Source organism: Flavobacterium hercynium (assembly GCF_002217285.1).
Taxonomy (GTDB): Bacteria; Bacteroidota; Bacteroidia; order Flavobacteriales; family Flavobacteriaceae; genus Flavobacterium; species Flavobacterium hercynium.
In genome coordinates this window covers 57,672-115,342 of the sequence record NZ_MUGW01000032.1, presented here as the reverse complement: position 1 = coordinate 115,342, position 57,671 = coordinate 57,672, and the positions used below count along the sequence as shown (strand labels likewise).

The 57,671-nt window shown below is 33.6% G+C and carries 52 protein-coding genes (2 of these 52 cut by a window edge); 16 read left to right on the top strand and 36 right to left on the bottom strand.

The annotated features are described in order from the left end of the window. Positions 1-49 carry the beginning of a sigma-54-dependent transcriptional regulator gene (locus B0A66_RS15720; protein WP_089050805.1) on the bottom strand. 1,301 nt of this gene lie to the left of the window's left edge, so 49 of the gene's 1,350 nt are visible here — the first part of the coding sequence; it begins with the start codon at positions 47-49; the stop codon falls past the left edge of the window. 323 nt (positions 50-372) lie between these two features. On the opposite strand from B0A66_RS15720, the gene B0A66_RS15715 reads away from it, so the two are divergent. Beyond that, on the top strand, positions 373-1,074 hold the full coding sequence (locus B0A66_RS15715; protein ID WP_089050804.1) for an ABC transporter ATP-binding protein: 702 nt from the start codon (positions 373-375) through the stop codon (positions 1,072-1,074). 63 nt (positions 1,075-1,137) lie between these two features. Then, on the top strand, positions 1,138-3,549 hold the full coding sequence (locus B0A66_RS15710; RefSeq protein WP_089050803.1) for an ABC transporter permease: 2,412 nt from the start codon (positions 1,138-1,140) through the stop codon (positions 3,547-3,549). Between the two features lie 106 nt (positions 3,550-3,655). On the opposite strand, the gene B0A66_RS15705 is transcribed toward B0A66_RS15710, so the two are convergent. The 8 genes from B0A66_RS15705 to B0A66_RS15670 form a co-directional block, all read right to left on the bottom strand. Next, positions 3,656-4,024 (bottom strand): hypothetical protein, encoded by a 369-nt coding sequence (locus B0A66_RS15705; RefSeq protein ID WP_089050802.1) that lies wholly within the window; start codon positions 4,022-4,024, stop codon positions 3,656-3,658. A gap of 171 nt (positions 4,025-4,195) precedes the next feature. After that, entirely contained in the window at positions 4,196-5,128 is a 933-nt protein-coding gene (locus B0A66_RS15700; RefSeq protein WP_089050801.1) for a transglutaminase, read from the bottom strand. Between the two features lie 19 nt (positions 5,129-5,147). Then, positions 5,148-5,999 (bottom strand): substrate-binding domain-containing protein, encoded by an 852-nt coding sequence (locus tag B0A66_RS15695; protein ID WP_089050800.1) that lies wholly within the window; start codon positions 5,997-5,999, stop codon positions 5,148-5,150. Positions 6,000-6,079: 80 nt separating this feature from the next. After that, positions 6,080-6,553, bottom strand: coding sequence for a DUF4265 domain-containing protein (locus tag B0A66_RS15690; protein ID WP_089050799.1), 474 nt, complete (start codon positions 6,551-6,553; stop codon positions 6,080-6,082). Positions 6,554-6,566: 13 nt separating this feature from the next. Beyond that, positions 6,567-6,959 carry a VOC family protein gene (locus B0A66_RS15685; protein WP_089050798.1) on the bottom strand — a complete coding sequence of 131 codons (393 nt, stop codon included), beginning with the start codon at positions 6,957-6,959 and terminating at the stop codon, positions 6,567-6,569. Between the two features lie 53 nt (positions 6,960-7,012). Beyond that, positions 7,013-7,882 (bottom strand): nucleoside phosphorylase, encoded by an 870-nt coding sequence (locus B0A66_RS15680; RefSeq protein ID WP_089050831.1) that lies wholly within the window; start codon positions 7,880-7,882, stop codon positions 7,013-7,015. A gap of 192 nt (positions 7,883-8,074) precedes the next feature. Continuing rightward, a complete protein-coding gene (locus tag B0A66_RS15675; RefSeq protein ID WP_089050797.1) occupies positions 8,075-8,407 on the bottom strand; it encodes a translation initiation factor in 333 nt (110 codons plus the stop codon). A 75-nt stretch (positions 8,408-8,482) separates the two neighbouring features. After that, complete coding sequence (locus B0A66_RS15670; RefSeq protein ID WP_089050796.1) at positions 8,483-9,433, bottom strand: isopenicillin N synthase family dioxygenase; 951 nt, start codon at positions 9,431-9,433, stop codon at positions 8,483-8,485. Between the two features lie 239 nt (positions 9,434-9,672). On the opposite strand from B0A66_RS15670, the gene B0A66_RS15665 reads away from it, so the two are divergent. The 3 genes from B0A66_RS15665 (at position 9,673) to B0A66_RS15655 (ending at position 13,468) form a co-directional block, all read left to right on the top strand. Further along, the gene (locus B0A66_RS15665; protein WP_089050830.1) at positions 9,673-10,422 is read left to right on the top strand and encodes a 4-hydroxy-tetrahydrodipicolinate reductase; all 750 of its coding nucleotides are present in this window, start codon (positions 9,673-9,675) and stop codon (positions 10,420-10,422) included. Positions 10,423-10,616: 194 nt separating this feature from the next. Further along, complete coding sequence (locus B0A66_RS15660) at positions 10,617-12,593, top strand: alpha-ketoacid dehydrogenase subunit alpha/beta (RefSeq protein ID WP_089050795.1); 1,977 nt, start codon at positions 10,617-10,619, stop codon at positions 12,591-12,593. Between the two features lie 593 nt (positions 12,594-13,186). Further along, complete coding sequence (locus tag B0A66_RS15655) at positions 13,187-13,468, top strand: hypothetical protein (RefSeq protein ID WP_089050794.1); 282 nt, start codon at positions 13,187-13,189, stop codon at positions 13,466-13,468. Positions 13,469-13,621: 153 nt separating this feature from the next. On the opposite strand, the gene B0A66_RS15650 is transcribed toward B0A66_RS15655, so the two are convergent. The 3 genes from B0A66_RS15650 to B0A66_RS15640 form a co-directional block, all read right to left on the bottom strand. Next, a complete protein-coding gene (locus tag B0A66_RS15650) occupies positions 13,622-14,593 on the bottom strand; it encodes a quinone oxidoreductase family protein (protein WP_089050793.1) in 972 nt (323 codons plus the stop codon). A 79-nt stretch (positions 14,594-14,672) separates the two neighbouring features. Next, a complete protein-coding gene (locus B0A66_RS15645) occupies positions 14,673-15,248 on the bottom strand; it encodes a Crp/Fnr family transcriptional regulator (RefSeq protein WP_089050792.1) in 576 nt (191 codons plus the stop codon). 16 nt (positions 15,249-15,264) lie between these two features. Continuing rightward, positions 15,265-15,666, bottom strand: a complete 402-nt coding sequence (locus tag B0A66_RS15640) for a glyoxalase (RefSeq protein ID WP_089050791.1) — start codon at positions 15,664-15,666, stop codon at positions 15,265-15,267. Positions 15,667-15,788: 122 nt separating this feature from the next. On the opposite strand from B0A66_RS15640, the gene B0A66_RS15635 reads away from it, so the two are divergent. Then, positions 15,789-16,217, top strand: coding sequence for a hypothetical protein (locus B0A66_RS15635; RefSeq protein WP_089050790.1), 429 nt, complete (start codon positions 15,789-15,791; stop codon positions 16,215-16,217). 124 nt (positions 16,218-16,341) lie between these two features. Here the strand turns inward: B0A66_RS15635 and B0A66_RS15630 are convergent, their stop codons facing one another. Both B0A66_RS15630 and B0A66_RS15625 read right to left on the bottom strand, forming a co-directional pair. Next, positions 16,342-17,598 (bottom strand): mechanosensitive ion channel family protein, encoded by a 1,257-nt coding sequence (locus tag B0A66_RS15630; RefSeq protein ID WP_089050789.1) that lies wholly within the window; start codon positions 17,596-17,598, stop codon positions 16,342-16,344. After that, positions 17,591-17,878, bottom strand: coding sequence for a DUF3817 domain-containing protein (locus B0A66_RS15625; RefSeq protein ID WP_089050788.1), 288 nt, complete (start codon positions 17,876-17,878; stop codon positions 17,591-17,593). Before B0A66_RS15625 ends, B0A66_RS15630 begins: the two co-directional genes overlap by 8 nt. A 103-nt stretch (positions 17,879-17,981) precedes the next feature. Between B0A66_RS15625 and B0A66_RS15620 the strand changes: the two genes are divergently transcribed. The 4 genes from B0A66_RS15620 (at position 17,982) to B0A66_RS15605 (ending at position 23,197) form a co-directional block, all read left to right on the top strand. Continuing rightward, positions 17,982-18,515 (top strand): DUF6155 family protein, encoded by a 534-nt coding sequence (locus tag B0A66_RS15620; RefSeq protein ID WP_089050787.1) that lies wholly within the window; start codon positions 17,982-17,984, stop codon positions 18,513-18,515. A 108-nt stretch (positions 18,516-18,623) separates the two neighbouring features. Continuing rightward, positions 18,624-20,162 carry a DEAD/DEAH box helicase gene (locus B0A66_RS15615; protein ID WP_089050786.1) on the top strand — a complete coding sequence of 513 codons (1,539 nt, stop codon included), beginning with the start codon at positions 18,624-18,626 and terminating at the stop codon, positions 20,160-20,162. 352 nt (positions 20,163-20,514) lie between these two features. Continuing rightward, positions 20,515-21,849 (top strand): DEAD/DEAH box helicase, encoded by a 1,335-nt coding sequence (locus tag B0A66_RS15610; RefSeq protein WP_089050785.1) that lies wholly within the window; start codon positions 20,515-20,517, stop codon positions 21,847-21,849. 88 nt (positions 21,850-21,937) lie between these two features. Beyond that, positions 21,938-23,197: an NAD(P)/FAD-dependent oxidoreductase gene (locus tag B0A66_RS15605; RefSeq protein WP_089050784.1), complete on the top strand. Its 1,260-nt coding sequence runs from the start codon at positions 21,938-21,940 to the stop codon at positions 23,195-23,197. Between the two features lie 68 nt (positions 23,198-23,265). Here B0A66_RS15605 and B0A66_RS15600 read toward each other — a convergent pair whose 3' ends face one another. After that, the gene (locus tag B0A66_RS15600) at positions 23,266-24,492 is read right to left on the bottom strand and encodes a multidrug effflux MFS transporter (protein ID WP_089050783.1); all 1,227 of its coding nucleotides are present in this window, start codon (positions 24,490-24,492) and stop codon (positions 23,266-23,268) included. Positions 24,493-24,641: 149 nt separating this feature from the next. Between B0A66_RS15600 and B0A66_RS15595 the strand changes: the two genes are divergently transcribed. From B0A66_RS15595 to B0A66_RS15580, 4 genes are all read left to right on the top strand, one after another. After that, positions 24,642-25,058 carry a hypothetical protein gene (locus B0A66_RS15595; RefSeq protein ID WP_089050782.1) on the top strand — a complete coding sequence of 139 codons (417 nt, stop codon included), beginning with the start codon at positions 24,642-24,644 and terminating at the stop codon, positions 25,056-25,058. Positions 25,059-25,164: 106 nt separating this feature from the next. Further along, entirely contained in the window at positions 25,165-25,548 is a 384-nt protein-coding gene (locus B0A66_RS15590) for a hypothetical protein (RefSeq protein ID WP_089050781.1), read from the top strand. A 317-nt stretch (positions 25,549-25,865) separates the two neighbouring features. Continuing rightward, positions 25,866-27,782 carry a DUF294 nucleotidyltransferase-like domain-containing protein gene (locus tag B0A66_RS15585; RefSeq protein ID WP_089050780.1) on the top strand — a complete coding sequence of 639 codons (1,917 nt, stop codon included), beginning with the start codon at positions 25,866-25,868 and terminating at the stop codon, positions 27,780-27,782. 2 nt (positions 27,783-27,784) lie between these two features. Further along, on the top strand, positions 27,785-28,381 hold the full coding sequence (locus tag B0A66_RS15580; protein WP_089050779.1) for a 3'-5' exonuclease: 597 nt from the start codon (positions 27,785-27,787) through the stop codon (positions 28,379-28,381). 220 nt (positions 28,382-28,601) lie between these two features. On the opposite strand, the gene acs is transcribed toward B0A66_RS15580, so the two are convergent. From acs to B0A66_RS15540, 7 genes are all read right to left on the bottom strand, one after another. Next, a complete protein-coding gene (gene acs, locus B0A66_RS15575) occupies positions 28,602-30,509 on the bottom strand; it encodes an acetate--CoA ligase (RefSeq protein ID WP_089050778.1) in 1,908 nt (635 codons plus the stop codon). A gap of 492 nt (positions 30,510-31,001) precedes the next feature. Further along, positions 31,002-32,471, bottom strand: a complete 1,470-nt coding sequence (gene ilvC / locus B0A66_RS15565; RefSeq protein ID WP_089050776.1) for a ketol-acid reductoisomerase — start codon at positions 32,469-32,471, stop codon at positions 31,002-31,004. Between the two features lie 64 nt (positions 32,472-32,535). Continuing rightward, entirely contained in the window at positions 32,536-33,057 is a 522-nt protein-coding gene (gene ilvN / locus B0A66_RS15560) for an acetolactate synthase small subunit (protein WP_089050775.1), read from the bottom strand. A 92-nt stretch (positions 33,058-33,149) separates the two neighbouring features. Continuing rightward, positions 33,150-34,847 (bottom strand): biosynthetic-type acetolactate synthase large subunit, encoded by a 1,698-nt coding sequence (gene ilvB, locus B0A66_RS15555; RefSeq protein WP_089050774.1) that lies wholly within the window; start codon positions 34,845-34,847, stop codon positions 33,150-33,152. A 124-nt stretch (positions 34,848-34,971) separates the two neighbouring features. Next, the gene (gene ilvD, locus B0A66_RS15550) at positions 34,972-36,645 is read right to left on the bottom strand and encodes a dihydroxy-acid dehydratase (protein ID WP_089050773.1); all 1,674 of its coding nucleotides are present in this window, start codon (positions 36,643-36,645) and stop codon (positions 34,972-34,974) included. A gap of 267 nt (positions 36,646-36,912) precedes the next feature. Then, positions 36,913-38,031 (bottom strand): 3-isopropylmalate dehydrogenase, encoded by a 1,119-nt coding sequence (gene leuB, locus B0A66_RS15545; RefSeq protein WP_089050772.1) that lies wholly within the window; start codon positions 38,029-38,031, stop codon positions 36,913-36,915. 45 nt (positions 38,032-38,076) lie between these two features. Continuing rightward, positions 38,077-39,252, bottom strand: a complete 1,176-nt coding sequence (locus tag B0A66_RS15540) for a 2-isopropylmalate synthase (protein ID WP_089050771.1) — start codon at positions 39,250-39,252, stop codon at positions 38,077-38,079. Positions 39,253-39,407: 155 nt separating this feature from the next. On the opposite strand from B0A66_RS15540, the gene B0A66_RS15535 reads away from it, so the two are divergent. Next, a complete protein-coding gene (locus B0A66_RS15535; protein ID WP_089050770.1) occupies positions 39,408-40,952 on the top strand; it encodes a hypothetical protein in 1,545 nt (514 codons plus the stop codon). 52 nt (positions 40,953-41,004) lie between these two features. On the opposite strand, the gene B0A66_RS15530 is transcribed toward B0A66_RS15535, so the two are convergent. From B0A66_RS15530 to B0A66_RS15475, 12 genes are all read right to left on the bottom strand, one after another. Then, positions 41,005-42,660: a M1 family metallopeptidase gene (locus tag B0A66_RS15530; RefSeq protein ID WP_089050769.1), complete on the bottom strand. Its 1,656-nt coding sequence runs from the start codon at positions 42,658-42,660 to the stop codon at positions 41,005-41,007. 173 nt (positions 42,661-42,833) lie between these two features. Further along, a complete protein-coding gene (locus tag B0A66_RS15525; RefSeq protein ID WP_089050768.1) occupies positions 42,834-44,486 on the bottom strand; it encodes a M1 family metallopeptidase in 1,653 nt (550 codons plus the stop codon). 89 nt (positions 44,487-44,575) lie between these two features. Continuing rightward, positions 44,576-45,175, bottom strand: coding sequence for a bifunctional phosphoribosyl-AMP cyclohydrolase/phosphoribosyl-ATP diphosphatase HisIE (gene hisIE / locus B0A66_RS15520; RefSeq protein ID WP_317044364.1), 600 nt, complete (start codon positions 45,173-45,175; stop codon positions 44,576-44,578). A 63-nt stretch (positions 45,176-45,238) separates the two neighbouring features. Further along, positions 45,239-45,994, bottom strand: coding sequence for an imidazole glycerol phosphate synthase subunit HisF (gene hisF / locus B0A66_RS15515; RefSeq protein ID WP_089050766.1), 756 nt, complete (start codon positions 45,992-45,994; stop codon positions 45,239-45,241). A 67-nt stretch (positions 45,995-46,061) separates the two neighbouring features. Further along, positions 46,062-46,787: a 1-(5-phosphoribosyl)-5-[(5-phosphoribosylamino)methylideneamino]imidazole-4-carboxamide isomerase gene (gene hisA, locus B0A66_RS15510; RefSeq protein ID WP_089050765.1), complete on the bottom strand. Its 726-nt coding sequence runs from the start codon at positions 46,785-46,787 to the stop codon at positions 46,062-46,064. A 74-nt stretch (positions 46,788-46,861) separates the two neighbouring features. Further along, positions 46,862-47,521 carry an imidazole glycerol phosphate synthase subunit HisH gene (gene hisH, locus B0A66_RS15505; RefSeq protein WP_089050764.1) on the bottom strand — a complete coding sequence of 220 codons (660 nt, stop codon included), beginning with the start codon at positions 47,519-47,521 and terminating at the stop codon, positions 46,862-46,864. A 47-nt stretch (positions 47,522-47,568) separates the two neighbouring features. Next, entirely contained in the window at positions 47,569-48,705 is a 1,137-nt protein-coding gene (gene hisB / locus B0A66_RS15500) for a bifunctional histidinol-phosphatase/imidazoleglycerol-phosphate dehydratase HisB (protein ID WP_089050763.1), read from the bottom strand. A gap of 170 nt (positions 48,706-48,875) precedes the next feature. After that, positions 48,876-49,481: a suppressor of fused domain protein gene (locus B0A66_RS15495; RefSeq protein WP_123868248.1), complete on the bottom strand. Its 606-nt coding sequence runs from the start codon at positions 49,479-49,481 to the stop codon at positions 48,876-48,878. A gap of 74 nt (positions 49,482-49,555) precedes the next feature. Next, positions 49,556-50,605, bottom strand: a complete 1,050-nt coding sequence (gene hisC / locus B0A66_RS15490; protein ID WP_089050762.1) for a histidinol-phosphate transaminase — start codon at positions 50,603-50,605, stop codon at positions 49,556-49,558. Between the two features lie 234 nt (positions 50,606-50,839). Then, positions 50,840-52,123 (bottom strand): histidinol dehydrogenase, encoded by a 1,284-nt coding sequence (gene hisD, locus B0A66_RS15485; protein ID WP_089050761.1) that lies wholly within the window; start codon positions 52,121-52,123, stop codon positions 50,840-50,842. 176 nt (positions 52,124-52,299) lie between these two features. Then, a complete protein-coding gene (gene hisG / locus B0A66_RS15480; protein WP_089050760.1) occupies positions 52,300-53,157 on the bottom strand; it encodes an ATP phosphoribosyltransferase in 858 nt (285 codons plus the stop codon). Positions 53,158-53,665: 508 nt separating this feature from the next. Then, complete coding sequence (locus B0A66_RS15475; RefSeq protein ID WP_089050759.1) at positions 53,666-54,664, bottom strand: zinc dependent phospholipase C family protein; 999 nt, start codon at positions 54,662-54,664, stop codon at positions 53,666-53,668. 174 nt (positions 54,665-54,838) lie between these two features. On the opposite strand from B0A66_RS15475, the gene B0A66_RS15470 reads away from it, so the two are divergent. Beyond that, positions 54,839-55,789: a glycoside hydrolase family 68 protein gene (locus tag B0A66_RS15470; protein ID WP_089050758.1), complete on the top strand. Its 951-nt coding sequence runs from the start codon at positions 54,839-54,841 to the stop codon at positions 55,787-55,789. Positions 55,790-55,808: 19 nt separating this feature from the next. On the opposite strand, the gene B0A66_RS15465 is transcribed toward B0A66_RS15470, so the two are convergent. Beyond that, the gene (locus B0A66_RS15465) at positions 55,809-56,774 is read right to left on the bottom strand and encodes a YeiH family protein (RefSeq protein ID WP_089050757.1); all 966 of its coding nucleotides are present in this window, start codon (positions 56,772-56,774) and stop codon (positions 55,809-55,811) included. A gap of 73 nt (positions 56,775-56,847) precedes the next feature. Continuing rightward, positions 56,848-57,671, bottom strand: partial view of a LysR family transcriptional regulator gene (locus tag B0A66_RS15460; RefSeq protein ID WP_089050756.1) — the 3' portion only. Its footprint extends 73 nt past the window's final position; the window shows 824 of its 897 coding nt (coding positions 74-897); the start codon falls outside the window, past its right edge — the gene reads right to left on this strand; it ends in the stop codon at positions 56,848-56,850.

The following is a 57,671-nucleotide window of genomic DNA, read 5'->3' as shown; positions in this document are numbered from 1 at the left end:
TGTCTTCCTGATCGTCGATAACTAAAATTGAAGTGTTCGTTTTTTTCATGGTTGTTCGGTTTCGGACAAAAAGTGTCCGATAATGGACATTCAAAAAATTACATTAAAAATAATATCTTAAAAATAAGGAAGTTGCAAATTTTAATTTATTGGCACGAAAATCCCCTTAAGTTCAACAAATTAGCAGCAATCAGCTTTATAATTAATAGTAAAAATAACAAAAATAAGTATCTATTATGCGTATTACCAATTATCTTAGTTTTAGTTTAAATCGGTTTCTATTTCAGGATTCGGAAAAGAATAAATTATGCTAAAACGAGATCCAAAATCTTTTCTAATCAATCTCAAATAACAACCTTTTAAAATTTAAATATGATTAAAGTTAAAAACCTGTCAAAAGTATTTAGGACAGAAGAAGTCGAAACCAAAGCCTTAAGCGATATTTCAATAACGATCAATGAAGGCGACTTTATAACCATTATGGGACCTTCGGGAAGCGGAAAATCTACTTTACTCAATATCGTAGGCTTACTTGATAGTGCTTCAGCGGGAAGCTATCAACTGCTTGGTCAGGAAATGGTAGGATTAAAAGAAACGCAGAAATCGAAAGCCCGAAAAGAAAATATCGGTTTCATTTTTCAGAATTTCAATCTAATTGACGAATTATCTGTTTATGATAATATCGAATTACCCTTGATCTACAATAATGTAGCAGCTGCAGAACGAAGTAATAAAGTTAACAATATAGCTAACATATTAGGAATTTCACATCGTTTAAAACATTTTCCGCAACAACTTTCAGGAGGACAACAACAACGTGTAGCCGTTGCACGAGCATTGATCAACGATCCTAAAATTATTCTTGCCGATGAGCCAACTGGAAATCTGGACAGTAAAAATGGAAATGAAGTTATGGAACTCTTAACGGATCTGCACGCTGGTGGTGCTACCATTCTTATGGTTACGCATTCTGATTATGACGCTTCTTTTTCGCAGAAGACAATTTTTATGAAAGATGGCGTTGTTTTTTCTGAAAAAATAAACCAAAGAAATGTAGACGTTTTTAAAGTATAAAAACCGTACGGAAGTTTCAATCATCATCATGCTAACAAGCAAATCAATCAAAATCAAAATCTTATGATACTCAACTGGATCAAAATATTCATTTACCATTTAAAGCAAAACAAGCTCTTTTCTCTTCTTAATACGTTGGGATTAAGTATTGGAATTGCAGGAATTATTTTTTCTATTCTCTATTGGAATGACGAGCATTCTTATGACAAATGGAATCCTGAAAAGGATAAAATATACTCTGTTCTAAATGATCTTGGCGGGGGAAACGTCTGGACCGTAAACTCCGCTGCAACAGCACCTTATTTGAAAGCAACATCTTCACAACTTGATGAATATTGCTACATGAGAGATAACTATATGAAAAGTACCGTCATTTACAATGGTAAAATTTTCGTAATAGAGAAATTCTTTTCTGCACAAAGTAATTACTTTTCTTTCTTTCCTTATGAATTTATTAAGGGTGACAGAAAAACGGCACTTCACGACCGCAATAGCATTGTATTCTCAGAGGAAACTGCTTCCAGAATATTTAAGAATGAAGATCCAATGGGAAAAACGGTAAAATATGAAAACAAAATGTTTGTTGTAAGAGGTATTTACCGCCTTAATGAAAAATCTTCCTCCATGCCGGAAGCGATAACCACAGTAATCGAAGAAGATTTAAAAAACGACAAAGAAAATTGGGGTTTCAATTACGGTTTAATGCTAAAACTAAAAAACAGACGTGATACGACTATTGTTAAACTACAATTGAACAATATTTATGTTGAATATAATTATAAAAAGCAGGCGCAAAATGAAGGAATGACGTACGAAGCTTTTGTAAAAGCATACGGTAATCCAACAACAACAAAATTGCTGTCACTTCCGGATGCACGACTTTACAGAGGAAATTACTCTTTTGCTGAGGGAAACGGAAATCTTCAGCTTTTACAGATTTTAATGGGATTATCAATTCTTATTCTACTATTATCAATTGTCAATTATATTAATTTAGCTACTGCTAATGCTATAAAACGCGCCAAAGAAGTAGGAGTAAGGAAGGTGGTTGGTGCCAGTAAATTGCAGATTGTTTATCAATTTATATTTGAAACTGTACTGACAACGCTTTTTTCAATTTTGCTGGCTCTTGTTATTGTCGAACTTTCATTACCCTTTTATAACTCGTTCTTAAGCAAAGATTTAGTTATTATTGGATCACAGTTTTTCGTTCAGTTGATCTTTATTTTCATTATCGTTGTTTTTGTTTCCGGTGTTCTGCCAGCGGTTTACATTTCTAATTTTGAAACTCTTAAAGTTTTAAAAGGGAACTTTTCAAGAAGTAAAAGCGGTGTCTGGCTACGAAACGGAATGCTGGTTTTGCAATTTGCAATTGCTACCTTTTTTATCATTGGTTCTTTTATAGTGTATCAACAGGTTCGTTTTATGTCTGAGAAAGATTTAGGCTTTAAAGGAGCTCAGGTTATGGACATTGTTTTTAAGCCACAAAAAGGAAAAAGACAATTTGACCGATATAAAACTATTAAGCAACACCTTCAAAAAATAAAAGGAGTCGAAAGTGTTTCTGCGGGTTTATTTTCTATTGGAAGTATGGAGAATTCCTGGTCTGGTCTGGTATACAAAGATCACAAAGAAGTCATTACCCAACAAATGGGAATCGATTTTGGAATGTTAGAAAACTTAGGAATCAAATTGGTATCAGGAAGATATCTGACTGATAAACTGGCTTCGGACACCATTTCTAATGTTTTGCTAAACGAAGCTTCTGCTAAAACATTACTGGAGAAAGATCCTTTAAACAAGGAAATTTACTGGCAAAGTAAAAAATTTAAAGTCGTAGGTATTGTAAAAGACTTTAATTATTTTAATGTCAAATACAACGTCAATCCTATGATTTTTCTTCATATTTCGTCTATAGATTATATGAAAGATAATATGCATTATATCTCGGTTAAAGTGACACCGGAGAATATGACAGAAACTATTGCGAATCTTGAAAAATACTGGAAAACCAATGTTGATGCCGAATATCCTTTTGAATATAATTTTGTCGATAAAAACTTTGCAAGAACCTTTAAAGATTATGAAGATCAAAAAAATCTGTTTTCATTGCTAAATATTATCGTGATCTTAATTGCTGTCTTCGGATTATTTGCTTTGGCATCATATTCAATGGACAGAAGACTACGTGAAATAGCGATTAGAAAAACGCTTGGTGCACCAACAAATATTTTACTGAAAGAGTTATCCAAACAATACATAATATACTGTATAATAGGATTTTTAATAGGTGTATTTCCAGCATATCTTTTACTCAAAAAATGGCTAGAAGATTTCGCATATCGTATTGAAATTCCATTGTTGCCCTTTATAATTGCATTCGTTTCCTTATTAACGCTAACCCTTATAATTGTTCTGGGCAAAGCCTATCAGGTAACCAAAATCGATGTTTTAAAATATTTAAAATACGAATAGTAATAAATCAAATATACTAAAAGTGTAAAATAAAAGAAGCTCCTTAACAAAACCGTTAAGGAGCTTTTAGACTTTCGTTCAAAGTACTCTATTTATGCTAATGCTTTTATATTTTTTTAAATGTCATTTTGATTTCTTTATTGTCTAATATTAATTCATCCCCGGTAATTGTGCTTTCAAAAGGATAAGGAGTACCAGTTTCATCTTTAATTACAAGATTCTTTCCACCATTAGACAAAGCAAAAGTTCCATCAGTTATTTCAAACTGTAAAATACCTGATACGTGTCCGTCTTTAGTAAATGTAAGCTTCGATTGCGACAGCATTGCATTTTTTATAGAATCAGACAAAGAGCCTTTCGATTCTACAGCAGCAATTTTCCAGGAGTTGACTAATTTCCCTCTTCCTTTAGTGCAGGAAGTCAATACTACGGCGAACAACGCAATTCCTAAGAGTAATAATTTAGATTTTTTCATGGTTATAGATTAAAGGTTAAACATGAAACAAGTTACAAAAAATATATTTTCAATAACTCTAAAAATCAACGAATTACAAAATAAGAAAACGTTTTCGTGAAAGTCTGTATTTTCAGTACTTTCCGACAGTTTGAGACACGGATTTACTGTTTTATTATACCTTAAAAATGATTATCTCAACGTCAAAGCTCCCAAAATTTCTTCGTACATAAAAGGTCCTCCGGGATATTTTGCTGTATAATCTAAATTTAACCAAACCTGACCACGTTCATCTATGTGATAGTGAAGTGTCTTTTTTCTGCTTTCATTTACAAACAAAACATTTTTAACCAAATAATTGACCTTTTCTAAATCGATTAAAGAACCAATTAAGATTTCAGGGTAAATATGTCCTTTGGTATGAATAAGCCGCGGAGTTCCGCCTATAGAACGAATAGCAGCGGCCATTAAAATGGAATGATCGTCGCAATCTCCCGAAAAGTATTCTAGTGATTCACTTGCTGTTGCAATATAATCGCCTTCTTTAGGATCGTTTACATAATTCCAGCGGTTATTGATCTCCTTAAAGACAGCAAAACACTGAATAATAGTTCTGTAGTCAGAATAGCCTTTTATGCCTTTAAAATGCTTTGTGGTTGACATGATCGCAAAATTTCGAACCTTTGGATTCTGATATTCAATGGCGCTTAAAATCTTTGATTTGTTAGGAAACGGAAGCAATTTAGCTACAATAATATCCTGTGGATAAGGATTATCAGACATCGTATAAATCATCGAATTATAATCTTCTGAAATCTCTGTGAAACCATAATTACCAATTACTGATCCGTAAATCAAAAACAATAAATAAGCTACAATACAAACAATAATAATCGTTCGCAAGTACATTAAAAGAAAAAATATCCCCAGTAAAACAAAGATAAAAATGAAAATACGGTCAAGATTAAAAGGCCATTCTAAATCTATTAGATTTTGATGCAGAATGATAAAAACAGGAATCGTTATCAAAAGACTCAACAGCATTATAATAATCCTATCCCAGGGTGATTTCACCTGTAATTTGGATTTTAATTGCGGAAAGTCAATTTTAGGAAAATTTATCATAAGAATCAAAAAGCAGAATTTACAGCGCTTTTACCGTTTCTACAAATGTACTTTTTTTATCAATAATTCCCAGATCAAATAATTGATTTTGAATTTTATCGAATGCTTTTTCAGTTAAGTGTTTTTGCGACCATTGTGTAAGTTTCAACCATTGCTGAATATCTTCGAGCTGTTGGTTAAAAAGTTCTGCTAATGTTTTATCAATATTAGGAATCTGTGCAAAGTCACGCGTTGTTTTATTGATTACTTCCAAAATTTTATCTATTATTTTTGGATTCTTTTTCAAAAATTCATCACGTACCGCAATCACAAATGATGGCCATGGAGTAGGGCAGTCGCCAACACGTCTAAAAATACCCTGATCAACCAAAGGTTTTGTCATAAAATGTTCCCACATAAAATAATCTGCTGTACCATTGGTCAAGGCTTCAACAGCGCCGTCAATTGTATTTACAATTTCAAATTCTATATCATCCGTTTTCCATCCCTGATCGTTAGCATTTACGTACGCCATCAATTGCGATCCTGAACCTAATCTGGAAATGGCGACTTTCTTATCCTGAAGGTCTTTTATCGTTTCATAATTTGATTTTGCGCCTACATGAATACCCCAGATTAAGGGCGATTGCACATAAATCTGAACAATTTTACTCGGATTTCCAGCAATAATATCCTTAACAATCCCTTCCGTCAAAATAACCGCGATATCTGTTTCGCCATCACGCAGCATCTGACACATTTTTCCAGTGCCCTCTGGAATATTATTCCATTGCAAATCAATATTTTCCGCTTCAAAATCACCATTTTCGATACTTATACGCCATGGCAAATTGAAGTGTTCCGGGACACCTACAATTTTTACAGTTTTCATTCTAGTTTAAGTTTAAGTTTGGTTGGTATGCGTATTCTTAAGTTTGTTTGCTTTTATTCTTTTATGCTTTTGTTTTTGAACTAGTTTTGTCTTAAATCACTTCTGTGTTTATCAGAAAGACAAGGTTCGGCAAATTCTATAATAGCGTTTAATTCATATTCATTCAAAAGTTTTTTGACAATGCTGTAATCTACTTCTTTTGTAACTTCTACAGCCAAAAAAGTATCATTTAAACCTTCTGATAAACAATTTATCTGTTTCAGCTGTTCTCTGATTACTTCTTTATCAAATCCTTTTTCTAAAATTAAAATCTGAACAATAGAATTTCCGGAATGCTCAATAGTTTCTTTATGCATGATTAACTTTTCATTCTCGTCATACTCTGCACGAAAAATATCATCTGTTGCGATCAAAGGTCCAAAAAACGGAATATTATCTAATTTATAATGGCCTTTTTCTTCGTCAATAATCTCAGACCACATTGTTTCTGAGACAACTTCTTCTAAATAAGTGCTGTAATATTTAAATAGTATTTTTTTATGTGTTTCTGCCATTTTATTTTAATATTTATTCTATTTCGCTTATTACTGCTTTCAAAGGTGATATAACAATTCGGTAACCATCAGGATCCTGAATCATCTTTCCATTTTCGTTCCAAAACGGATTTACAGCTTCTATTACTGCAATATCCTTTCGTAAAAGTCTGTTTATTAATTCATCATAATCCGAAATGGTCTTAGGATAAAGAACAATTACATCATCTTCATCAAATATATGATTGGCTTTTACTTCTGATTGCGTAAATTCAAAATGCCAGTCTAAACCGGATTTACCAATAAAAACGCCATCATAATTATTATGTTTTTGAAAACCACCTAAGCGTTCAAATCCTAATAGATCAACATAGAAAGCTTCAATTTCTTCTAAATTATTAGTATGTCGTGCCACTCGTAAAAACATAACCTACATTTTTATATTCGATTTATACAATTTTCGAAACGTACTTGTTTTGATTAATTTCCTGCAAGCTTGTTTAATGTGTATGTGATCAACTCATCAACAGCTTTATAAGGATCTTCACTAAAAGTTCCTGAAGCACGATTGGCAATAATAGCATTAAGTGACAAAGCATTGTGTCCTAAAAGTGCCGAAAGGCCATAAATAGCAGCCGTTTCCATTTCAAGATTCGTGATTCTTTCACCATTAAAATTGAAATTATCCATTTTGCTGTTTAAATCCTGATCCTGAATATCCAAACGTAAAACACGTCCTTGTGGACCGTAAAATCCTCCTGCTGTAGCTGTAATTCCCTTAAAGATTTTATCTGATTCAATTATTTTTTCTAATTTTTCAGAACAGGCAATAGCATAAGGCTTTCCTTTTCTGATATCCCAATTCGTATGCGCACTAAAAGCTTCTTCAAGAGCAAAATGCGTTACTTTATCAATCAGGTAGGAGCGAAGCATATTATCTAAGCCTAATCCAAATTTAGACATTACAAAACTATCTACCGGAATATCAGCCTGCAAAGAGCCCGAAGTACCAATTCTGATAATATTTAGCGACGTTAAGTTTTCTTTTGGCTGACGTGTTTTCAAATCAATATTAACCAACGCATCTAATTCATTTATAACAATATCTATGTTGTCAGGACCAATTCCGGTTGACATTACAGTAATTCTTTTTCCTTTGTAAATTCCCGTTTGGGTTTTAAATTCTCTTTTTTGTGTTGAGAATTCAATCGAGTCAAAAAATTGCGTTATTTTTTCAACCCTGTTTTGGTCTCCAACAAAAATTATATCGTTTGCTATATGTTCCGGAAGCAAATTCAAGTGGTAAACACTCCCGTCCGGATTAAGTATTAATTCTGAGTTTTGTATCATTTTTTTTCTTTTTTTTTTTAAAGGTACTGAGGTTCTAAGGTGCAAAGGGACAAAGGTTTTTTCCTTAGACGCGTATTGTAGAGGCGCACAGCAGTGCGTCTTCTCAATTTATGTTTTTAAAATTTTTCAATCTTTCAATCATTTAATTTTTCAATCAAAAATCTAAATTCTAAAATCATAAATCTAAAATTCCTAACCGCCTACACGTTTTGTTTTAAATCCTTTATCTTTTAGAATTGCCATAATTTTATCGCGGTAATCGCCCTGAATGATGATTGAAGCATCTTTGAATGTTCCGCCAACGCTTAGTTTTGTTTTAATTTCTTTAGCCAGGATTTTAAAATCTTCATCAGATCCTTCGTAGCCTTCAATTATGGTAGTGGCTTTTCCTTTTCGCTTTTCGAATTTACAAATCATAGGCTCTTTTTGAATAAAAAGAACATGTTCCTGCTCCTGAACTTCTTCAGGTTCATTCGATTCGATATGATCGGGAAATAAATTTTTTAATTGATCTTGTAAGTCCATTGTTATATCTTAAAAATTAAAAAGACATTAAGTGTAAACTCAATGCCTTTTTATTACTTCTCGTAAATTTAAAAATTATTTTTTAATTAAACCTAAATCTACTAAACGTTCGTATAAATAATCACCAGCTGTTATATCTTCAAATTTCTTTGGGTTTTCAGCATCAATACAATTTTCTAAACAATCCAGACGCATATCGCTTACCGGGTGCATAAAAAACGGAACCGAAAATCTTGACGTTCCCCATAATTCTCTAGGAGGATTAACAACCTGATGAATAGTCGATTTTAATTTGTTATTTGTATGTCTTGACAACATATCTCCAACATTTATAACCAATTCGTCGTCTGCTGCAATAGCATCAATCCATTCTCCGTCATGATTTTGAACTTGTAATCCTTTACCTTGCGCACCCATTAAAAGTGTAATCAAGTTAATATCACCGTGAGCCGCTGCACGAATCGCGTTTTCTGGCTCAGTAGTAATAGGAGGATAATGAATAGGTCTTAAAATAGAGTTTCCGTCTTTGGCATAATTGTCAAAATAAAACTCATCTAAACCTAAGTGCAATGCCAACGCTCTTAAAACGTAAACACCCGTTTTTTCAAGCATTTGGTATGCTTCTTTACCAACAGCATTAAATTGCGGTAATTCTTTTACTTCAACGTTTTCAGGGTATTCTGAAGCGTATTTCGAATCGCTGTCAACATACTGTCCAAAATGCCAAAATTCTTTTAAATCTCCCTCTTTACGACCTTTAGCATGTTCTTTTCCAAAAGAAACATAGCCTCTTTGTCCGCCAATTCCAGGGATTTCATAATTATGCTTAGTCTCAATTGGCAAGGCGAAAAATTTTCTAATTTCGCCATAAAGCTCGTCTACTAATTTGTCATCTAAAAAATGACCTTTTAGGGCTACGAAGCCAATGTTTTCAAATGCACTGCCGATTTCATTTACAAATTTTTGTTTACGTTCCGGGTTGTCCGAAAGGAAATCACGTAAGTCTACACTAGGAATGTTTTGCATACTTTACATTTTTATTTAAGAAAAAAAGGGACATAAACCCTTTCACAAACAAAGGTATATAATATTTTAGATTACAATTTTAAAATTTTTATAAAATTCATTTGTTTTAAAGATCTTTATAAGGATTTATTTTTGACTATAATGCAATTATAAGACATTTCATCAGAGGAAAGATGTTAATAACAACGATAAAACGCGATTTTTTAATAAAAAGTTCTATTTTTATAAAAAACAATGATATGAAAATAGGACTAATTGGATTCGGGAAAACCGGAAAAGCAGTAGCTTCAGTAATATTACAACACAAAAATTTTTCCCTCGAATGGGTCATGAAAAAAAGCAGTACGCTCGACAATCGCAATACAGCAGAGTACTTAGGAATTGATTCTGAAGAACAAGGCAAAATCTATTCAAGCGGTACAATGGCTATCGAAAAATTGCTTGATGAACAACCTGTAGACATTATAATAGACTTCTCGTCGAATAACGGTATTTACGGGTACGGAGAAGCAGCAAGCGAGCGAAAAATAAAGATCATCTCCGCCATATCACATTATACAAAAAAAGAAAAAGAGTTCATGAAATCACTTTCCAGTCTAACAACTGTATTCTGGAGCCCCAACATTACATTAGGTGTAAACTATCTTTTATTTGCGTCTAAATTTCTAAAGAAAATTGCTCCTTGGGTTGATATCGAAATAATTGAAGAACATTTTAAAGGAAAAGACGGTGTTTCCGGAACAGCACTAAAAATTGCAGAAGCACTGGATTTAGAAAAAGACGATATCAATTCGGTACGTGCGGGTGGAATTGTAGGCAAACACGAAGTTGTTTTTGGATTCCCTTTTCAAACTGTGCGCCTTATACACGAAAGTATTTCACGGGAAGCCTTTGGTAGTGGCGTTATCTTTGTTGCCGAAAATTTGGCCGACAAAAAAGAAGGCTTGTTTAATTTTGAAGATATCCTAACACCTTATTTTTCAGTCTAAAAACTTACATTTTAAAACAAATTAATATAGAAATGAATAGAATTTTACTTTTTTAAATTGAATTGGGTAAATCGTATAGAAATTTTTCTATTTTTATTTCAGCTAACAAACAATTTTTAAATTTAAAATATTTAACAAATATCAACAGAATTGTTATATTTTTATATATTTGAGACCTACTAAAAACAAATTAAATGATCTTTTACAGACAAAACCTAACCGACTCCCAATTATTAGACTTATACAAAAAAATACTAAAACCACGTTTGATAGAAGAGAAAATGCTTATTCTAATCAGACAAGGAAAAGTATCTAAATGGTTTTCAGGAATAGGGCAAGAAGCTATTGCTGTTGGAGTTACTGCAGCTTTAGACGAATCAGAGTACATTTTGCCAATGCATCGAAATCTTGGTGTTTTTACAACAAGAAATATTCCGTTGCGTCGTCTTTTTTCGCAATGGCAAGGTAAGGCAAGTGGTTTTACAAAAGGTAGAGATCGTAGTTTTCATTTTGGAACTCAGGAATACAATATTATTGGTATGATTTCGCATTTAGGTCCGCAATTAGGAATTGCAGACGGAATTGCATTAGCTGATAAATTACAGAATAATAAAAAAGTTACAGCCGTTTTTACAGGAGAAGGCGCTACAAGTGAAGGCGATTTTCACGAAGCGCTGAATATTGCAGCAGTTTGGAAACTTCCTGTCATGTTTATTATAGAAAATAACGGTTACGGACTTTCGACACCTACAAATGAGCAATATTCTTGTGAAAACCTTGCAGATAAAGGTATTGGTTACGGAATTGAAAGTTATATCATTGATGGAAACAATATTGTAGAAATCTTCAATAAAATAACAAAATTAAAAGAAGAGATGCAGGAAGATCCGCATCCGGTTTTATTAGAATTTAAAACTTTTAGAATGCGTGGGCACGAAGAAGCCAGCGGTACGAAATATGTTCCGGAAGAACTAATGGACGAATGGGCTACCAAAGATCCTGTTGGAAATTACCGCAACTATTTAACTGAACTTGGAATTCTAACTGCCGAAATTGACGAAAAATTACATGAAGAAATTAAACATGAAATTGATATAAATCTGTCTATTGCGAATGCCGAAATGGATATCGTTCCTACTTTGAGCGGAGAATTAGACGATGTATATAAACCATATAATTTTGAAGAAGTTAACCCAACGTTGCCAAGCGAAAATATTCGTTTTATTGATGCCATTAGCAGCGGTTTAAAACAATCAATGTTACGCCACGAAAACCTGGTGATCATGGGGCAGGATATTGCCGAGTACGGAGGCGCTTTTAAAATCACAGATGGCTTTACCAATTTGTTTGGAAAGGAACGAGTTCGTAATACACCAATTTGCGAAAGTGCAGTTGTTTCAACCGGAATGGGCTTATCTATTAACGGTTACAAAGCAATTGTCGAAATGCAATTTGCTGATTTTGTTTCTACCGGATTTAATCCAATTGTAAACTTATTAGCAAAATCACATTACCGCTGGGGCGAAAAAGCCGATGTTGTCGTTAGAATGCCTTGCGGAGGCGGAACTCAGGCAGGACCTTTTCATTCTCAGACGAATGAAGCTTGGTTTACCAAAACACCGGGATTAAAAGTTGTATATCCAGCTTTTCCGTATGACGCAAAAGGATTACTAAATACTTCTATAAACGATCCAAATCCAGTATTGTTTTTTGAACACAAACAATTGTACCGCAGTATTTACCAAGAAGTTCCAGCAGACTATTATACAATTCCGTTAGGAAAAGCAGCTTTATTAAAAGAGGGTAGTGCGGTGACCATCATTACATTTGGTGCTCCGGTACACTGGGCTTTAGAAACTTTAGCAAATAATCCTGAAATCGAAGCTGATTTAATCGACTTAAGAACTTTACAACCTTTAGATACAGAAGCTATTTTCAACTCTGTTAAAAAGACAGGAAAAGCAATCATCTACCAAGAAGACACTTTATTTGGTGGAATTGCCAGTGATATTTCAGCCTTAATTATGGAAGAATGTTTCGAGTATTTAGACGCTCCCGTAAAAAGAGTTGCCAGCTTAGATTCTCCAATTCCGTTTACCAAAGCTTTAGAAGATCAATTTTTACCTAAAAATCGTTTTGAACAGGTTTTAAAGGAATTATTGGAATATTAAGTTTTCTATTAAAAATAATAATACCTAACAGGTTTCCAAAACCTGTTAGGTATTACAATAAAATTATTCGCTTTATTAAAAAGTAAAAACAATACTTACAAAAAACTAAATACGTTTTTCTTATGTGATCCTTTTTATTTACATTTACGTCGTAAAAATATTCGTGCTTAATTACATTATTGCTAAATCCGAATTACCACTCTGAGGCTCAATGGCTTCTCGATTTAACAAGCAAATAATGTATATGAGGTGCGCCGTTATGGCGTGGCTTGTATCATTGCTTGTTTAAGGGTGTGGTAATCCTGGATTTAGTGTGGTGCAATGTCCACGCCTATTTTTTTACATAAACATTATAAATCCAAATTACCACATTATGAAAAAGTATTGCAAAAATTTTAAGCATTGTATTGTTCCAGATTCCTCATTTTTATTTGTTAAAAAGATTTTTAGTAAAGAAAAAAAATCTATCAGTTAAGAGCTATTCCAAGAAATTCTTAAAGAGATCAAATTGACCTTTCAAAATTTATGCTGTTATTATCAAAGTTGATTGTAAAGTTTACAATTAATGGAAGGTCTTAACTAAAAATTAAAACATGAAAGTGAGTGATAATGAAGGACTAGAGATCGTTACTAAAATTATTAATGAAAGCATAAGTACAAAAAAAATACATTGTTTTTTAGAGAAAAAGGAAATCAAGAGTTATAAAAACCTATCTAAAAATGGCGTGGAATTATATAAAGAACACACTCATTTCCATATTCTTGTGTTAACAGACAAATATACATTAGACGGTGCTTTTACACTAAGTTCGATCATAAAAGTAAAAACAAAAGGAAGATATTCAGCAACTATTTTATTGTATCCTGTCGGGTAAAATAGATATTTAATTGAACTTATAAAGCACATCTTCCCAAAAATAATACCTAACAGGTTTTGGAAACCTGTTAGGATAATAAATAGATAAATATGGTGTCTCCTAACAGGTTTCCAAAACCTGTTAGGTATTACAATAAAATCGTTCAGTTTATTAAATAATAACTACTAATCGTTTCCCATCTGAAACTTCCAAATCCCAGGCTTTTTCAATATCTGCCAGTACAACTTCTTCTACATTAACTTGAAGTTTATTTTGTGCGGCAAGAGCGAATATTTCGGGTAGAATTTCTAAAAATAACAATTTCACTTCTTCTTTCGTCCAGCTTCCTAAACCAGAGCCTAATAATTGAAGATTGGTACTTCTTAAAGTCCCCGAAGACAATTCGATACTTTCACCCGCCATTGCGCCAATCGTAACAAAACGAACTTTATGCGTAAAGGATCCGTTTCCTTGCAAAGCTTTTAAAATTAAAGAGGCAGGATTTCCCCATAAATAATCCAGAATAATATCAATTGGGGTATGATCTTGAATTTCTTTGATTCGAGCAATAAAGCTTTCAGAATCTTGATTAAGCGAAACAATTTCATCTGCTCCTAATTTCAAAAGCCCTTGGAGTGTTTGTTCATTTCTTCCGGTAACAATTACTTTTTTCGCACCATAATATTTTGCAAGCTGTATTGCAATTTGCCCTGTAAAACCTGTCGCACCATTTATTAAAACTGTCTCACCAGCTTTAATTCCGGCTCTAAATTTCAATGCCATCGCTGAACCTGCAACTGCATTGGGAAGTGCTGCCGCTGTTGCATCGCTAATTCCGTCTGGTAAAAGAACCATTCTGTTTTTTTCTACAATCGCTTTTTCTGCAATCGTACCGCTTATACCACGAGCATAAACACGTGTACCATCTTCTAATAAGCCTACGGCATCACTGCCCACTACAAATCCGTTTTGAGAATCATTTTCAGATGAATAATGTTTTCCGCTAGCTTTTCCTTTGTCAAGATTGGTAATAGCTACTGCTTTTACGCAAAGTAAAACTTCATTCTCACTTTGAACAATTGGTTCCGGAAATTCTGAATATTGTGGCATTGCGCCTTTTTTGTAAACTACTGCTGCTTTCATAATTATTAAATTTTATGAAGCAAAATTAGATCGCCAATTTCGGGCAGACGATAACATTTGTTATCAAATAAAAATTAGTTCATTTTTGTTGAACAAACTTACTTTTTATACGACTCAAGTGCACGGTACTTATTCCAAGATAAGAAGCAATGTAATGTTGCGGAACACGTACAACAACTTGAGGTCTTTCTTTAATTAAAGCAAGATAACGTTGAGTAGGGGAGTCTTTTATAAATGAAACAAAGTACTTCATGTAATCAAATGTTCGCTCAAAAAGCATATCAAACAATCGATCTCTCAAATCAGGAATTTCTTTGATTTCCTTAAGAATTATATCTAGATTGTTTTTAGAAATCCACCATAAAACAGCAGGTTCAATTGTTTCAATTACAACTGAACTTGGAAATTTCTTCATAAAACTTTCAATAGAAGCTACACTTTGATTTTCGAAAAAGAACTGTGTCGTAAGATCTTTTCCGTTATTATTAAACCAAACGCGAATACAGCCTTTTTCAATTATAAAAAGCTTCTTCGAAACTTCTCCTTCTTCTAAAAGAACAGTTTTAGCAGGAACTTCAATACGCTCAAAATAACTGGTGTATTGCTTCCATTTTTCATCACTTATTGAAAATTTATTTCGGAATTGATCAAACATTAATTTTAAATGTGTCTTATTTAGTTTCTAATTCAAACAACTGAACCTGACTTTTCAAACGTTCAATCAGCAAATTCATCATTCTTTTGTTTAAGCTGGACGAATTCTGAATATACGTTTCATATTCTTCAATAGTAAAAAGCGCCATTATAATTCCTTTTAAAGAATTTCTGAACTTTATATCTTTCTGAATAGAGTTTTCGATGGTTTGCAGTTTCTTTTCGACAGTATAAGAATAGAAATTGGGTTTGTTTTTATTAACATAATTGCTAAAAACAGCTAAAAACAAATCGTTCTGAAGTTTTAAAATAGGTCTAAGTGTCTGATTTTGAAAAAGCTCCTCCGAAGAAGATTGAGCGCTTACGGTGCCTAAAGTTTCACCTCTGAATTCTTTCAAAAAAGTCTCTCTCTCTTCCATGTTTTTTATTTAAATTTAGAAAAAATTCCAATACAAAATCAATTTAACGTGATAAGTAATTAATAAGTTTATGCTTTTAACTTAAAAGAACTTCTAATGCTTATTCTCTATACACTTTATAAATGAATATAAAATCCCTGTTCTTTCTAATTGTAATTATAACTGTAATCGTTTCCTGTAATTCTAAGGAAGAAAAGAACGATTTTAAGGTTGTTATTTACCATGCTGTACATGAAAAAGACACCGCAATTTTAACCATCAATATCAACGACAAACGTTTCTTCGGACGCTATGAAATATTGTATAATAAGATCGGTAAAGATTCAGGAAATGTCAGAGGCGACATAAAAGGCGATACCTTACGAGGCGATTTTCATTATATCTCTAACGGAGGAAGCTGGAAAAGAATACCGCTGGCATTACTTAAAAAAGAAAACAAACTACACTTAGGTACCGGAGTAATTGCAACCTATTTAAATCTTCCGTGTTTCATGCCCGGAATTCCAATCGAATACAATGATGCTAAATTTGTTTTTGAAGAGGTAAAGTAAAAACAATTTGTTTCAAGTTTTTTTGTTTCAAGTTTCAGGTTTCAAGTTATGTAGCGGCTTAAATGCAAAGTAAAGCAAACCTGAAACATGAAACATGAAACTTGAAACAAAAAAAACTAAAAAACTAGCTTAAAGGTCCTATCGTCGAAGGCAATTCGAATATTTCAAGATCGAAATAAATTACTGAGGCCATAACATGGTCAAAAATATCTGCCATAATGTATTCGTAATTCGCCCATCGTTTATCGCTCGAGAATACATAAATCTCTAACGGAACACCATGCGCTGTAGATTGCAATTGTCTGCACATAATATGCATGTCCTTGTTTAGTCCCGGATGCGATAGTAAATATTGCATGATATATTTTCTAAACAACCCAAGATTCGTCATATTACGTCCGTTAAGCGCTAATGATTTATCAATTCCATGAAGATTGTTATACCTTTCAATTTCAGCATGTCTGGTTTCAATATACGAAGTAATAAGCTGAACACCTTTCATGTGATTTAGATCATCATCATTTAGAAATCTAATACTGCTGCTTTTTATTAGGATATGTCTTTTAATACGTCTTCCGTCAGATTCCTGCATCCCGCGCCAGTTCTGAAAAGAATCGGAACTCAAAGCATACGTTGGAATTGTCGTGATTGTTTTATCAAAATTCCGAACCTTCACCGTCGTTAAGTTAATTTCGATAACATCACCATCAGCACCAAATTTTTCCATCGTAATCCAGTCGCCAATTCGTACCATATCATTTATGGCAACTTGAACACTCGAAACAAAACCTAAAATAGTATCTCTGAAAATCAAGATAATAATAGCCGAAAGTGTTCCTAAAATCGTTAGCAATTCTCCTTTTTTGATTCCGAACAAAGTCGAAATAATAAGAGCCACACCAAAAATCCACAACACAATCATGATAACCTGAACAAAACTATCAATAGGTTTGTCACTATACTCCGGTTTTTGCTTTAAATAATCACGTAGTGCATTAAAAATAGTTCTGGTAATCCATAAACTAATAAAAACGATATAAACACTTACGATTTTACCAAATAAAGATTCCCAGTACTCGTATTTGTCTAATATAATAGGAACCGCTTTGTAAATAAAGAAAAACGGAATTAAATAGGCTGTATACTTTGTCGTTTTATTATGAATTAAATAATCGTCAAATTTTGTTTTGGTACGCTGGGCAAAAATTGCTGTAACCGTTACCAAAACAAACTTTGCAATATAATAAATTGCCAAAGCCAAAGCAATCATTAAAGTAACATTCAGGACCAGACTAATGTAGGACGCAAAGTTGCGGTTCATTCCCCAGTCTCTGAACAACGGGTATAAAAAATTAAATATTTTCTCCAAAAGCTTATGCATTATGTGCTAAATATTTCTTCTCGATATAAAAAGTTCCAAAAGGAATCAGAGAAGCAATAAGAATAATTCCAAACGTTTTTAAATCCCAATTCTGAGGTTTTTTCAATATAATAGCCAACAAAATATAAGCAATAAACAAAACACCGTGCGCCATTCCAAGCGGGCGTAGTAGTGTATGATACAATTCAGGATTGTTAGTTTTAATAATAAGCATGTTGGCAAATAAAACTAAATAAGAGATTCCCTCTAATATGGCAGTAACTTTAAAAATTTTAAGCATGTAGATGTATTTTTTTAGATAAAAAACAAAATTAAGTATTATCGTTGATTATTAGAGTATGAATCATAAAAGTAATTTACTTTTGTATCCTTAAACTTTGATAATGAGTAAGCGCGATTTAAAAAAATATTTAGGAGAATTAAGCAAAGAACAACTCGAGGAACAAATCATAGAGCTGTACGAGAAATTCAGTCCCGTAAAAGTGTACTACGATTTTGCTTTTAATCCTAAAGAAGATAAACTTTTACAAGAATCTAAAGTAAAAATTTCGCACGAATATTTTCCTGTAAAAAAACCAGGAGCAAAATGGCGTCCAAAAGCAAAAATGCGACGTTCCGTAGCGCAAAAAATCATAAAACATTACATTTCTTTAGGCGTTGATCCCTTTGTTACTGCAGATGTGATGCTTTACAATATCGAAATCGCACAAACTTTCTCATCACAAGGTCTTATAAAGCAAGAATTATTTTACAAAAGCATGCTTAATTCGTTTGAGCAAGCCGTAAATTTTGTTATTTCAAACGGAATTTTAAATGAATTTAAATCAAGAATTTTAGCAATTCATCAAGAAACTTTGCAACAAAAGTGGAAAAATAAATATGATTTTGAAGCAATTATCGATAAAATCGACTATTAAAAGCACTTCCCATAAAAAATCTTATTAAAAAAAATATTTATTTTACCTTAAAATACCACGAATAAACTGTTTTTTAGACGTAGTTTTGCAAAAACCCAAAATTTTAAAATGTCTCAAAATACTTTAGAAATAGAAAGAGAAGAGAAAAAAGAACTTTATGCATACCAAAAGGGCGATATTGATGCCATTTTTGAACGTTTAGATAATGCTCCTTCGAAACATCATTTATTATATCAATTGCCTACCGGTGGTGGAAAAACAGTTATTTTTTCTGAAATCGTTCGTCGTTATTTAGCCAATAATGATAAAAAGGTGGTGGTTTTAACGCATCGAATCGAACTTTGTAAACAAACTTCAAAAATGTTGAAAGGGTTTGGTGTATCTAATAAAATCATCAACAGTAAAGTAAAAGAATTACCGGATCAAAACGATTTTTCATGTTTCGTGGCGATGGTAGAAACGCTAAAGAATCGTATCAACGACGAAAAACTACATCTTGATAACATTGGTTTAGTTATTATTGATGAGGCACACTACAATTCATTCAGAAAATTATTAAACTCATTCAAAAATGCTTTTATTCTTGGAGTAACAGCAACACCGTTGAGTTCAAACATAAAATTACCAATGCACCAGAGTTACAATGAACTTATCGTGGGTGACACCATCAGTTCATTGATTGACAAAGGATTCCTTGCACGTGCAACTACATATAGCTATGACGTTGGTTTAACATCATTAAAAGTAGGTATCAACGGAGATTATACCGTAAAATCATCAGATGATTTGTATACCAATACATTGATGCAGGAAAAACTGTTGCATGCTTACACAGAGCGTTCTTTAGGTAAAAAAACATTAATCTTCAATAACGGTATCCATACATCATTATATGTATACGAAACCTTTAGAGAAGCAGGTTACGATATCAGACACCTTGATAACACCAGCAGTTCAGAAGAGCGTAAAGATATCTTGGCATGGTTCAAGAAAACTCCAGATGCAATCTTAACATCTGTAGGTATCTTAACAACCGGTTTTGATGAGCCAACTGTTGAAACCATTATCTTAAACAGAGCAACAAAATCGTTAACGCTATATTATCAGATGATTGGTCGTGGATCACGTAAATTACCTGGTAAAGATGAGTTTACAGTAATTGATTTAGGAAACAATGCAGCACGTTTTGGTTTATGGAGCGAGCCGGTAAACTGGCAACACATCTTTAAATCACCGGAATTTTATCTTGAAAACCTGCGTGATGATACCGAAATCGAAATGTATTTCAAATACAGTATGCCGCCGGAATTGCGTGCAAAATTCAGTAAAACAGCCGATGTTACTTTTGATGTTGATGAAGAGCATAAACTAATCATCAAACAAAATTTACGTTCTAAAGTTGTATTAGACAAATCATTAGAGCAACACGCCGCAATGTGTGTAGACAATACCGAAACACTGCAAGAAGCAAAATCATTAGGAAAAGAACTTGATGATGATATCGATTGCCGTATCAAACGTTATGCAAAATGTTTAAGCCAATGCAGTAAAAACTATCGCGAATGGCTTGTTGACGATTACAAATTAAAAATGGTTTTATTAATCGGTAAAAAATACCGTGAAAAAATCATGAACGAACCAGATTGAGAATAAGCATTAAAAAGTTCCAGGTTTCAAGTTATTACAACTTTAAAAATATAGCATCTTTGTCAGAGTTTTAAACTTTGGCAAAGATCTTTTTGATTAAAGAATACGTTTAATTAAGTAGTATTTTAAGGAGCTAATCCTGCTGTCCGCTATATCTTTTCCTTGCTAAAGAAGCAAGAAAAAGGATGTCGCTTCCATCAGGGCTAGAGATATGAAATAAAACATTAGATTAAATCTAAAATAAAGAGATTTCAAAAAATAATTAGTGAATTCGTGGCAAAAAACACCACTTTCAAATAAAAAACTTAGAGTCGATCTAAAATCAAAACTCTAAAATCTAAAATAAAAAAACATGTCTAAACAATTCTCAGCATTAGGAATTTCAGCACCAATTGTAAAAGCGCTAAGCGAACTCAATATTGTTGAACCAACAGAAATTCAACAAAAAACAATTCCGTTGCTTTTATCTGAAACTCATGATGTAGTAGGTTTAGCAAAAACCGGAACCGGTAAAACAGCTGCTTTCGGATTACCGTTATTGCAATTAATCAATACCGAATCTCCAATTGTACAGGCAATAATCTTAGTACCAACAAGAGAACTTGGACAACAAATCTTTAGAAATCTGGAAGATTTTGGAAAACACATTCCAAATATCTCTATCGCTTCAACTTGTGGTGGAATCCCAATCAAACCGCAAATAGAACGACTTACAGCGCCAACACATATCGTTGTAGCAACACCGGGACGTTTAATCGATTTGATTCAGCGAAAAGCAGTTGACCTTACACAAGCACAATACTTAGTTTTAGACGAAGCCGACGAAATGGTTTCCATACTAAAAGAAAGTTTAGACGAAATTGTTGCCGAACTTCCTAAAAAGCACCGTACTTTATTATTTTCAGCGACCTTACCCGGAACCATCAAACAATTGATTCAAAACTACTTAAATAAAAATGTAGTTCAGATTAGTGCCAACATGGAAACCTCAGGTAATCAAGAAATTGATCACGAATATATCGTAGTTGACCCAATCGAGAAATTAGATGTTTTAATGCACTTCTTAAACTCAAGAGATGGTGAACGCGGCATCATTTTTTGTAAAACCAAAGCAGCAGTAAATAAATTAGCCAAAAATCTGGCAATCAATCGTTTTTCATCTGGTGCATTACACGGTAGTTTATCACAGGGAATCCGTGACAGAATAATGGAACAATTCCGTGAAGGTCACATTAACATCTTAGTAGCAACCGATCTAGCAGCAAGAGGAATCGATGTAAAAGAAATTGCTTATGTAGTCAATTATCATTTGCCTGATACTTACGAAAACTACGTACACCGTAGCGGAAGAACTGCCAGAGCAGGAGCAAAGGGACTTTCATTAACCGTATTGCAGCAAGAAGAAGTTGTTGAAATTCCGGAATTCGAAAAAGAATTAGGAATTAAATTTACACAGTTCAAAAAACCATCAGCTGTAAGTTTAGAAGAAAACAACACGCTTTTGTGGGCGAAGCAAATTTTTAAAACCAAGCCAAATCACGATATTTCAGCAGAATTAAAAACAAAAGTAAAAACCGTTTTTCATCATCTTACCAAAGACGAATTAATCGAAAAACTGATGGCAAACTACGTCTTACAAAACAAAGTTGAAGTAACTGAAAAACCTGTTAAAAAATTCAAAAAGTAACAATTGTTACTTTTGACTTTGAATTTTAATGTTGTACTTTTATAAGGTATTCTTATTCAACAGAACCTAATTAATACCACAACATTATATGAAAATAGTAATCATAGGAGGCGGTTTTGCAGGTATAAATCTAGCCAAAGAGCTTGTAAATCAGCCTCAAATACAAGTAACACTTGTAGACAAAAACAATTATAACTTTTTTCCACCCCTCATATATCAGGTTGCCACCGCATTTTTAGAACCTTCAAGCATCAGTTATCCATTCAGAAAATTTTTTGCAGGTAAGAAGAATCTTGAATTTCGCTTAGGCGAATTACAATCTGTCGTTCCCACAGAAAACAAAATAATTCTGAACAACGGCGAATTAACATACGATTACCTTGTTTTTGCTACAGGAGCAGAAACGAGTTATTTTGGTATGGAAAACGTAATGAAAAACGCTATCCCGATGAAAACCTTAAATGATGCCATCGAAATGCGAAATACATTGCTTAAAAACCTTGAAAAAGCTGCCATCACAAAAGACATCCGTAAACGCCGTAAACTTCTCACTATTGTAGTTGCCGGAGGAGGCCCAACCGGAGTAGAAGTTTCAGGAATGTTTGCAGAAATGCGAAAAAACATTCTTTTAAAAGAATATCCAGAACTCGAAACATCAGCAAGTAATGTGTATTTAGTCGATGGGGGAGACGCTTTACTGGCACCAATGAGCGAAGCTTCTCAAAAAGATACTTATGACGCACTAACCAAATTAGGCGTTGTCATAAAACTCCAAAGCCGCGTAACCGACTATATTGATGACACCGTACATTTTGCAAACGGAGAAACTATTAAAACGAAAAATTTAATCTGGGCAGCAGGAGTTTCTGCTAAAGTTTTCGAAGGAATTCCACAAGAAAGTTACGGTCGTGGTCGTCGTATGGCAACAGATCAATATAATAAAGTAAACGGACTGGAAAACATTTACGCTATTGGAGATACTTCAATTTTATCCGGAGATAAAAATTTCCCAGAGGGACATCCGCAAGTAGCGCAAGTCGCCATTCAGCAAGGATTAAATTTAGCCAAAAATTTTAAAGCTCTTATCACAAATAAACCTTTAAAACCTTTTACCTACAACGACAAAGGTTCTATGGCCATCATTGGAAAAAACAAAGCCGTAGTCGATTTACCAAGTCCAAAATGGCATTTCAAAGGCTTTTTTGCCTGGGTTATCTGGTTGTTTATTCACCTGATTTCATTGATCACATACCGTAACAGAATCAATACTTTTTACAATTGGATGGTAGCCTATTTCGCAAGAGATCAATCTCTTAGAATGATTATCAGACCCGATAAAAGACAATAGAAAATCATAAAAAATGCCCTTAAGAAGTTAAAACTTTTTAAGGGCATTTTTTTTATTAAAATTTCCGTTTAGTGTGCCATCATAGCATCGTCGCCAGAAGCTTCAACTTTTTGTTTTATAAAACGTTTTCCAATATTTAAAACAATAAAAGCAACAATGGTCGTACAAGTCATAATTCCAACCATTGGAGCAACAGAGTCTTTTACAAAAATTCCAACAGCAAACGAAGCCAAAGCACCTAATCCAAGTTGAATGGCTCCCATTAAAGCAGAAGCACTTCCGGTATTCTTAGCGAATGGCGCTAAAGTAAGACCAGCCGTATTAGGATTTGAAATTCCTAAGCAACCTAAAAACAAGAATAACATTCCGATTGTTTCATACAATCCTAAAAGATTGTATACCGATAAAATCTGAAATGCAATTGTAATAACGGATTGCGTAATCAAAGCGCCAAAAATCATTTGTTCGCTTGAAAATCGCTTTAACAATACCGAATTTAACTGACTTGAACCAATAAAACTAACTGACATAAAAGCAAAGATCCAACCGTAAGTCTTAGCATCTACATGGTAAATATCCATAAAAACTATAGGTGAGGCCGCTACATACGTAAATAGACCTGAAAAAGAAATCGCTCCGGTAAAAGCGTAAGTAAAAAATTGAGGTTCTTTTAATACACTTATAAAATTAGCAATAATAGGTTTTGGCTTCAATGAAATTGAAGTATCCGGTTTATAAGTATTTGGTAAACCGATTTGAGAAGCAATTAAAATTGCAATTCCCATAAACATTAATATCAAAAAGACCATGTGCCAGCCAAAATCTTCCGTAACATAACCACCAATTGTTGGCGCTAACATTGGAGAAAGTCCCAAAACCAACATCAATAATGAAAATACTTTCGGAGTATCTTTTACAGGAAACAAATCACGAACCATTGCTACAGAAGCCACCGTTGCAGCACAACTACCAACAGCCTGAATAAAACGTAATGCTATAAACGAATCAATGTCAGCAACATAAACACATCCTAATGAAGCCAGAATATAAACCAGTAAACCAATAAACAATGGTTTTTTACGTCCAAAACGATCTAATAAAGGCCCATACAGCAATTGTCCCGCGGATATACCAATAAAATAACTGGACAAACTCATCGAAACTTTTGCCACAGTTGTGTTTAAATCTTTTGCAATACCCGAAAAACCAGGTAAATACATATCAATAGAAAAAGGCCCAAGAGCCGTTAGAGAACCTAAAATAAGGATAAGTTGGATATATTTTTTTTTTGTCATGTTTCTTAAAAGATTGCTTTTAATTTTTTGCAAAGGTAAATATTTCTTACCTTGTTATAGAAATAAACTCTTTTTATCTCAAAAAGATCGTTTATCAAGGCGTTTAAATTAAAAATGTTTTAAAAAATTCTAACTAAAATTACAAGATTATGAAAAAGTACACTTTACTCTTAGCGCTTATTTTTACAACAATGTCATTTGCACAAACTATTACATCTAAACAAGAAGAAGTAAGTATTGCGCAATACGAATTATTACAAAAAGTAAATAAAGCTTATCCGGACATTACATTAAGCAAAACAATTACTAATTTTTATGCAGACGGAAAAATCATCGATTCGCAGCAACAATTCGATCTAAAAGCTACAAAATTCACAAGTTACAAATTAGGAATCGAGCCAGATAACAAAAAAGTTTTATTTGAATATGATTCTCCTGAAACCGGAAAAGTATATGGTGATGTTTCTCTTTTTAAAGGAAATGTTTTAAAAACTACATTTTCTGAGCAAACTGGATTAATAGACGTTTCCTTAAACGGAAAATCTGTTTATCAAAGCAAAAAATAGAAATTAAAATTTAGAACTTTTGCACAAAGTTAATTCTTTAAAGCATCACGCAAGTGATGCTTTTTTAATTTATATTTGAACCAAATCTTAAAAAATTTTCATTATAATGAAAAAATATATTTTATTTCTATTTCTGATCTCTATATCAGCATATTCACAAGGCAATAAATTTACCGGAACCTGGAGCAGTGAAAATTGCAAAGATTGCAGCAAAAAATATATTTTGACAATGAATATAGCACAATCTAATAGCAAAATTTTTGGTACTGCAGAAATTGTTAGTGAAGACAAAGAATTAAGCAGCGGCGTTATGGAAGTTTCGGGATACGTTCATGGCATGGGTGAAAAAGCAGAAATTAAACTTAAAACAAAAAATGGTCTATCTACAAACGCAGTCCTGATAACCAATGAAGATTCTATACAATTTAATAAAAGAATGGGCGCTGATTTAGTACCAAGCGAAGTAATCCTTACAAAGTTGTATGATTAGGAATCCTTATCAAAATAATGAAAAAGCTTTAAAAATCAGCAATCCAGCTATTTTAAAGCATATATTATTTGAACTATAATTTATATTATGTAAAATAGACTTTTATAACAATCCTTCAATCCTTCAATCCTTCAATCCTTCAATCCTTCAATCCTTCAATCCTAAAAAAATAAATTCCAACAATCTAAAAATCTAAAAAAGACAACCATAAACATAACATTTCCTTAAAATAAATATATTCTCATACAGATGCTTTCATTGTGCGACATTAATTTATTATTTTTACATTCGATATTTAAAGAGATTATCAAAAACCTATGAATACAATTACCGAGCAAATTGCTGATTTTTTGAAAGAATACCCGCCGTTTAATAATTTGACATTTCAGGAATTGTCTGATATTTCAAATAATATTCGCGTACTAAATTTAGAAAAACATGCTGTGCTTTTTCAAAATAACGATCCACTTCATGATAGTTTCTATGTAGTCGCTTCTGGTGTAATAAATCTTACGAAGATTGCTGATGCAGAAGAAACTATTATAAACAAATGTCACGAAGGCGATATTTTTGGATTACGTCCGTTTTTTGCGAAGAATAACTACATGATGACCGCTAAGGCTCGTGAAGAAAGCATCATATATGCTATTCCAATCGCTGTTTTTAGACCATTTGTGGCTAATAATTCAGACGTTTTAAACTTTCTGTTAGAGAATTTCGCTGTAAATTCAAGACATACGAAGGATAATGTTAGTACCGGAAGTAAATCAACATCTGACAATGATTTTTATATAGATCAGCAATCAGACATGCAATATTTGCAATCTCTCACTTACAATAATTCACCGTTAAAAACAGAAGCACATCATATTATTAGAGATGTTGCCATTTTAATGACTGATTCTATGGTCGATAATATTGTGATTTGCGAGAACGATCAGCCGATTGGTATTGTTACCAATTCTGATTTATCTTCAAAAATTGCAACAGGACGTTACCCTATTACAGCAACTATTGACAAAATCATGTCATCGCCTGTAGTTACAGTAATTGAAAATGTTTCTCTTGCAGAAGCACAACTTTTGATGCTGAAAAATAATGTTACTCACTTGTGCGTAACAAAAGACGGTACTGCAAAATCAGCCATAAAAGGAATTATTTCGGAGCACGATCTTATTGTAGCTCAAGCAAGTAACCCTGGCGTTTTAATTAAAGAAATTAAACGCTCGCAGCTGCCAAAAGATTTAAAACAAATACGTGATCGTTTGTCTGATTTGATTCAAAACTCAATTCAGAAAAACATTCCTATTTCTCATATTAGCAATATTGCCAGCGAAATCAATTTAGCTATCATTAAGCGTGCTGTTGAATTGTCTATTTTAGATTTAGGCTCACCTCCTGCTCGTTTTGCATGGTTAAGTATTGGTAGTCAAGGTCGTAAAGAACAACTTTTACTAACCGATCAGGATAGTATTTTAATTTTTGAAGATGTTACTCCTGAAAAATACAGAGATGTAAAAGATTATTTCCTAAGATTGGCAAAAAGAACAACAGCTGTACTGGAAAAAGTAGGTTACGAACTTTGTCCAAATGGACACATGGCAAGTAATATGTTGTGGTGTAAATCATTGACAGACTGGACGAAACAATACAATAGCTGGATGAATACTCCAGGTGAAAACAGCAATGATTTGAGCAGTATTTTCTTTGATTATGAAATTGTTTTTGGAGAGCCAAAAATCGAAGAAGCCATTGAAAATGTAATTTTCAAAAATGCTACAAACAATACATTATTCTTTGATTTCTTAGGAAACGATGCGCTGAGAAAAAATGCACCTTTAAGTTTTTTCAAAAAATTCATTTTAGAAGAAGAAGGCCCGCATAAAACTAAATTTGATATTAAAACCCGTGCTTTAATGCCGCTAATCGATGCTGCAAGATTACTTATTTTAAATTCAAATATTAAGGGAATTCAAAACACCTATTTAAGATTCAAGCAATTAGCTATTGCAGATTCTAAAAATGCCGAAATATATTTGAGTTGTGCTGAAGCATTTTTAACGTTGTCAAAATTCAGAACCATTGAAGGGTTAAAAAACGATGATTCAGGTCAATACATTAATATAAAAGACATGTCTAAAACTGATAAAGAAAAATTAAAAAATGCTTTATTACCGATGAAAGACCTTGAAGAATTAATTAAGAGTAAATTTCAACTGACGCAATTCTCATAAATATGCTAGATTGGATTAAAAATATCAGTAAAGAGCATCCTGAATTTTGGAAGGATTATTTAAGTAAATTCGAGAATAAGCCGGATAAGTTCATTGTTTTGTCAACAGAAACTTCCGGACTTAATCCGGATAAAGATGTGATCTTATCTTTAGGTGCTTTTGCCGTAATTGATGATGGTATCGAAATCAAAGACAATTTCGAATCTCTTTTATTACAATATAAATTTTTAAAGGACAACGGACTTTCCAATGAATTTATAATTGAAAGCAAAATGGCAAAAATGGAAGAACATGATGCTATTGAAGCTTTTATAAAATATATTGGAAATGCAGTTTTAGTTGGTCACCATATCAATTTTGATATTGAGATGCTTAATAGCGCATTAGAACGTTTAGATTGCGGAAGATTAAAAAACGAAGCACTGGATGTCGACATGATGTATAGAAAATTGACAGACATCAACGACAAGCAATTTTCGCTAGACGAATTATGCGATATTTACAAAATTCCAAAAAGCGATCACAACTCTTCCTCTGAGGAAGCTTATAAAATTGCCCTTTTGTTTTTAAAACTAAAATCAAGACTAGGAATCAAGTAATTTTGTTGTGTAACCGTTGAATTGTTTAATCGTTTATTTGCTAGATCGTTTATTTGTTGAATTATTAAATCGTGGATTCGTTTAATTTGTTGAATCGCTTATTTATTAAGTTGTTTAACCGCAATAATTCACAATTCACAATTCACAATTCATAATTCACAATTCATAATTAAACAAAAAAAATGCCTCTTCATAAAAAGAGGCATTTTTTTTGTTTTAACTAAACTCTGTCTTTCATAATTTCTTCGACAATTTCCGGATTTAATAATGTAGAAGTATCTCCAAAATTAGAAAAATCTCCTTCAGCAATTTTACGCAAAATTCTACGCATAATTTTTCCTGAACGTGTTTTCGGTAAACCGGACACAAATTGAATTTTATCCAATTTTGCAATTGGTCCAATGTGATCTGAAATATATTGATTGATTTCTTTATTTAAATTTGCTCTGTCTCTATATTCTCCTGTTTCTTTTAGAATTACAAAACCATATAGAGCATTTCCTTTAATATCATGTGGGAATCCAACAATTGCAGATTCCGCTACTGCAGGATGTTCGTTGATCGCATCTTCAATTGGAGCAGTTCCAAGATTATGACCCGAAACAATTACAACATCATCAACTCTACCCGTAATTCTGTAATATCCAACTTCGTCTCTTAATGCTCCGTCTCCTGTAAAATATTTTCCAGGGAAAGCAGAGAAATAAGTGTCTTTATAACGTTGGTGATCTCCCCAGATAGTTCTGGCGATTCCTGGCCACGGAAATTTAATACATAAACTTCCAACAACTTGGTTTCCTTCAATTTCATTGCGTTTTTCATCCATTAAAACAGGTTGAATACCCGGTAACGGCAAAGTCGCATACGTTGGTTTTGTTGGCGTTACAAATGCAATAGGAGAAATCATAATTCCACCTGTTTCCGTTTGCCACCATGTATCCACAACTGGACATCTTTTATCTCCAACGTGGTCGTTGAACCAGTGCCAAGCTTCTTCGTTAATTGGTTCTCCAACAGATCCAATTACTTTAAGTGATTTTAGAGGATATTTTTGAATATAATCTAAACTTTCTTTTGCTAACGAACGAATAGCTGTTGGCGCAGTATAGAATTGTGTGATTTTATGTTTTTCGATAATATCCCAAAAACGGCTAAAATCAGGATAAGAAGGAACGCCTTCAAAAATCACAGTTGTACCTCCGTTTAATAAAGGTCCGTATAAAATATAAGAATGTCCGGTAATCCAGCCAATATCCGCTGTACACCAGAAAATATCATTTTCTTCGTGGCTAAAAACGTTCTTGAATGTGTACGCTGTGTAAACCATATATCCGGCAGTAGTGTGTACCATTCCTTTTGGTTTTCCTGTAGAACCAGATGTATACAGAATAAACAAAGGATCTTCGGCATCCATAATTTCAGCAACACTATTATCTATAGCTGCATCTAACAAAGGCTGCAACCAAACGTCACGACCTTCATTCATTTTGATTTCAGTATTTGTTCTTTTAACAACCAAAACTGTTGAAACTGTTGGACAAGTCTCTAAAGCCTCATCTACAATTCCTTTTAAATCAATTGTTTTGTTTCCTCTGTAACCACCGTCAGCGGTAATTACCATTTTACATTCGCAATCATTTACTCTCGCAGAAACTGCAGAAGCTGAGAATCCTGCAAAAATAACAGAGTGAATTGCACCAATTCTGGCACAAGCTAAAACAGCTACAGCCAATTCAGGAATCATTGGAAGATAAATACAAACTCTGTCTCCTTTGCGAACACCCTGATCACGCAAAACATTTGCCATTCTTGATACTCTATCGTATAATTCATTATACGTTATATGTAAGGCACTTTCAGAAGGATCATTCGGTTCAAAAATGATAGCCGTTTTTTCTCCTCTTTTACTTAAGTGTCTGTCAATGCAATTTTTTGTAATGTTGACTTTAGCTTCTGTAAACCATTTTACTTCAGCATCTGCCATATTGAAATCTACAACCTTATCCCATTGTTGGTACCAAGTAAAATTTTCTTCAGCTATTTTTCCCCAAAATTTCCTCGGCTCTCTTATTGACTTATTGTAATGTTTAAAATATTGTTCTAAATTTTCAATTTTATAATAACTCATAGGTAATGGAATTTTTTTATAAATGTATTAAATCTACACGTATTCTTAAAACTATTTAATTCATAAATTTTATAAAAAAAATACACATAACAAATTAAAATTTGTTTTTTTATGTATTTAATATATTTTTTAGCTTTTTTCGCTAAATATGCAATCACAAAAAAGGCATAATAATAAATTATCATGCCTTTAAATTTAACAATTTCGATAACAATTAATCTGTAATTCCTGATTACATACCGATGTGCTATTTTTGAAAGCAGCAGCATCTTACTTAATTAATATAGAAACTTCTACAAGTATATTTATAACTAAACATACCCCATTATTCGGGATTACCTTCACTTAACTCATTTAACTTAAACAAGTTAAGCGAATGCAACATGCAACTATATCCATATTTTTTTAATAAGTGCTTACTAATTCAAAATATTACGTTAGAGATACAGTGCAAATCCCATCACAGTCGAATGTGTGGTAATTCCCAATTTATTATCCTATCTTTTTCATTGCTGTCATTGATTCTCTCAACCACGCTCCTACTTCTTCAATAGGATGTTGACGAATTTCTTTGTTAACGGCAATCAGTACTGCATTATCAACACCGTTTGAAGTTGAGAATGGTTTTCCGATGATATTAGTTTCTACCTTTTTCATGAATTCTGTTAACAATGGCTTACAAGCATGATCGAATAAGTAGCAACCATATTCAGCTGTATCAGAAATAACACGGTTCATTTCAAATAATTTTTTTCTTGCAATTGTATTAGCAATCAATGGTAATTCGTGTAATGACTCATAATAAGCAGATTCTTCAATAATTCCTGCTTCTGTCATAGTTTCAAAAGCTAGCTCAACACCTGCTTTTACCATTGCAATCATTAAAACTCCGTTATCAAAATACTCTTGCTCAGAAATTGGAGCTTCTTGTGGTGCTGTTTTTTCGAAATTTGTTTCTCCTGTTGCAGCTCTCCATTTCAATAAATTAACATCATCATTAGCCCAGTCAATCATCATTGTTCTTGAGAATTCTCCAGAAATGATATCGTCTTGGTGCTTTTGAAACAACGGACGCATAATATCTTTTAGTTCGTCTGCTAATTCATAAGCTTCAATTTTTGCAGGATTCGATAAACGATCCATCATATTGGTGATTCCACCATGTTTTAAAGCTTCAGTAATAGTTTCCCAACCATATTGAATTAATTTTGAAGCATAAGCAGCATCAATTCCTTTTTCTACCATTTTGTCGAAACATAAGATAGATCCTGTTTGCAATAATCCACAAAGAATAGTTTGCTCACCCATTAAATCTGATTTTACTTCAGCAACAAATGATGATTTCAAAACTCCTGCTTTATGTCCTCCTGTAGCCACAGCATACGCTTTTGCCTGATCTAAACCTAAATTGTTTGGATCATTTTCCGGGTGAACCGCGATAAGTGTTGGTACTCCAAATCCTCTTTTGTATTCTTCACGAACCTCAGAACCAGGACATTTAGGAGCACACATAATTACTGTAATATCTTTACGAATCTGCATTCCTTCTTCTACAATATTAAATCCGTGAGAATAAGCTAAAGTAGATCCGTTTTTCATTAATGGCATAATGGCAGTAACTACAGCAGTATGTTGTTTGTCTGGTGTTAAGTTACAAACTAAATCAGCAGTTGGAATCAACTCTTCGTATGTACCTACAGTGAAACCGTTTTCAGAAGCATTTTTAAATGAAGCTCTTTTTTCAGCAATCGCATCTGCACGCAATGCGTATGAAATATCTAAACCAGAATCTCTCATATTTAAACCCTGATTCAAACCTTGTGCACCACAACCTACAATGACAACTTTTTTTCCGGCTAATGCAGCAATTCCATCTGCAAATTCTGATTGCTCCATAAATTCGCAAACGCCTAATTGTTCTAATTGTAATCTAAGTGGTAATGTGTTGAAATAATTTGCCATTTTTTTTTAATATATTTAATGAATATGTAACTTAATAATTGATTGTTAGGTAATTAAAATGATATTATTGATATGATTCTAATAAAGCTGAAATCTCCATCTTTTCCTTAGAAACTGATATCCTTCCCGAACGTACAAATTGCATGATACCGTACGGTTTGAATTTATTGTATAAATCTTCTATTTCAGAACGTCTTCCCGATTTTGAAATCACGAAGAAATCGCGTGAAACGGTTACAATAGTTGACTGACTATCTTTTATGATGTTTTGAATTTGTTTTTCATCAAACAGTAAACTTGAAGCAATTTTAAACAACGCATTTTCTAAATAAATTGTCTCTTCATCTGTATGATAAAATGCCTTTATCACTTCGATTTGTTTTTCTATCTGACCTACAATATTCTTAACCCATTTTTCAGATGTATTGGCAACAATGATAAACCTAGATACATTCTCTATTTCTGATTCTGAAACGTTTAAACTTAATATATTAATGTGACGCTTTAAGAATATTCCTGATATTCTATTTAGCAATCCAACATTATTTTCTGAATATACCGATATGGTAAATGTTTTATCTTCCATTTTTTTTATAGTTTTATTTGTTTCAGGTTTCAGGTTTCAGGTTTCAGGTTTGAAAACTTGAAACATAAAAAACATGAAACTTGAAACTTTTTCTAGCTTAATCTAATTTCAGAAACACATGCTCCTGTTGGAATCATCGGAAAGACATTGTTTTCCTTTTCTACCATAATTTCCAGGAAGTACGAATCTTTTGAAGCCAGCATTTCAGCAACAGCATCGTCAAGATCTTCTCGCTTCACTACTTTTTTAGATTTGATGTAATATCCTTCTGCAATAGCAACAAAATTTGGATTAATCATATTGGTAGAAGCATATCTATTGTCAAAAAATAACTCTTGCCATTGACGTACCATTCCTAAAAACTCATTGTTCAGCACTACAATTTTCACAGGAACTTTCGTTTGGAAAATAGTACCCAATTCCTGAATGGTCATCTGAAATCCACCATCACCAATAATAGCAACAACTTCGCGATCCGGTCTTCCCATTTTAGCTCCAATTGCAGCCGGTAAAGCAAATCCCATTGTTCCTAAACCACCGGAAGTAATATTACTTTTGGTTGAATTAAATTTAGCATAACGACACGCAAACATTTGGTGTTGTCCAACATCTGAAACAATGATAGCATCACCTTTAGAATGTTTGTTGATCATTTCCATAGCCTCACCCATAGAAATCCCTTTGTTATTCGTTGGGTTTAACTCTTCGTTTATAACAGTTTCAACCTCTATTTTAAGTAATTCCTTAAATTCATTATACCAAGACTCATGTGATTTTTGATCAATCAGAGGCAATATTGCATTCAAAGCTTCTTTTACATCTCCTAAAATAGCAACTTCTGTTTTTACATTTTTATCAACTTCAGCAGGATCAATTTCAAAATGAATCACTTTTGCTTTTTTAGCATAAGTCTTTAAGTTTCCGGTAACGCGATCATCAAAACGCATTCCTAATGCGATAAGAACATCACATTCATTTGTTAGCATGTTTGGACCGTAATTTCCATGCATCCCTAACATACCAACATTCAAAGGATGATCTGTCGGTAAAGCTGAAAGTCCTAAAATAGTCCATCCTGCAGGAATCCCTGATTTTTCGATAAAAGCTTTTAACTGCTCTTCGGCTTGACCAAGAATAATTCCCTGACCAAAAACAATAAATGGTTTTTTTGCCTGGTTGATTATTGCAGCTGCTTCTGCTACTTTATCTAATTTTAATTTTGGTACAGGAACATAACTTCTGATTCCTGTACATTTTTCATAACTAAATTCAAACTCATCAAATTGAGCATTTTTAGTAATATCAATTAACACAGGACCTGGACGACCAGATCGCGCGATATAAAAAGCTTTTGCAATAATTTCCGGTATTTCAGAAGCTTCTGTAACCTGATAATTCCACTTTGTTACAGGAGTAGAAATTCCAATAATATCTGTTTCTTGAAATGCATCAGAACCCAATAAATGTTTCCCTACCTGGCCTGTTATACAAACCATTGGTGTAGAATCGATTTGAGCATCTGCAATTCCGGTAACTAAATTTGTAGCTCCGGGCCCAGATGTTGCGATAGCAACTCCTACTTTTCCTGTAGCTCTTGCATATCCTTGAGCAGCATGCGTAGCGCCTTGTTCGTGACGTACTAAAACATGGTGCAATTGATCTTGAAATTTATATAATTCATCATAAACAGGCATAATGGCTCCACCAGGATATCCGTAAACTAAGTCTACACCTTCTGCTAATAAACATCTTATAACGGCTTCAGCGCCTGATATTTTTATTTTTCCCATTTGGTATTTTTTTTATCTCCTCAACCCTCTTATGACTGAGGGCTGTGAGATTGTATATTATTTGTTTTCAATAATCTATCAGTATAATTCGCTGAATTTGGATTGTTGAAATTGTAATTGACCGCTATTTATCGGTTACGCAACCTGTAGAAGCGCTAGAAACCGATCTTGCATATTTTAACAATACTCCTTTGTTAACTTTTAAAGGAGGTTGAACCCAACTCGCTTTTCGAGCCGCAAATTCTTCGTCAGATATTTTCAGATTGATTGTGTTTTTTACTGCATCGATAGCAATAAGATCGCCATCGTTGATCAGTGCAATTCCACCACCATCATAAGCCTCTGGTGTAATGTGACCTACCACAAAGCCATGTGAACCTCCAGAGAATCTACCATCCGTGATAAGAGCACAACTGCTTCCTAATCCAGCACCAATAATTGCAGATGTTGGTTTTAGCATTTCAGGCATTCCCGGACCACCTTTTGGTCCACAGTTCCTGATGACGACTACATCGCCTGGTTTTACTTTTCCGGCCTGAACACCCGGAATTACATCAAATTCTCCTTCAAAAACTACAGCAGGACCTTCAAAATATTCTCCTTCTTTTCCACTGATTTTTGCAACGCAACCTTCTGAAGCTATATTTCCATATAAAATCTGAATATTACCTGTTGGTTTTAATGCTTTTTGTATTTCGTGAATCACTTCTTGTCCGTCTTGTAAATCTGGAGTCGCAGCCAAATTTTCTGCAACTGTTTTACCTGTTACAGTTAAACAATCTCCATGAATCAATCCCACTTTTAATAGATATTTCATTAGAGATGGAATTCCTCCAACTGCATGAATATCTTCCATCATGTATTTACCACTTGGTTTCATATCTGCAAGAACCGGAGTTTTATCGCTTATCGCTTGAAAATCATCTAACGTAATTTCGATATCAACAGCATGAGCCATAGCAATTAAGTGCATTACTGCATTGGTAGAACCTCCTAAAACTGCTACGATTGTAATTGCATTTTCAAAAGCCTTACGAGTCATAATGTCTCTTGGTTTAATATCTTTTTCTAATAATAATTTGATTGCTTTTCCTGCATCAAGACATTCTTGTCTTTTTTCCTGGCTTAAAGCTGGATTTGAAGAACTATATGGCAAACTCATTCCTAATGCTTCGATTGCAGAAGACATTGTGTTTGCCGTATACATACCACCACAAGCACCAGCTCCCGGACATGCATTTTGAATTACACCTTTGTAATCTTCAGGAGTAATTTCATTTTTAAACTTTTTACCTAAAGCTTCAAAAGCAGAAACAATATTTAGAGATTCTCCTTTCCATTTTCCAGAGTGAATAGATCCTCCGTAAACCATAATTGACGGACGGTTCAATCTTCCCATAGCAATTAATGCTCCAGGCATATTTTTATCACAACCGGGAATTGCAATAATACTATCGTACCATTGTGCTCCTGCTACTGTTTCAATAGAATCTGCGATTACATCACGAGATACCAAAGAAAAACGCATTCCTTCTGTACCGTTAGAAATTCCGTCACTTACACCAATAGTATTAAAAATAAGTCCGACCAGATCTGCATCCCAAACACCTTTCTTTACATCTTTTGCTAAATCATTCAAGTGCATGTTACACGTGTTACCATCATACCCCATGCTCACAATCCCAACTTGTGCTTTTTTCAAGTCTTCTTCAGTTAAACCAATACCGTATAACATCGCTTGCGCTGCAGGTTGTGTTTGATCTTGAGTGATGGTTTTGCTGTACTTATTTAATTCCATTATGTATTATTTTTTTTTATTTTTTATCCAAAAAAAAACCTTCCAGTATGTGGAAGGTTTTTAAATATATTTTTCAATTATATTTATACCGTCCCCATTGCATATGTGTTAATCACATTGACAATAATGACAGAAGTAATAATAATTGAGATTTGCATTGCTTATTTTTTAGTGAAACAAAAGTATGAAAACTTGCAGGACTAAAAAAATAAAATCTCAATATTTCATACACTTCTTTTATTTAATTCATTTTTTTTAACAAAAACCCTAAACGATTGTTGACTGACCGATATGAACATTGTCATTATTAAAATACAACAGATCGTCTTTACTAAAGATAAAATTAGAAACAAACTCCCCTACTTCATTAGTACCAAATTTTGAATCTGCTTTTAAATCAACAGTAACAACTTCGTATTCGATTGCTTTTTCAACTCCTTTGTAAATTACACTTGCTTCTTCAAACAAACCGAAATGTTCCAACAACATCGCTGCTGATAAAATCGAAGCAATTGGGTTAGCAATATTTTTTCCTTTTGCCTGAGGATAAGAACCGTGAATTGGCTCAAACAAAGCATTTTTTTCTCCCAATGAAGCTGAAGCCAATAAACCTATTGATCCTGTAATAACACTTGCTTCATCTGATAAGATATCTCCAAACAAATTTTCTGTCAGGATAACATCGAATTGTTTTGGATTTAAAATCAGCTGCATGGCTGCGTTATCTACAAACAAAAAGTCTAAAGCCACGTCCGGATAATTCACGCTCACGTCCTTAACTACTTTTCTCCACAATCTTGAAGTTTCCAAAACATTTGCTTTGTCTACCATTGTTAGTTTTTTGCGTCGGTTTTGAGCCGATTTAAAAGCTAAATGTGCAATGCGTGTAATTTCTTCTTCTGAATATTCACATAAATCTGATGCATGTGTTCCTTCTTCGTTTAATGTTTTTTTACCGAAGTAAGCGCCACCTGTTAATTCTCTGAAAATAGTAAAATCAGCTCCGTCAATAATTTCTCTTTTTAAAGGAGAAGCGTCAATTAATGCTTTATAAGGTTTTATTGGTCGGATATTAGCAAACAAACCCAGTTCTTTACGAAGTTTCAGCAATCCTTGCTCAGGACGAACCTTTGCACTTGGATTGTTATCATATTTAGGATCTCCAATAGCTCCAAACAACACCGCATCTGTATTCAGACACAGGTTTAATGTTTGCTCTGGCAAAGGGTTTCCTGTTTTATCGATGGCGATCGCTCCCATGAGCGCCTCTTCAAAAACAAATTCATGATTGTACACTTCACCAATAGCGTATAATGCTTTTTTGGCTTGTAAAATTACTTCTGGTCCAATTCCGTCTCCTGGTAAAACTGCTATTTTCAAATTCATAACGTCTCGTTCTTTATGTATTTAAATATTTATTTATTTTTCTTATTAACTTCTTAGCAATTCACCTTCAATTTTCGAAGCTTCAATAATCTGATGAATATCAGCATCTACAACTTCTTTCTTAATATCTGCGAATTTTAAAAATTCTATGTAAACAATGTCTAATTGTACTTTTGTCAATTCGTAACCTACTTTTTTAGCACGGTATGCTAAAGCCGCTCTTCCGCTCCTTGCTGTCAAAATAATAGAAGATTCATTTACTCCCACATCCAGCGGATCCATGATTTCGTAAGTCGCTCTGTTTTTGATAACACCATCCTGATGAATTCCTGAACTGTGTGCAAAAGCATTTGCTCCTACGATAGCTTTATTAGGCTGAACAATCATTCCCATGCTTTCAGACACCAAACGGCTCATTTCATTTAATTCTCTTGTATTGATGTTGGTATCTAAGTTTAAGTAAGGATGTTGTTTGAAGATCATTACAACTTCTTCAAGGGCTGTATTACCCGCTCTCTCACCAATACCGTTAATAGTACATTCTATTTGTCTTGCACCGTTAATAGCACCTGCAATAGAATTGGCAGTCGCCATTCCTAAATCATTATGACAGTGGCAGGAAAGAATTACATTTTCAATACCTTTTACATTTTCTTTTAAGTATTTGATTTTTGCTCCGTATTCTTCCGGTAAGCAATAACCTGTAGTATCAGGAATATTTAATACTGTTGCTCCTGATTTTATAACTTCTTCACAAACTTTTGCAAGAAAAGCATTGTCTGTTCTACCGGCATCTTCTGCATAAAATTCTACATCTTCTACATACGATTTTGCATGTGCTACAGCATATTTTGCTCTTGCAATAATATCTTCTCTTGTGGTGTTTAATTTATGGAGTATATGAGATTCTGAAGTTCCGATTCCTGTATGGATTCTTGGTCTTTTAGCATGTTTTAGGGCAGCTGCTGCAACATCGATATCATTTTTTACAGCTCTTGTTAGTCCGCAGACCGTTGCATTTTCAACTATTTTACAAATCTCAGAGACCGATAAAAAATCGCCCGGACTTGACACAGGAAAACCTGCTTCGATGATATCAACTCCCATTTTATCAAGCCTTTCTGCGATAACTAATTTTTGCTTAGTATCTAACTTACAACCTGGAACTTGTTCACCATCGCGCAAAGTGGTGTCAAAAATTTGAACTTTCTCTCTATTCATATTCATTTATTTAATGTAATTTCACATCTTGATAACAAATATATATTGTACTTCTTCATCAGGAAATTCATTTTAATGAAATTATACTGTTCATAAAACAATTTATAGCTTATTAAACAATTAAAAACCAATAAGTTACATTATTATATTTTACAATGGCTAACCATCAAAAAGATTTCTTATTTGTATTAATTAAATCACTTTCTAAATCTGAAAAAAGACAGTTTAAGATTTTTGCAAGCCGTTTAGAGACAAGTTCAAATACTAAATTCATCGAGTTGTTCAATATTTTAGATAAATCTGAAACGTATGATGAAAAACTTATCCTTAAGAACGGCATCATAAAAAAAATACAGCTATCTAACTTAAAATCATACTTATACAAACAAATTCTGGTAAGTATCAGATTAAACATTCCAAGTCAGAACATACGGTATCAACTGCGTGAACAGATTGATTTTGCCGGAATTCTATACAATAAAGGACTTTATAAACAGAGTTTAAAAATTCTGGACAAGACCAAAATGATTGCGCTGGAGAATGATGAAAAATATATGGCGTATGAAATTGTAGAATTCGAAAAACTAATAGAATCACAATATATTACGCGAAGTATTCAGGGACGTGCCGATGAATTGGTTATTCAGGCAAAAGAATTGAATTATCGTAACACCATATCAAGTAAATTATCGAATTTATCGCTACAGCTTTACGGCATCATGCTAAAAACAGGTTATGTAAAAAATGATGATGAATACAAATACATCGACGATTATTTCAACAAACACATAGCTAAATTAGACGAAAGCAAATTTGGTTTCCGCGAAAAGTATTGGTTTTACAATGCTAATTTGTGGCGCAGCTTTCTTGTGCAGGATTTTTTAGCAAGTTATAAGTATGCCTATAAATGGGTTACCTTGTTTTATAACAATCCCAACATGATTTACCAGAATCCTGTGTTTTTCTTAAAGGGCAATCATTATTTTTTAGAGTCGCTTTATATGTTGAAGTATAAATCAAACTTTAAAAAATACCTTACGCTTTTAGAGAATACTATTGAAGATGAAAAATTTCCGGTAAACGATAATATTGCCTCTCTATCATTTCTGTACGTTTACAACAATAAATTGAACTTACATGTACTTGAAGGTACTTTTGCAGAAAGCGAACATTTAATTCCCGAAATTCTGGATAAAATCAGGCTTCATAGTGAACATCTTGACGAACATCACGAAATGTTGTTTTATTATAAGATTGCTTCTATTTATTTTGGAAATGAAAAGTACACCGAATGTATTCAGTATCTGGACAAGATCATTCACAACAAGAATCTGACTATGAGAGAAGATTTAATGTGTTTTGCAAGACTTTTGTCTTTAATAGCACATTATGAATTAGGAAAGGATTATTACTTAGAAAACCATCTTAAAAACACGTATAAGTTCCTGATTAAAATGAATGATTTACATGAAGTTCAAAAGGAAATTATTAAATTTTTAAGAAACTTAAACAACCTATATCCTGCAGACATCAAAAAGGAATTTATAAAAATGCGTTTGCGTTTTATTGAATTAGAGAAAATTCCATACGAAAAAAGAGCCTTTTTATATCTGGATATTATTTCCTGGCTTGAAAGTAAAATTGAGAACAAAAAAATCTCAGACATTATAAAAGAAAAAGCAAAACACAACAATCGCTAAAAACAAAAAGGCTTCCAAAATTGGAAGCCTTTTTTATGATTTGTTTTTATGCTTATTCTGTAATATTAAAAGACGCTACATAAAAATCCTTATCAACCTCTAAAGTCGGTTTTTCTGAAGTTATTTTATCAACTTTCCATGTTCCGGTTGGTTTTAACAGAACATCAGCTCCGTTTAATTTTACTTTAACCGGCATATCAAATTTAGGTACTGCATTTGTCCATCTGTAACCTACATATCCATCTTTAAAATAATATTCCAGAGTTGGAATTTTACTTGTTCTCAAATATTGATCAAAAACTTTAGAAAGATCGATTCCAACCTGAGCGCTCATGTAATCCTCTATTTGCTTTGTCGTAACCGTTTGATGATAAAAAGTACTGTTTAAACCTCTTAAAATCGATTTCCATTTTGCATCATCATTCAAAATCTGACGAATCGTATGCAACATGTTTGCTCCTTTTGGATACATATCACCAGACCCTTCACTGTTTACGTTGTACGTACCAATAATTGGTTTATCATTCTGAATACCTTTTCTACATCCTCTCACGTACTCTGCTCCTGCTTCTTTACCATAATGATACTCCAGAAAAAGGCTTTCTGAATAGTTCGTAAAACTTTCGTGAATCCACATGTCAGCAATGTCAACGTTTGTAATATTGTTTGCAAACCATTCGTGACCTGATTCGTGAATAATGATAAAATCAAATTTTAATCCCCAACCTGTTCCGCTTAAATCACGTCCTAAATACCCATTTTTATAACCATTACCATACGTAACGCTACTTTGGTGTTCCATTCCTAAATAAGGAGCTTCTACAAGCTTGTAACTATCTTCATAGAAAGGATAAGGTCCAAACCAGTTTTCAAGTGCTTTCAGCATTCTTGGCACATCTTTAAATTGTTCTTTAGCCAAAGCCAAATTATCTCTTAAAACATAATAATTACAATCTAAATCACCTTTTTCTCCTTTATACTTTTCAGAGAAATTAACATAATCACCAACATTAATGTTTACGCCGTAATTATTAATCGGATTGGAAACGTACCAGTTAAATGTTTTGGTACCGTCTTTTTGTTTCTTTACGCTTTGTAATCTTCCGTTAGAAACATCCGTTAAATGTCCCGGAACATTTACACTAATTAGCATGTTTTCCACTTCATCATACATGTGATCTTTATTTGGCCACCAAACACTTGCGCCTAAACCCTGGCAAGAAGAAGCAATAAAATCTTTTCCGTTTTTATCTTTTTTCCAAGTAATTCCGCCATCCCAAGGTGGTCTAACAGCTTCTTTTGGTTTTCCTCCAAAAGAAATAACAACTTCTTTGGTTTCTCCAACTTTTTGATCAGCTATCAACTCAATAAAGAAAGCATTCCCGTCTCTTTCAAACTTTAATTCCTTTCCATCCTGCGTTACTTTATAAATTTGCATTGGTTCCTGCAAATCGATCTGCATCTTATTGTATGCTGTTAAAACAGTATAACGAACTGTATTTGACCCCGTAATGGTTTTCTCAGCCGGATTTACTTTTACATCTAAATGATAGTATTTTAAATCCCACCAGGCTCTTTCTTTCGTAATGCTTCCACGTAAAGTGTCCTGATGTGTAAAAACTGTTTCAGACTTTTTAAGAAGTCCTTGCGCATTGGCAGTAAAACTAACCAAAAAGGCAACAAAAATGCCTCCAAAGTAATTTTTCATAATTTTAAGAATTTGGAAATAATAGCTACTAATTAAGCTTAATCTGAAGCAAAAGTAAACAATCAGATTATTTTTTCTGAAATTTTATGATAACAATGCAATAAAAGAAGCCCAATACACTTCATCGCATTTGCTTTGAGCGTATTGGGCTACATTTCTAATTATTTTAATTCTTAATCTGTAATATTAAATGGTATTACATAAAAATTATTATCTACCACAAGTGAAGGTTTTTCACCGCTGGCATCCAGCATTTGCCAATCTCTCGTAGGTTTCAACCAGGTTTCGACTCCATTTAAAGTTACTTTTAACGGCATCGTAAAGTTTTCATTGCAATTCATCCAGTTATAAACCAATTTTTGATTTCTAAAATAATACTCAAAAGTTGGAATTTGAGGCGTTCTTAAATACTGATTAAAAATAGCGCTTAAGTCTATACCGGATTGCGCACTCATATAATACTCAATTTGCTTTGTGGTAACTGTTTGATGGTAAAAAGTACTGTTCAATCCTCTCAAAATAGATTTCCATTTAGCATCATCATTGATAATCTGGCGGATCGTATGCAGCATATTAGCTCCTTTTGGATACATATCTCCTGATCCTTCTTTATTCACATCATAACTTCCGATAATTTGTTTATCGTTAGAAATCATTTTTCGCAATCCTCTCACATACTGAGCTCCCGCTTCTTTACCGTAGTAATATTCTACAAAAAGACTTTCAGAATAAGTTGTAAAGCTTTCATGAATCCACATGTCAGCAATATCTTTGTAGGTAATGTTATTTGCAAACCATTCGTGGCCAGATTCGTGGATAATAATATAATCAAATTTCAAACCCCAGCCCGTTCCGGAAAGATCATTGCCACGGTATCCCATTTTATAATCGTTCCCGTAAGTCACACTACTTTGGTGTTCCATTCCTAGATAAGGAGTTTCAACCAGTTTATAACTGTCCTCATAAAAAGGATAAGGTCCGAACCAATTTTCAAGTGCTTTTAACATTTTTGGAGCATCTTTAAAATGCTCTTGAGCCGTTTTTAAATTATCTCTCAAAACATAATAACTACAGTCTAAATCGCCTTTTTCACCTTTGTATTTTTCAGAGAAATTAACATAATCTCCAATGTTTATATTTACACCGTAATTATTTATCGGATTAGAAACATACCAATTAAAAGTCTTGGTTCCATCCTTTTGCTTCTTAACACTTTGCAGTCTTCCATTTGAAACATTAGTTAAATTTCCAGGTACGTTTACACTAATCAGCATATTCTCTACTTCATCGTACATGTGGTCTTTATTGGGCCACCAAATACTGGCACCTAAACCTTGACAAGACGAGGCAATAAAGTCGTTTCCGTTCTTGTCTTTTCTCCATGTAATTCCGCCATCCCAAGGTGGGTTAACTGCTTCTTTTGGTTTTCCTCCAAATGAGACAATAACTTCTTTCGTATCACCTACTTTTTGAGTTGCAGTTAATTCAATAAAGAAAGCGTTGCCGTCTCTTTCAAATTTCAATTCTTTTCCGTCCTGCGTTACTTTGTAAATTTGCATAGGTTCCTGCAAATCAATCTGCATTTTATTGTATTCTGATAAAACGGTATAACGAACCGTATTGGTTCCGGTAATGGTTTTCTCTGCCGGATTTACTTTTATATCCAGATGATAGGATTTTAGATTCCACCAGGCTCTTTCTTTGGTAATGCTTCCACGTAAAGAGTCCTGATGTGTAAAGATTTCTGACTTACTAAAAAGCCCTTGTGCCTGAGTGGTAATGGTAATAAAAAGAATAGCGCAAACCTGAAAGAACTGTTTTTTCATATAAAGTAGTTATTGAATTTAATTACCCTATTTCTTGCTGCTATAATCTTTTATCTCTAAATAAGCATAACAAAAAATAACTTTAAGCATTATTTCTGGCGCTGCTTTAAAACAGCTACTACATCATCTAACTGAAAACCTTTTGCCTGAAGCAAAATTAAATAATGAAATAACAAATCAGCACTTTCACTCAAAAATAATTCGTCGTTATCGTCTTTTGCTTCTATAACTACTTCTACAGCTTCCTCACCTACTTTTTGAGCAATCTTGTTTATTCCTTTTTCGAATAGCGAAGCCACATAACTCTTCTCTGAATCAGCATTTTCTCTCCTTTTTTTAATGGTGTCTTCAAGGTTTGAAATAAAACCATAATTAGCTTTATTTTCTTCCTGCCAACATGTATCCTTGCCTGTGTGACAAGTTGGCCCTGCAGGTTTTACCCGAATTAACAAAGTATCGCCATCACAGTCATTTTTTATATCGACAAGATTCAGAAAATTTCCACTTTCTTCACCTTTAGTCCAGAGTCTTTGCTTTGAGCGGCTAAAAAAAGTAACTTTTTGTGTTTCAATTGTTTTTCTCAGTGATTCCATATTCATATATCCCAGCATCAGAACATTTTTTGTTTCTGAATCCTGAATAATTGCTGGTATTAAGTCGTCTGTATTTTTTATATTTACTTCCATTATTATTTTAGATTTCTGAGTTTAGATTTTAGATTGCTTCACTCATTATTATTTTATTCTTAGAATTTAAATCCTTACTTCTATAGTATTGTTTCTTAATTCTTCTTTCAATGTTTTGATTTCGATTTCTTTAAAGTGAAAAACACTTGCTGCTAGTGCTGCATCAGCTTTTCCTTCTTTAAATGCATCAACAAAATGCTGAATGTTTCCTGCACCTCCTGAAGCAATAATCGGGACATTTATCAAGGTAGACAACTTTGCCAAAGCTTCGTTTGCAAAACCATTTTTTGTTCCGTCGTTATCCATCGAGGTAAATAATATTTCTCCGGCTCCGCGTTGCGCCACTTCAACCGCCCAATCAAATAAGTTTAATTCCGTCGGCACTTTGCCGCCAACTAAATGTACGATCCATTGTCCGTCGATTTGTTTAGCATCTATTGCAACTACAACACATTGACTGCCAAATTTCTGAGCCAGATCATTTATTAATTGAGGATTTTTTACTGCTGATGAGTTTATCGAAACCTTATCTGCCCCATTGTTCAGTAAAATTTCAACATCTTCTACCGATGAAATTCCACCACCAACTGTAAACGGAATATTAATCTTTTCCGCCACACTTCGCACCATATTGACTAATGTTTTCCTGCGTTCTTCCGTTGCCGAAATATCCAGAAAAACCAACTCATCTGCTCCTTCAGCCGAATAAATTGCTGCTAATTCCACAGGATCACCTGCATCCCGTAAATCTACAAAATTAACACCTTTTACAGTTCTTCCGTTTTTTATATCCAAACAAGGAATAATTCTTTTTGCTAACATTTCTTTTCTTTTTGTTACTTGTAAAAAGTGAGATGTAAAATGGTTTTAACGTTTAACATCTCACTTTTTACATTTTACCAATAATATAATTCTCCAATTGTTTCAAGGTAATTCTTCCTTCATAAATTGCTTTTCCAATAATGGTTCCTTCGCAGCCCAGTTCAGCTAATTTTGGTAATTCATCAAAAGTCGAAATTCCTCCTGAAGCAATCAGCTTGACATCACATTGCTCCAAAATTTTAGCGTACAAATCAAAACTTGGCCCTTCTAACATACCATCTTTTGCAATATCAGTACAAATAACATACTGAATCCCTTTGCTTTGATATTGCTGAATAAACGGAATCAAATCTTCATCAGACTCTTCTAACCAGCCCGAAACTGCTATTTTCTCGTCTTTAGCGTCAGCACCCAGAATAATTTTATCAGAACCATATTCAGCAATCCATTTTTCAAAAATTGCTCTGTTTTTTACAGCGATACTTCCGCCTGTTATTTGTTTAGCACCGCTTTCAAAGGCAATTTTCAAATCTTCATCTGATTTCAAACCACCGCCAAAATCAATTTGCAAACTTGTTTGCGAGGCAATTTGCTCCACAATTTTGTAGTTTACAATCTTACTTGATTTCGCACCATCTAAATCTACCAAATGCAGGTATTCAATTCCGTGCGCCTCAAATGATTTCGCCACTTCAAGCGGATTTTCATTGTAAATTATCTTTGTATCGTAATCACCCTTAGATAATCGGACACACTTTCCATCGATAATATCTATTGCTGGTATTATTCTCATGTTCAAGCCCCCTAACCCCCAAAGGGGGAATTCCTATTAGAGGTAAATAGGATTTAAATTAATCTGTTTTTTTTCTATCCTTTGGTTCCCCCTTTGGGGGCTAGGGGGCTTTTCAAAAAATTCCCTAAAATCTTCTCCCCAACCGCACCGCTTTTTTCCGGATGAAATTGAGTTCCGTAAAAATTATTTTTCTGTAATGCTGATGCATATTCTACTTCGTAATTTGTCGTAGCAATGGCTTCTGCGCAATATGGAGCATAAAAACTGTGAACCAAATACATGAACTCCTTTTCAGCGATTCCGTTGAACAAATCCGATTTTAAATTATAAATTTGATTCCAGCCCATCTGCGGTACCTTAACCTTTGACGTAAATTTAACTACATCAACATCAAAAATACCCAAACCTTTTGTATTTCCTTCTTCGCTTGAATTACACATCAATTGCATACCCAGACAAATTCCTAAAACTGGCTGTTTCAAAGTCGGAATCAATCCGTCCAAGCCACTTTCTTTTAGTTTATTCATTGCTGAACTTGCTTCCCCAACACCCGGGAAAATCACCTTATCTGCAAGCCTGATTTCTTCAGGATCATTGCTCAAAACTGCCTTAAAGCCAAGCCTTTCAATAGCAAACATGATGCTCTGAATATTCCCTGCTCCGTAATTTATGATAACAAGCCCCCCAGCCCCCGAAGGGGGAGTCGATTCAGATTGTGTTTCTTTTATATTCATATATTCTAATAAAATAATTAATAATTCCCCCTTCGGGGGTTAGGGGGCTATAACATTCCTTTCGTCGAAGGCAAAATCATTTTCTCCGTATCTCTTTTTACAGCTACTTTTATGGCTTTAGCAAACGCTTTAAAAATAGCTTCGATTTTATGGTGCTCGTTAGTTCCTTCTGCTTTGATGTTTATGTTGGCTTTTGCTCCGTCAGAAAACGATTTAAAAAAGTGATAAAACATTTCTGTCGGCATCTTCCCAACCATTTCACGTTTAAATTCAGCTTCCCAAACCAACCAATTTCTTCCTCCAAAGTCAATGGCAACCTGCGCTAAACAATCATCCATTGGCAGGCAGAACCCGTAGCGTTCAATACCTAATTTATTACCCAAAGCCTTAGCAAAAACTTCACCCAAAGCAATTGCAGTATCTTCAATCGTGTGATGCTCATCTACCTCTAAATCGCCTTTTACAAGCACTTCCAGATCCATTTGACCGTGACGTGCAATTTGATCCAGCATGTGATCAAAAAAAGCAATTCCGGTTTCAATTTTACTTTTACCCGTTCCGTCCAGATTCAGATCAATAAAAATATCCGTTTCATTCGTTTTACGTGTAATCGATGCAGATCGCGCTTCCAGTTTCAAAAACTCATAAATCCTTTTCCAATCCGTTGTTTGCAAAATTATCGTGTCGTCCAGTTCTTCACGCTTAGACGAAATCTCATTGCTTCCAATTCCGTCAGTCATATTCATAAAAATCGCTTTTGCACCCAGATTTTTAGCCAATTCAACATCCGTTAAACGATCACCTAATACAAATGAATTTGCCAAATCATATTCAGCATTATCAATATACTTAGTCAACATTCCCGTTCTCGGCTTACGCGTTGGTGCATTATCCTCAGGAAATGATCTGTCGACAAAAATTTCATCAAACAAAACACCTTCATTTTCAAAGGCTTTCAATATAAAGTTTTGTGTTGGCCAAAACGTATCTTCCGGAAAACTATCCGTTCCTAATCCGTCCTGATTGGTAACCATCGCTAATTCGTAATCTAATTCATTGGCAATTTTCGCCAGATATTGAAAAGATTGCGGATAAAATTCTAATTTTTCCAAACTATCTAATTGATAATTTTCCGGTTCTAAAACAATCGTTCCATCACGATCGATAAAAAGTACTTTTTTCATATTTTAATTATATTTTGGGCGTGCCCCGCTGAAAAACGCGGGTCGGGCTTTCGGCTTTATCTTTTGCTCTGCTTCGCCCGCAAAAGGATACCGCCTCTATCCCTCACGCAAACCATAACGGGATATTTATAAATTCTAAATTTCTTTATTTCACTTAAAATGTCTTCTGATTATTCCTGATCCTTAATTCGTTCCCGATTAACAGCATAATTATCAAAATTGGGATGATGCCAAAAATCCTTCAAACCAATCTTTTCGATCACCTCGATTTCACTCGAATAAATTGGATAGAATCCTGCGATATTAATTTTATAATCTAATCCAATATCAATATTCAAATAATCATCCCGATCAAGCGTACTTGGGGCAAATACAAAAAAGGCATCCATTTCTGAATCTTTACTAATTTGTTCTCGAAAATTAATCGTCTGTTCATATAAAAACGGACAATCACCACGAAGTTTTTCTGCAACAAAACCAATAACCTTTGCCCAGTTTTCATCTGTTGATTCCACCGAAATACAAAGTTCCTGTCTTCCTAATTTCCATTCAGGATGCTCAACTAATGAGAGACCGTACGTTATACCTGTAATAAAACCTTGTTCAGGAACATCTTTATACATCATAACACTCACGCCCTGCAATCCGTTTTCGTCTTTTTCTCCCATAATATATACGGGTTCCTGCTGAAAAATGTTATCCAAATGATTTAAATACATTTCAACAGGAGTTTCCTGAGCTCCTTTTTTATTTGATTTAAAATTAAAAATTCCCATTTATTCTGATTCAAATTATTGATGATTCTTTAGAAAAACCAAGATAATTAGTTATCCATTTTGTTTGTAACTTTTTATTTCAGTAACTTCAATTCTTTAATCAAAGTTGCATTTTCTTCTGGGATTCCAATCGTAAAACGAAGACAATTTTCGCATAATGGTTGTGTCGTTCTGTTGCGAATTACAATTCCTTTTGCTATTAATTCATCGTATCGTTTAGTAGCGTCGTCTACTTTAACCAATACAAAATTAGCTTCAGTTGGGTAAATTTTCTCTACAAAACTAACTTCAAGTAAAACTTTAAGTAATTCCTCTCTCTGCTCCACAATTGAAGCAATCTCTTGTTTAATTTTATCAGAATCTTTTAGACGTTCTATTGCTCTTTGCTGTGTCAGCTCATTTACATTATAAGGTGGTTTGATTTTGTTTAAAACTGAAATCACAGCTTCAGAAGCATAACAAACACCTAAACGGATCCCTGCTAAACCATACGCTTTAGAAAGTGTTTGCGTAATCACCAAATTTGGGTATGTATCTATTTCTGTCAGCCAGCTTTCTTTTTCAGAGAAATCAATATAAGCTTCATCGATCACGACTAAACCTTTAAAATTTTGAAGCAACTCGACTACGCTTTCATCTGAAAATGAATTTCCTGTCGGATTGTTTGGCGAACATAAAAAGATAATTTTTGTATTCTCATTAACAGCATCTAAAATTTTCTCTACTTGTGGCTGAAAATCTGTAGAAAGCAATACTTCTCTGTTTTCTACAGCATTAATATTTGCTAAAACACCATACATTCCATAAGTAGGCGGCAACGAAATAATATTATCCACTTTAGGTTCGCAAAAAGCTCTGAAAAGCAAGTCTAAAACTTCATCGCTTCCATTTCCAAGCAAAATCTGGCTGCTTTTTACCATATTGTTTTTAGCTAAAATAGCTTTAACAGCATTCTGTTGAGGATCCGGATAACGATTTACCCCATTCTGAAACGGATTTTCGTTAGCATCCAAAAAAATCATTTGTGCAGTATCAAAATCTTCAAACTCATCTCTTGCAGACGAATAAGGTTTTAATGTTTTTACGTTTTCACGTGTTATTGTGTTTATATCAAAAGTGCTCATTGTTTTATTTTTATGAATAAAGTAAAGAGAAAATAAGAAAGAGGAAAGACTCTCTTCTCTGCTTTTTAGGCTATGCTATATTACTATATTACTATATTACTATATTACTATATTACTTTATCTATTTATCTATTTATTTATCTATTTATTTCTTTATTTATTTATTTCTTTATTTAGTTTGTTCTTTTCTTCTAACAATCTTACAATCTAAAATTCTTAAAATCTAAAAATCAATTAATCTAAACTATTCAAACGAAGCGTTACCGCATTCTTATGCGCCTGTAAACCTTCGGCTTCTGCCATAATTTCAATTGCCTTACCAATGTTTTGAATCCCTTTTTCATTTATTTTCTGAAAGGTCATAGATTTCAAAAAGCTATCTAAATTCACACCGCTATAATTTTTAGCGTATCCGTTTGTTGGTAAAGTATGATTGGTTCCGGAAGCGTAATCTCCAGCGCTTTCCGGAGTGTAATTCCCAATAAAAACAGAACCTGCATTCAGAATTCCGTTGCAGTAAAAATCATCAAATTCAGAGCAAATAATAAAGTGTTCCGGTCCGTATTCATTAATCAAATCAAGTGCAATCTGATCATTTTCAACATAAATCAGTTTTGAATTTTCGATTGCTTTTTCGGCAATGTCTTTTCTCGGAAGTTCGTTTAATTGAAGCTGAATTTCTTCTTCTACAGCACTAATCAGTTTTTTTGAAGTAGAAACTAAAATTACCTGACTATCCGTTCCGTGTTCAGCCTGTGACAACAAATCTGATGCTACAAAGGCTGGAACAGCAGTATCATCTGCCACAATCAATAGTTCCGAAGGTCCTGCCGGCATGTCTATTGCTACTCCAAACTGTGTTGCTAATTGTTTTGCTACTGTTACAAATTGATTTCCGGGACCAAAGATTTTATACACTTTCGGGATCGACTCTGTTCCAAATGTCATTCCGGCAATAGCCTGAATTCCACCAACCTTCAATATTTTTGTAACTCCACATAACTGAGCAGCATAAAGTATTGCAGGATTTATTTTTCCTTTTTTATCAGGAGGCGAACATAAAACAATTTCTTTGCAACCCGCAATTTGAGCAGGAACTGCTAACATTAAAACTGTCGAAAACAAAGGCGCCGTTCCACCAGGAATGTACAATCCTATTTTCTGAATAGGTCTTTTTTCCTGCCAGCAATTCACGCCTTCAGTAGTTTCAACAGTAATTCTTTCTGTTTTTTGCGCGCTGTGAAATTTATAAATATTATTTTTCGCCAGTGTTATAGCGTCTTTCAATTCCGTAGAAATTAAGCTTATTGCTTCTTCTATTTCCTGAGGAGAAACTTCGTAATTATCTAATGTAATCCCATCAAATATCGAAGTGTATTTTGCAACAGCTTCATCCCCTTTTTTCTGTACTTCCTTGAAGATTTCTTTTACCGTTACCTCGATATCATCAATCGTTTTGGTCGGTCTTTCTAGTATTGCTGACCAGGTATTGGGTTTTGGATTTTCTATCTTTTTCATTTTTTTATATTGCTATAGGCTATAAGCTGTAGGCTTTAAGCTTTTTTATTCTGCTATATTTTTTTTTCTGCTCTATGCTATAAGCTTTAAGCTTTAGGCTTTTTGTTTTTTTACTATTTACTATTTTCAGGCCTAAAGCTTAAAGCCTAATGCCTAGAGCGTAAAGCCAAAAAGCTTTACAATACCATTTTTTCAATTGGACAAATTAAAATTCCTTCGGCTCCGGCGTCTTTTAACTGATCGATGACATCCCAAAAAGTATCTTTATCGATTACTGAGTGTACGCTGCTCCAGCCTTCCTGAGCTAATGGTAAAACGGTTAAGCTTCGTAAAACGGGTAAGATTTTACCAATTTCGTCAATTTTATCATTAGGAACGTTCATTAAAATATATTTAGAATTTCTTGCTCTTAATACCGATTGAATTCTAAATTTTAAAGTATCAATATGTTTTTGGATTTCAGGCGATACTTTTGGAGAAACAGCTAGAACCGCTTCGCTTTTCAGGATCACTTCTACTTCTTTCAAATTATTCTTAAACAAAGTACTTCCGCTTGATACGATATCAACGATAGCATCGGCAAGACCAATATTAGGCGCAATTTCTACTGAACCCGAAATCTGGTGAATATCAACCGTTAAGCCAAAAGAACTGAAATATTCGGTAACCGTGTTGGGATAAGAAGTTGCAATACGTAATCCTGCTAAATCCTGAATAGAATTGTACTCAAAAGTCTTTGGTACAGCAACAGAAACTTTACATTTTGAGAAGCCTAATTTCTGAACGACTTCGATGTTTTTTCCTTTTTCTGCAAGTAAATTATCCCCAACAATGGCAAGATCAACTACACCATCGATTAGGTATTGTGGAATATCTGAATTACGTAAATATAAAACTTCTAAAGGAAAATTAGATGCTTCGGCTTTTAACTGATCGTTTCCGTTATTGATTGAAATACCACAATCTCTTAGGATTTGAATACTGTCTTCGTTTAAACGACCGGATTTTTGAATTGCAATTTTTAATGTACTCATTTTTGTTTTGTTGATTAGAAGTTTGAGTACAAGGATAGAAATTAAAAAACCCGTTTGATGTACTCAAACGGGTTTTAAAATATGATGATTTACACGCATACCATTAACACATCGCTTGAGAGCAATAATGAAAATGATGATGATGTAATTGAATTGAAATCATGTCGTGATTCTTTTTTTATTCTTTGATTCGTTTGCAAATATAAAAGATAAATTATTATAAAAGCAATATTTATTTTAACTTAATGAAGTTTTATTGTTATAAAAAGATTTTTGTTGTGTTTTTACTAAAGAATTCACCACTAATTCCTAGCCCTGATGGGAAGGAAAATCCTTTTGTGCTGGGGTTCGGCACAAAAGATTTGGGAGGACAGCAGGAAATAGCTCCTAAAAAATAAACTTTACTTTTCAGATCAAGACATAAAAAAACCTTCTGCTTAAAATAAGACAGAAGGCTTTTAGAATATATGTTTGAAGTGTTATCTGAGCGCAAAAACTGACTTATAAATTAGTCATTTTGATTTCTCATTCCGAATAAATCTCCTTTTTTAAATAATTTCAAGTCTTCTTTTAAAGCTTTACTATTACGTTTTGTAAGCTCTTGAGAATCTAAATCACTTAAATCAGGTTTTCCTGCATTAACCCATGCCGTATACCAAAAACTTGAAGTCGCTGCAATCGCTTTCTTCATTTGATTTTCTACCATTCCGTTAAGTTCCTGGTGCAATTTTGCAGCATATTCATCCGAGAATTTATTCGAATTGTATTTGCTTTTTACAATTTTACCGTCTGCATCAACAACAAAAACTTGGTTTTCAGGAGTTGCTGTTCTTAGTTTTTTATCAACGTCTAATAAAGGTTTTACTAAACTGTGCGTGTCTTTCATAAGATCCCAAGTGGCTTTGTGTACGTCTTCGTAATATTGTGCTTCCGGAACATTCAGTTTGTAATTTTTAGCAAATAACTCTGGCAATCTGCTTTCCCAAAGTGAATGAATCCCTTTTTGACCCGTCAATTGTCCGTCGTGATTTGCAGAAGTATGCAAAGGCATGTGAGCATCTCCAATATAATGCCCTAAATCTGCTGCAAGAAATAGAATTTCTGCTCTGTTTTTTTCTTTAAAAGCTTTAGTTAGCTTCGCCATCATGTCTTCAATAAACCAAGGCAAAATTCCATTGTCATTTAAGAATTTAGCATCGTACTTTTTAGTAGCTTCTTCTAATGTTTTAGGAAGACTGTCAATTGGTCCAAAGTTTTCTAAATCAAGGTAATGTCTTGGATTTTCTTCTTTGTATTTTAATGCATATTTACGAATATCCGGTACCGAAGCTTCTTGTGTAATAAAATCGATGTGATTGTAAAAAAATACTTGTAGTGGTTGAGGAAGTGCCATTACAGCTGCTTTGTTAATGCGCTCATGCCCTACTATTCCCCATGATAATGTTAGAAAAGCAACTCCAATCACCATACCGATGATTAACTTTGATTTCATTTTGAAGTTTTTCATTTTTGTTTTTTAATTTGAACTGCAAATGTATCTCATTTATGTATAATTCGAAAAAATCCTAAATACTATTACATCAATTTAACTTTATATTTTTTTTAGCTATAAAAATTAATCTACGTCTATTTCATAAACTTTCTTATTAAATTTGACGCTCAAATACCTTAACATTTAAACATGCGCCTAATCAAATTCACGTTTATCGCTCTTCTTTTTACATCTTTTTGCAGTGCTCAGGATGATGTAGAATTAAAAACGGTTGTCGATACCATCCTTAATCCTAAGCGAACCTTGCAAGTAGCTGATCCTTTGAATGCTGTAAAAACAATGCAAAAGCTCTTTCCTGGGAAATTCTACAAATTAGACAATGACAATGTTTTTTTAAGCTGGAAATGTCAATCTTGCAAAACGCAGCTTTACACGGATGTTAATGGTATGGAAGAAGATCAGCCATTTCCTTACAAAGAAGGTGTTGCAACAAGACATCTGGAAACTATTACCTATAAAGATTCAAAAGAAAATCAGTTTAAGCTTGTATTCTTTAACCACTCTGTTTATGATCCGGATGGAGCGCAAACAGGAAGATTTGTTGGTGGATTGATTGGTGTAGCCAAGTTCGCTAAAAATGATAAGATCTGGCAAATGCGCTCTTTCCAGCCTGCCATTGCCGCTTTTGGTGCTTTTTCACGTGCTCCCACTCCCAAATTAGTGCAAATTGGCGAAGATCAATATGCTTTTACAATTGTACATTCTAATGGTGGAGCTGGTGGTGCTTATTCAGGTTATTTTTATCTTGTTGCAGGATTTGACGGAAAATATCAACCTTTGATCGAAGTACCAAACTATCAGATAACGAATAGTGACAGCAGCACGTGGTCAGGAAGTTATACTGTTGTAAATGATGGGAAGAAAAAATTCTTTAGAGATTTTATCATTACAACAAAAGGTTATTACTCAAAGTCTAAAGGCGGAGAATATGATTACGAAATAGATATGCCTACCGAAGTTAGCGAATTGGCAAAAACAAAGAAATACTTTGATTTTACAATTGAAAAACGACTTTCTTTTAATGGTAAAATTTATACCGTAGTTGGTAAGCCAATCGTAAAGTATTCAAACATTAAATAATAGCTGATCTATTACTTTTCTAACGAAAGTACAGAATAGCAATCAAACTTAAAGTGGCTATAAAAATCCACAACGAAACACCTTGAAGTAACGGCTTTACTCCTACTGATTTTAAAGTCGTTACATTCAATGTTGCACCAATTAAAAACAAAGTAATCGTTAAGCCAATCTTGGCAATGCCAACAATATGCGGAGCAATTATACTGCTTTTGGGAACATAAGAATTGATTAACATTGCAAGAATAAACAAACCAATAAAATAAGGAATCTTAATTTTTGAGTTTTTATTCTTAAAGATTAAAGCCGTTAGAACAGAAATTGGAATGATCCACAAGGCTCTTGCTAATTTTACAGTTGTTGCAATTTGTAATGCTTCAGCACCATATTTATTGGCTGCTCCAACTACAGAACTTGTATCGTGGATTGCAATCGCACACCAAAGTCCAAAATCTTTTTGAGATAAATCAAGCTGATGCCCAATATAAGGGAAAACAAATAAAGCAGCAGAATTTAGAATAAAAATCACGCCCAAAGCCACTGAGGTCTGTTTTTCATCTGATTTGATAACCGGAGCAATGGCCGCAATGGCACTTCCACCACAAATAGCTGTACCACAAGAAATTAAATGCGCTATTTTTTTATCGATATTGAACAGTTTTCCAATACATGTTCCCAATACTAAAGTAGCAAAAATTGAAAAAACAGTAAGCAGAAAGCCTTCTTTTCCAGCTGAAAAAGCAGTTCCAGCATTCATACCAAAACCTAAACCCACAACTGAAAATTGCAGTAAAAAAGTAATTGTTTTGTGATTGAATGTGACAAACGGATTTCCAAAAACGTTCACCACTAAAACTCCAAAAAGCAAAGCAATTGGAGGCGAAATTATCGAGAATATACATAACACAATAACCAAAGCAAAAATGGCCTGTTGAATGTAGAGGTTAACTTCAAGTAAGTGTGACGCAGAATATTGTTTCGTTTTCAAAATAAGGTACTTAATATTACCTTACAAAGGTCTGCCCTTTATAGCTAAATCGCCAATCGTATTATTTAATCAACTATAACTTTAAGTTATAATACAATGAAACATTGTCAAGAAATAACTCAGACAAAGAATCTGATTTTCCGAGTAAAGTAATCACGTAAAAGTATCTTTCTATAACAAGGTTTTCTACATCTAAAACAATAAGTTCATTGTTTTTAAGCTCATTACTTACGGCGTGTATTGACATAAAGGCAAAGCAGTCAGAATTCAATAAATATGATTTAATACTTTCTGTACTACCCAATTGCATTTCAATTTGTAAATCCGAAATCTTAAAATCTATTTGTTTAAGGGCGTACTCAATAACTTCAAGTGTTCCGGAACCACGCTCACGGGTAATGAATTTCATTGCCTTTAGATCATCCAGCAAAATTTTATTCTGCTTTACTAAAGGATTTTTGGTATTGCAAACCAACACCAATTCATCCTTCAAAAAAGGAATATATTTTATAGATTGATTTTTTGATTGTCCTTCTACAATACCAATTTCAATTTCTTTATTAAGCAATGCGCTTTCAATTTGTTCTGTATTTCCATTCAGCAAATTGACTTTAATGTCTTTTTGTTTCTGATGAAACCTCGCTAAAACCGGTGAAATGATATATTGAGAAATAGTTGTACTTGCTCCTAAACGCAACAAACCCTGACGCTCATTGCTAAACGAACTCATATCAAATTCGATTTCTCTGTAAATTTCGAAAATATTTTTCGTGTGTTCAACTAGAATTTGTCCCGCCGGAGTTAAGGCAATTTTGGAACCATTTCGTTCAAAAAGCTTGGTTTTATATTCTTCTTCAAGTTCCTGAATATGTTTAGAAACAGCTGGCTGGCTAATAT

Bases quoted from the DNA above. Each gene is read 5' to 3' on its own strand.
- B0A66_RS15715 (WP_089050804.1), top strand. From the start codon at position 373: ATGATTAAAGTTAAAAACCTGTCAAAAGTATTTAGGACAGAAGAAGTC.
- B0A66_RS15710 (WP_089050803.1), top strand. From the start codon at position 1,138: ATGATACTCAACTGGATCAAAATATTCATTTACCATTTAAAGCAAAAC.
- B0A66_RS15705 (WP_089050802.1), bottom strand. From the start codon at position 4,024: ATGAAAAAATCTAAATTATTACTCTTAGGAATTGCGTTGTTCGCCGTA.
- B0A66_RS15700 (WP_089050801.1), bottom strand. From the start codon at position 5,128: ATGATAAATTTTCCTAAAATTGACTTTCCGCAATTAAAATCCAAATTA.
- B0A66_RS15695 (WP_089050800.1), bottom strand. From the start codon at position 5,999: ATGAAAACTGTAAAAATTGTAGGTGTCCCGGAACACTTCAATTTGCCA.
- B0A66_RS15690 (WP_089050799.1), bottom strand. From the start codon at position 6,553: ATGGCAGAAACACATAAAAAAATACTATTTAAATATTACAGCACTTAT.
- B0A66_RS15685 (WP_089050798.1), bottom strand. From the start codon at position 6,959: ATGTTTTTACGAGTGGCACGACATACTAATAATTTAGAAGAAATTGAA.
- B0A66_RS15680 (WP_089050831.1), bottom strand. From the start codon at position 7,882: ATGATACAAAACTCAGAATTAATACTTAATCCGGACGGGAGTGTTTAC.
- B0A66_RS15675 (WP_089050797.1), bottom strand. From the start codon at position 8,407: ATGGACTTACAAGATCAATTAAAAAATTTATTTCCCGATCATATCGAA.
- B0A66_RS15670 (WP_089050796.1), bottom strand. From the start codon at position 9,433: ATGCAAAACATTCCTAGTGTAGACTTACGTGATTTCCTTTCGGACAAC.
- B0A66_RS15665 (WP_089050830.1), top strand. From the start codon at position 9,673: ATGAAAATAGGACTAATTGGATTCGGGAAAACCGGAAAAGCAGTAGCT.
- B0A66_RS15660 (WP_089050795.1), top strand. From the start codon at position 10,617: ATGATCTTTTACAGACAAAACCTAACCGACTCCCAATTATTAGACTTA.
- B0A66_RS15655 (WP_089050794.1), top strand. From the start codon at position 13,187: ATGAAAGTGAGTGATAATGAAGGACTAGAGATCGTTACTAAAATTATT.
- B0A66_RS15650 (WP_089050793.1), bottom strand. From the start codon at position 14,593: ATGAAAGCAGCAGTAGTTTACAAAAAAGGCGCAATGCCACAATATTCA.
- B0A66_RS15645 (WP_089050792.1), bottom strand. From the start codon at position 15,248: ATGTTTGATCAATTCCGAAATAAATTTTCAATAAGTGATGAAAAATGG.
- B0A66_RS15640 (WP_089050791.1), bottom strand. From the start codon at position 15,666: ATGGAAGAGAGAGAGACTTTTTTGAAAGAATTCAGAGGTGAAACTTTA.
- B0A66_RS15635 (WP_089050790.1), top strand. From the start codon at position 15,789: ATGAATATAAAATCCCTGTTCTTTCTAATTGTAATTATAACTGTAATC.
- B0A66_RS15630 (WP_089050789.1), bottom strand. From the start codon at position 17,598: ATGCATAAGCTTTTGGAGAAAATATTTAATTTTTTATACCCGTTGTTC.
- B0A66_RS15625 (WP_089050788.1), bottom strand. From the start codon at position 17,878: ATGCTTAAAATTTTTAAAGTTACTGCCATATTAGAGGGAATCTCTTAT.
- B0A66_RS15620 (WP_089050787.1), top strand. From the start codon at position 17,982: ATGAGTAAGCGCGATTTAAAAAAATATTTAGGAGAATTAAGCAAAGAA.
- B0A66_RS15615 (WP_089050786.1), top strand. From the start codon at position 18,624: ATGTCTCAAAATACTTTAGAAATAGAAAGAGAAGAGAAAAAAGAACTT.
- B0A66_RS15610 (WP_089050785.1), top strand. From the start codon at position 20,515: ATGTCTAAACAATTCTCAGCATTAGGAATTTCAGCACCAATTGTAAAA.
- B0A66_RS15605 (WP_089050784.1), top strand. From the start codon at position 21,938: ATGAAAATAGTAATCATAGGAGGCGGTTTTGCAGGTATAAATCTAGCC.
- B0A66_RS15600 (WP_089050783.1), bottom strand. From the start codon at position 24,492: ATGACAAAAAAAAAATATATCCAACTTATCCTTATTTTAGGTTCTCTA.
- B0A66_RS15595 (WP_089050782.1), top strand. From the start codon at position 24,642: ATGAAAAAGTACACTTTACTCTTAGCGCTTATTTTTACAACAATGTCA.
- B0A66_RS15590 (WP_089050781.1), top strand. From the start codon at position 25,165: ATGAAAAAATATATTTTATTTCTATTTCTGATCTCTATATCAGCATAT.
- B0A66_RS15585 (WP_089050780.1), top strand. From the start codon at position 25,866: ATGAATACAATTACCGAGCAAATTGCTGATTTTTTGAAAGAATACCCG.
- B0A66_RS15580 (WP_089050779.1), top strand. From the start codon at position 27,785: ATGCTAGATTGGATTAAAAATATCAGTAAAGAGCATCCTGAATTTTGG.
- acs (WP_089050778.1), bottom strand. From the start codon at position 30,509: ATGAGTTATTATAAAATTGAAAATTTAGAACAATATTTTAAACATTAC.
- ilvC (WP_089050776.1), bottom strand. From the start codon at position 32,471: ATGGCAAATTATTTCAACACATTACCACTTAGATTACAATTAGAACAA.
- ilvN (WP_089050775.1), bottom strand. From the start codon at position 33,057: ATGGAAGATAAAACATTTACCATATCGGTATATTCAGAAAATAATGTT.
- ilvB (WP_089050774.1), bottom strand. From the start codon at position 34,847: ATGGGAAAAATAAAAATATCAGGCGCTGAAGCCGTTATAAGATGTTTA.
- ilvD (WP_089050773.1), bottom strand. From the start codon at position 36,645: ATGGAATTAAATAAGTACAGCAAAACCATCACTCAAGATCAAACACAA.
- leuB (WP_089050772.1), bottom strand. From the start codon at position 38,031: ATGAATTTGAAAATAGCAGTTTTACCAGGAGACGGAATTGGACCAGAA.
- B0A66_RS15540 (WP_089050771.1), bottom strand. From the start codon at position 39,252: ATGAATAGAGAGAAAGTTCAAATTTTTGACACCACTTTGCGCGATGGT.
- B0A66_RS15535 (WP_089050770.1), top strand. From the start codon at position 39,408: ATGGCTAACCATCAAAAAGATTTCTTATTTGTATTAATTAAATCACTT.
- B0A66_RS15530 (WP_089050769.1), bottom strand. From the start codon at position 42,660: ATGAAAAATTACTTTGGAGGCATTTTTGTTGCCTTTTTGGTTAGTTTT.
- B0A66_RS15525 (WP_089050768.1), bottom strand. From the start codon at position 44,486: ATGAAAAAACAGTTCTTTCAGGTTTGCGCTATTCTTTTTATTACCATT.
- hisF (WP_089050766.1), bottom strand. From the start codon at position 45,994: ATGTTAGCAAAAAGAATTATTCCTTGTTTGGATATAAAAAACGGAAGA.
- hisA (WP_089050765.1), bottom strand. From the start codon at position 46,787: ATGAGAATAATACCAGCAATAGATATTATCGATGGAAAGTGTGTCCGA.
- hisH (WP_089050764.1), bottom strand. From the start codon at position 47,521: ATGAATATAAAAGAAACACAATCTGAATCGACTCCCCCTTCGGGGGCT.
- hisB (WP_089050763.1), bottom strand. From the start codon at position 48,705: ATGAAAAAAGTACTTTTTATCGATCGTGATGGAACGATTGTTTTAGAA.
- B0A66_RS15495 (WP_123868248.1), bottom strand. From the start codon at position 49,481: ATGGGAATTTTTAATTTTAAATCAAATAAAAAAGGAGCTCAGGAAACT.
- hisC (WP_089050762.1), bottom strand. From the start codon at position 50,605: ATGAGCACTTTTGATATAAACACAATAACACGTGAAAACGTAAAAACA.
- hisD (WP_089050761.1), bottom strand. From the start codon at position 52,123: ATGAAAAAGATAGAAAATCCAAAACCCAATACCTGGTCAGCAATACTA.
- hisG (WP_089050760.1), bottom strand. From the start codon at position 53,157: ATGAGTACATTAAAAATTGCAATTCAAAAATCCGGTCGTTTAAACGAA.
- B0A66_RS15475 (WP_089050759.1), bottom strand. From the start codon at position 54,664: ATGAAAAACTTCAAAATGAAATCAAAGTTAATCATCGGTATGGTGATT.
- B0A66_RS15470 (WP_089050758.1), top strand. From the start codon at position 54,839: ATGCGCCTAATCAAATTCACGTTTATCGCTCTTCTTTTTACATCTTTT.